Annotated in this window: 53 protein-coding genes and 1 riboswitch; of the genes, 30 read left to right on the top strand and 23 right to left on the bottom strand. The window is 72.4% G+C overall.

Annotation, left to right across the window (positions count from 1 at the left end; translation table 11 throughout):
* From ACWGE1_RS14540 to ACWGE1_RS14530, 3 genes are all read right to left on the bottom strand, one after another.
* Positions 1-549, bottom strand: a 549-nt coding sequence (locus ACWGE1_RS14540; RefSeq protein WP_453420836.1) for a reverse transcriptase-like protein, incomplete at its 3' end; no start/stop codon positions are given.
* Positions 549-1,292 carry a zinc ribbon domain-containing protein gene (locus ACWGE1_RS14535; RefSeq protein ID WP_453420838.1) on the bottom strand — a complete coding sequence of 248 codons (744 nt, stop codon included), beginning with the start codon at positions 1,290-1,292 and terminating at the stop codon, positions 549-551. The genes ACWGE1_RS14540 and ACWGE1_RS14535, both read right to left, overlap by 1 nt.
* The gene (locus ACWGE1_RS14530) at positions 1,289-2,149 is read right to left on the bottom strand and encodes a Nif3-like dinuclear metal center hexameric protein (RefSeq protein WP_453420835.1); all 861 of its coding nucleotides are present in this window, start codon (positions 2,147-2,149) and stop codon (positions 1,289-1,291) included. The genes ACWGE1_RS14535 and ACWGE1_RS14530 overlap by 4 nt, the downstream gene beginning before the upstream one ends.
* A 306-nt stretch (positions 2,150-2,455) precedes the next feature.
* On the opposite strand from ACWGE1_RS14530, the gene ACWGE1_RS14525 reads away from it, so the two are divergent.
* Entirely contained in the window at positions 2,456-3,547 is a 1,092-nt protein-coding gene (locus ACWGE1_RS14525) for a hypothetical protein (RefSeq protein WP_453420834.1), read from the top strand.
* Between the two features lie 111 nt (positions 3,548-3,658).
* Here the strand turns inward: ACWGE1_RS14525 and ACWGE1_RS14520 are convergent, their stop codons facing one another.
* Genes ACWGE1_RS14520 through ACWGE1_RS14510 form a run of 3 tightly spaced genes read right to left on the bottom strand, consistent with a single transcriptional unit; the run spans position 3,659 to position 6,595 of the window.
* On the bottom strand, positions 3,659-4,600 hold the full coding sequence (locus ACWGE1_RS14520; RefSeq protein WP_453420833.1) for a 3-oxoacyl-ACP reductase: 942 nt from the start codon (positions 4,598-4,600) through the stop codon (positions 3,659-3,661).
* 24 nt (positions 4,601-4,624) lie between these two features.
* Positions 4,625-5,701 (bottom strand): Zn-dependent alcohol dehydrogenase, encoded by a 1,077-nt coding sequence (locus ACWGE1_RS14515; RefSeq protein ID WP_453420832.1) that lies wholly within the window; start codon positions 5,699-5,701, stop codon positions 4,625-4,627.
* 39 nt (positions 5,702-5,740) lie between these two features.
* Entirely contained in the window at positions 5,741-6,595 is an 855-nt protein-coding gene (locus ACWGE1_RS14510) for a MaoC/PaaZ C-terminal domain-containing protein (protein WP_453420831.1), read from the bottom strand.
* A gap of 253 nt (positions 6,596-6,848) precedes the next feature.
* Between ACWGE1_RS14510 and ACWGE1_RS14505 the strand changes: the two genes are divergently transcribed.
* From ACWGE1_RS14505 to ACWGE1_RS14490, 4 genes are all read left to right on the top strand, one after another.
* Positions 6,849-7,202, top strand: coding sequence for a DNA-binding response regulator (locus tag ACWGE1_RS14505; protein ID WP_453420837.1), 354 nt, complete (start codon positions 6,849-6,851; stop codon positions 7,200-7,202).
* Positions 7,203-7,381: 179 nt separating this feature from the next.
* Complete coding sequence (locus ACWGE1_RS14500) at positions 7,382-7,936, top strand: RNA polymerase sigma factor (protein ID WP_453420830.1); 555 nt, start codon at positions 7,382-7,384, stop codon at positions 7,934-7,936.
* A complete protein-coding gene (locus ACWGE1_RS14495; RefSeq protein ID WP_453420829.1) occupies positions 7,923-8,192 on the top strand; it encodes a hypothetical protein in 270 nt (89 codons plus the stop codon). The genes ACWGE1_RS14500 and ACWGE1_RS14495 overlap by 14 nt, the downstream gene beginning before the upstream one ends.
* Positions 8,193-8,322: 130 nt before the next feature.
* On the top strand, positions 8,323-8,751 hold the full coding sequence (locus ACWGE1_RS14490; protein ID WP_453420828.1) for a hypothetical protein: 429 nt from the start codon (positions 8,323-8,325) through the stop codon (positions 8,749-8,751).
* A 39-nt stretch (positions 8,752-8,790) separates the two neighbouring features.
* On the opposite strand, the gene ACWGE1_RS14485 is transcribed toward ACWGE1_RS14490, so the two are convergent.
* The 3 genes from ACWGE1_RS14485 to ACWGE1_RS14475 form a co-directional block, all read right to left on the bottom strand.
* Positions 8,791-9,306: a YcxB family protein gene (locus ACWGE1_RS14485; protein ID WP_453420827.1), complete on the bottom strand. Its 516-nt coding sequence runs from the start codon at positions 9,304-9,306 to the stop codon at positions 8,791-8,793.
* Positions 9,307-9,475: 169 nt separating this feature from the next.
* Positions 9,476-10,672 (bottom strand): lipid-transfer protein, encoded by a 1,197-nt coding sequence (locus ACWGE1_RS14480; protein WP_453420826.1) that lies wholly within the window; start codon positions 10,670-10,672, stop codon positions 9,476-9,478.
* A 14-nt stretch (positions 10,673-10,686) separates the two neighbouring features.
* Positions 10,687-12,819 (bottom strand): acyl-CoA dehydrogenase, encoded by a 2,133-nt coding sequence (locus tag ACWGE1_RS14475; RefSeq protein ID WP_453420825.1) that lies wholly within the window; start codon positions 12,817-12,819, stop codon positions 10,687-10,689.
* Positions 12,820-12,979: 160 nt separating this feature from the next.
* Between ACWGE1_RS14475 and ACWGE1_RS14470 the strand changes: the two genes are divergently transcribed.
* Positions 12,980-13,657 (top strand): DNA alkylation repair protein, encoded by a 678-nt coding sequence (locus ACWGE1_RS14470; protein ID WP_453420824.1) that lies wholly within the window; start codon positions 12,980-12,982, stop codon positions 13,655-13,657.
* A 10-nt stretch (positions 13,658-13,667) separates the two neighbouring features.
* Here ACWGE1_RS14470 and ACWGE1_RS14465 read toward each other — a convergent pair whose 3' ends face one another.
* From ACWGE1_RS14465 to ACWGE1_RS14455, 3 genes are read right to left on the bottom strand one after another with little or no spacing between them, the layout of a single operon-like run.
* A complete protein-coding gene (locus ACWGE1_RS14465; protein ID WP_453420823.1) occupies positions 13,668-15,356 on the bottom strand; it encodes a serine/threonine-protein kinase in 1,689 nt (562 codons plus the stop codon).
* A gap of 33 nt (positions 15,357-15,389) precedes the next feature.
* Positions 15,390-15,656: a DUF397 domain-containing protein gene (locus tag ACWGE1_RS14460; protein WP_453420822.1), complete on the bottom strand. Its 267-nt coding sequence runs from the start codon at positions 15,654-15,656 to the stop codon at positions 15,390-15,392.
* On the bottom strand, positions 15,616-16,464 hold the full coding sequence (locus tag ACWGE1_RS14455; protein ID WP_453420821.1) for a helix-turn-helix domain-containing protein: 849 nt from the start codon (positions 16,462-16,464) through the stop codon (positions 15,616-15,618). Before ACWGE1_RS14455 ends, ACWGE1_RS14460 begins: the two co-directional genes overlap by 41 nt.
* Positions 16,465-16,733: 269 nt before the next feature.
* On the opposite strand from ACWGE1_RS14455, the gene ACWGE1_RS14450 reads away from it, so the two are divergent.
* The 4 genes from ACWGE1_RS14450 (at position 16,734) to ACWGE1_RS14435 (ending at position 20,609) form a co-directional block, all read left to right on the top strand.
* Positions 16,734-17,375 carry a class I SAM-dependent methyltransferase gene (locus ACWGE1_RS14450; protein ID WP_453420820.1) on the top strand — a complete coding sequence of 214 codons (642 nt, stop codon included), beginning with the start codon at positions 16,734-16,736 and terminating at the stop codon, positions 17,373-17,375.
* A 130-nt stretch (positions 17,376-17,505) separates the two neighbouring features.
* A complete protein-coding gene (locus ACWGE1_RS14445) occupies positions 17,506-18,501 on the top strand; it encodes an N-acetylmuramoyl-L-alanine amidase (RefSeq protein WP_453420819.1) in 996 nt (331 codons plus the stop codon).
* A 151-nt stretch (positions 18,502-18,652) separates the two neighbouring features.
* Positions 18,653-19,486 carry a hypothetical protein gene (locus ACWGE1_RS14440; protein ID WP_453420818.1) on the top strand — a complete coding sequence of 278 codons (834 nt, stop codon included), beginning with the start codon at positions 18,653-18,655 and terminating at the stop codon, positions 19,484-19,486.
* 112 nt (positions 19,487-19,598) lie between these two features.
* A complete protein-coding gene (locus ACWGE1_RS14435) occupies positions 19,599-20,609 on the top strand; it encodes an LLM class F420-dependent oxidoreductase (protein ID WP_453420817.1) in 1,011 nt (336 codons plus the stop codon).
* A gap of 135 nt (positions 20,610-20,744) precedes the next feature.
* Here the strand turns inward: ACWGE1_RS14435 and ACWGE1_RS14430 are convergent, their stop codons facing one another.
* Positions 20,745-21,806, bottom strand: a complete 1,062-nt coding sequence (locus ACWGE1_RS14430; protein WP_453420816.1) for a YVTN family beta-propeller repeat protein — start codon at positions 21,804-21,806, stop codon at positions 20,745-20,747.
* A 34-nt stretch (positions 21,807-21,840) separates the two neighbouring features.
* Between ACWGE1_RS14430 and ACWGE1_RS14425 the strand changes: the two genes are divergently transcribed.
* The 4 genes from ACWGE1_RS14425 (at position 21,841) to ACWGE1_RS14410 (ending at position 23,889) form a co-directional block, all read left to right on the top strand.
* Positions 21,841-22,077, top strand: coding sequence for a hypothetical protein (locus tag ACWGE1_RS14425; RefSeq protein ID WP_453420815.1), 237 nt, complete (start codon positions 21,841-21,843; stop codon positions 22,075-22,077).
* An 83-nt stretch (positions 22,078-22,160) separates the two neighbouring features.
* Positions 22,161-22,493 carry a hypothetical protein gene (locus ACWGE1_RS14420; protein ID WP_453420814.1) on the top strand — a complete coding sequence of 111 codons (333 nt, stop codon included), beginning with the start codon at positions 22,161-22,163 and terminating at the stop codon, positions 22,491-22,493.
* Positions 22,494-22,647: 154 nt separating this feature from the next.
* Positions 22,648-23,103, top strand: a complete 456-nt coding sequence (locus tag ACWGE1_RS14415; RefSeq protein ID WP_453420813.1) for a lactococcin 972 family bacteriocin — start codon at positions 22,648-22,650, stop codon at positions 23,101-23,103.
* Positions 23,104-23,472: 369 nt separating this feature from the next.
* On the top strand, positions 23,473-23,889 hold the full coding sequence (locus tag ACWGE1_RS14410; protein WP_453420812.1) for a hypothetical protein: 417 nt from the start codon (positions 23,473-23,475) through the stop codon (positions 23,887-23,889).
* 28 nt (positions 23,890-23,917) lie between these two features.
* On the opposite strand, the gene ACWGE1_RS14405 is transcribed toward ACWGE1_RS14410, so the two are convergent.
* Positions 23,918-24,310 (bottom strand): hypothetical protein, encoded by a 393-nt coding sequence (locus ACWGE1_RS14405; RefSeq protein WP_453420811.1) that lies wholly within the window; start codon positions 24,308-24,310, stop codon positions 23,918-23,920.
* 63 nt (positions 24,311-24,373) lie between these two features.
* Complete coding sequence (locus ACWGE1_RS14400) at positions 24,374-25,009, bottom strand: hypothetical protein (RefSeq protein ID WP_453420810.1); 636 nt, start codon at positions 25,007-25,009, stop codon at positions 24,374-24,376.
* A 113-nt stretch (positions 25,010-25,122) separates the two neighbouring features.
* Here ACWGE1_RS14400 and ACWGE1_RS14395 point away from each other — a divergent pair, with 113 nt between their 5' ends.
* Positions 25,123-25,425 carry a hypothetical protein gene (locus ACWGE1_RS14395; protein WP_453420809.1) on the top strand — a complete coding sequence of 101 codons (303 nt, stop codon included), beginning with the start codon at positions 25,123-25,125 and terminating at the stop codon, positions 25,423-25,425.
* A gap of 43 nt (positions 25,426-25,468) precedes the next feature.
* Here ACWGE1_RS14395 and ACWGE1_RS14390 read toward each other — a convergent pair whose 3' ends face one another.
* The 3 genes from ACWGE1_RS14390 to ACWGE1_RS14380 form a co-directional block, all read right to left on the bottom strand.
* Positions 25,469-26,551, bottom strand: coding sequence for a prenyltransferase (locus tag ACWGE1_RS14390; RefSeq protein ID WP_453420808.1), 1,083 nt, complete (start codon positions 26,549-26,551; stop codon positions 25,469-25,471).
* Positions 26,548-27,282: a class I SAM-dependent methyltransferase gene (locus ACWGE1_RS14385; RefSeq protein WP_030390849.1), complete on the bottom strand. Its 735-nt coding sequence runs from the start codon at positions 27,280-27,282 to the stop codon at positions 26,548-26,550. Before ACWGE1_RS14385 ends, ACWGE1_RS14390 begins: the two co-directional genes overlap by 4 nt.
* A 73-nt stretch (positions 27,283-27,355) precedes the next feature.
* Positions 27,356-28,669 carry a glycosyltransferase family 4 protein gene (locus ACWGE1_RS14380; RefSeq protein WP_453420807.1) on the bottom strand — a complete coding sequence of 438 codons (1,314 nt, stop codon included), beginning with the start codon at positions 28,667-28,669 and terminating at the stop codon, positions 27,356-27,358.
* Between the two features lie 218 nt (positions 28,670-28,887).
* Between ACWGE1_RS14380 and ACWGE1_RS14375 the strand changes: the two genes are divergently transcribed.
* Entirely contained in the window at positions 28,888-29,511 is a 624-nt protein-coding gene (locus ACWGE1_RS14375) for a TetR family transcriptional regulator (protein ID WP_301371478.1), read from the top strand.
* 70 nt (positions 29,512-29,581) lie between these two features.
* Here ACWGE1_RS14375 and ACWGE1_RS14370 read toward each other — a convergent pair whose 3' ends face one another.
* On the bottom strand, positions 29,582-30,868 hold the full coding sequence (locus ACWGE1_RS14370; RefSeq protein WP_453420806.1) for an AfsR/SARP family transcriptional regulator: 1,287 nt from the start codon (positions 30,866-30,868) through the stop codon (positions 29,582-29,584).
* 343 nt (positions 30,869-31,211) lie between these two features.
* The gene (locus ACWGE1_RS14365) at positions 31,212-31,625 is read right to left on the bottom strand and encodes a MarR family winged helix-turn-helix transcriptional regulator (protein WP_453420805.1); all 414 of its coding nucleotides are present in this window, start codon (positions 31,623-31,625) and stop codon (positions 31,212-31,214) included.
* Between the two features lie 112 nt (positions 31,626-31,737).
* Between ACWGE1_RS14365 and ACWGE1_RS14360 the strand changes: the two genes are divergently transcribed.
* The 6 genes from ACWGE1_RS14360 (at position 31,738) to ACWGE1_RS14335 (ending at position 38,321) form a co-directional block, all read left to right on the top strand.
* A complete protein-coding gene (locus ACWGE1_RS14360) occupies positions 31,738-33,198 on the top strand; it encodes an MFS transporter (RefSeq protein ID WP_453420804.1) in 1,461 nt (486 codons plus the stop codon).
* Positions 33,199-33,826: 628 nt separating this feature from the next.
* Entirely contained in the window at positions 33,827-34,147 is a 321-nt protein-coding gene (locus tag ACWGE1_RS14355) for a hypothetical protein (RefSeq protein ID WP_453420803.1), read from the top strand.
* A gap of 22 nt (positions 34,148-34,169) precedes the next feature.
* Complete coding sequence (locus tag ACWGE1_RS14350) at positions 34,170-35,381, top strand: acyl-CoA dehydrogenase family protein (protein WP_453420802.1); 1,212 nt, start codon at positions 34,170-34,172, stop codon at positions 35,379-35,381.
* Positions 35,378-36,265, top strand: a complete 888-nt coding sequence (locus ACWGE1_RS14345) for a hypothetical protein (protein ID WP_453420801.1) — start codon at positions 35,378-35,380, stop codon at positions 36,263-36,265. Before ACWGE1_RS14350 ends, ACWGE1_RS14345 begins: the two co-directional genes overlap by 4 nt.
* A complete protein-coding gene (locus ACWGE1_RS14340; protein WP_453420800.1) occupies positions 36,262-37,284 on the top strand; it encodes a HesA/MoeB/ThiF family protein in 1,023 nt (340 codons plus the stop codon). Before ACWGE1_RS14345 ends, ACWGE1_RS14340 begins: the two co-directional genes overlap by 4 nt.
* Positions 37,281-38,321, top strand: a complete 1,041-nt coding sequence (locus tag ACWGE1_RS14335; RefSeq protein ID WP_453420799.1) for a TauD/TfdA family dioxygenase — start codon at positions 37,281-37,283, stop codon at positions 38,319-38,321. The genes ACWGE1_RS14340 and ACWGE1_RS14335 overlap by 4 nt, the downstream gene beginning before the upstream one ends.
* 155 nt (positions 38,322-38,476) lie before the next feature.
* Here the strand turns inward: ACWGE1_RS14335 and ACWGE1_RS14330 are convergent, their stop codons facing one another.
* Both ACWGE1_RS14330 and ACWGE1_RS14325 read right to left on the bottom strand, forming a co-directional pair.
* A complete protein-coding gene (locus tag ACWGE1_RS14330) occupies positions 38,477-38,710 on the bottom strand; it encodes a ferredoxin (protein WP_453420798.1) in 234 nt (77 codons plus the stop codon).
* Complete coding sequence (locus tag ACWGE1_RS14325) at positions 38,710-40,173, bottom strand: aldehyde dehydrogenase (RefSeq protein ID WP_453420797.1); 1,464 nt, start codon at positions 40,171-40,173, stop codon at positions 38,710-38,712. Before ACWGE1_RS14325 ends, ACWGE1_RS14330 begins: the two co-directional genes overlap by 1 nt.
* Positions 40,174-40,353: 180 nt before the next feature.
* Here ACWGE1_RS14325 and ACWGE1_RS14320 point away from each other — a divergent pair, with 180 nt between their 5' ends.
* The 7 genes from ACWGE1_RS14320 to ACWGE1_RS14290 all read left to right on the top strand — a co-directional run bounded on the left by ACWGE1_RS14320 (position 40,354) and on the right by ACWGE1_RS14290 (position 48,381).
* Positions 40,354-41,478, top strand: a complete 1,125-nt coding sequence (locus ACWGE1_RS14320) for an MBL fold metallo-hydrolase (protein ID WP_453420796.1) — start codon at positions 40,354-40,356, stop codon at positions 41,476-41,478.
* An 80-nt stretch (positions 41,479-41,558) separates the two neighbouring features.
* Positions 41,559-41,628: riboswitch (cobalamin riboswitch) on the top strand.
* 139 nt (positions 41,629-41,767) lie between these two features.
* Positions 41,768-43,021 carry a prenyltransferase/squalene oxidase repeat-containing protein gene (locus ACWGE1_RS14315; RefSeq protein ID WP_453420795.1) on the top strand — a complete coding sequence of 418 codons (1,254 nt, stop codon included), beginning with the start codon at positions 41,768-41,770 and terminating at the stop codon, positions 43,019-43,021.
* The gene (locus tag ACWGE1_RS14310; RefSeq protein ID WP_453420794.1) at positions 43,021-43,725 is read left to right on the top strand and encodes an SCO2322 family protein; all 705 of its coding nucleotides are present in this window, start codon (positions 43,021-43,023) and stop codon (positions 43,723-43,725) included. Before ACWGE1_RS14315 ends, ACWGE1_RS14310 begins: the two co-directional genes overlap by 1 nt.
* Positions 43,722-44,942, top strand: coding sequence for an energy-coupling factor transporter transmembrane component T (locus ACWGE1_RS14305; protein WP_453420793.1), 1,221 nt, complete (start codon positions 43,722-43,724; stop codon positions 44,940-44,942). Before ACWGE1_RS14310 ends, ACWGE1_RS14305 begins: the two co-directional genes overlap by 4 nt.
* A complete protein-coding gene (locus ACWGE1_RS14300) occupies positions 44,939-46,762 on the top strand; it encodes an ABC transporter ATP-binding protein (RefSeq protein ID WP_453420792.1) in 1,824 nt (607 codons plus the stop codon). The genes ACWGE1_RS14305 and ACWGE1_RS14300 overlap by 4 nt, the downstream gene beginning before the upstream one ends.
* Positions 46,759-47,640, top strand: a complete 882-nt coding sequence (locus tag ACWGE1_RS14295) for an ECF transporter S component (RefSeq protein ID WP_453420791.1) — start codon at positions 46,759-46,761, stop codon at positions 47,638-47,640. Before ACWGE1_RS14300 ends, ACWGE1_RS14295 begins: the two co-directional genes overlap by 4 nt.
* Before the next feature lie 336 nt (positions 47,641-47,976).
* Positions 47,977-48,381: an aggregation-promoting factor C-terminal-like domain-containing protein gene (locus ACWGE1_RS14290; RefSeq protein ID WP_453420790.1), complete on the top strand. Its 405-nt coding sequence runs from the start codon at positions 47,977-47,979 to the stop codon at positions 48,379-48,381.
* Between the two features lie 133 nt (positions 48,382-48,514).
* Here the strand turns inward: ACWGE1_RS14290 and ACWGE1_RS14285 are convergent, their stop codons facing one another.
* Positions 48,515-49,684 carry a steroid 3-ketoacyl-CoA thiolase gene (locus ACWGE1_RS14285; protein WP_030390693.1) on the bottom strand — a complete coding sequence of 390 codons (1,170 nt, stop codon included), beginning with the start codon at positions 49,682-49,684 and terminating at the stop codon, positions 48,515-48,517.
* A 240-nt stretch (positions 49,685-49,924) separates the two neighbouring features.
* On the opposite strand from ACWGE1_RS14285, the gene ACWGE1_RS14280 reads away from it, so the two are divergent.
* Positions 49,925-51,169 (top strand): cytochrome P450, encoded by a 1,245-nt coding sequence (locus ACWGE1_RS14280; RefSeq protein WP_453420789.1) that lies wholly within the window; start codon positions 49,925-49,927, stop codon positions 51,167-51,169.
* Positions 51,170-51,375: the final 206 nt, after the last annotated feature.

The raw sequence follows: 51,375 nt of genomic DNA, 5'->3' as shown, positions 1-51,375 counted from the left end.
GGCGGTGACCAGGGCCGCGCGCACGGCGGCGGCCCCCTTCGCCGCGTCACCCGGCGGGCCGGCTGCCGGCGGGGTCGCCAGGGCGCGGGCCGCGCCGTGGTCGAGGGCGGCCGTGGACGCCGACGGCTCCCACTGCCTGCCGCGCTTGCCCGCGTCCATCGCCTCGTTCGCGAGCCGGTCCGCGTGCTTGTTCTGCTCGCGCGGGATCCACTCGTACGTCACCTGGGCGCGCGGGAGGATCCGCGCGGCCTCGGCGGCGAGCGGCTTCATGTCCGGGTGCTTGATCTTCCAGCGGCCCGACATCTGCTCGACGACGAGCTTCGAGTCCATCCGGACCAGGACCTGCGCGTCGGGGGCGAGGTCCCGGGCCGCCGCGAGCCCGGCGATCAGGCCCTTGTACTCCGCCACGTTGTTCGTCGCGACGCCGATGAACTCGGCGCGCTCGGCCAGCGTCTCGCCCGTCGCCGGGTCGAGCACCACCGCGCCGTAGCCGGCAGGCCCCGGGTTGCCCCGCGACCCGCCGTCCGCCTCCACGACAAACCGCGGCATCAGATGCCCGAGTCGGCCGTACGGACCAGGATGCGGCCGCAGTTCTCGTGACGTACGACCTGGTCGCGGGCCGCGGCCTTGATCTCGTTGACCTCGGCCATGTCGAGCTCCAGCCGGCAGCCCTCGCAGCGGCGCTGGTACAGGCGCGCGGCGCCGACCCCGCCCTGCTTGACGCGGATCTTCTCGTACAGCGCCATCAGGTCGGACGGCATGGACGTGACGATGACCTCGCGGTCCTTGGTGACCTTCGCGACCTCGGCGTCGATCTCGGTGGTGGCCGCGTCACGGCGCGCGGTGGCGTCCGCGGTCTTGGCCTCCAGCGCGGAGACGCGCTCGGTGAGCTCGGTGACGCGCTCCTGCGCACCCTCCAGGCGCTCCATGACCTCCAGGACCACGTCCTCCAGGTCACCCTGGCGCTTGGCGAGGGAGACGACCTCGCTCTGCAGGTTCGCCAGGTCACGGGCCGAGATGCCGACGCCCGAGTCGAGCCGCTGCTGGTCGCGGACGGCGCGCTGGCGCACCTGGTCCACGTCCTGCTCCGCCTTGGTCTGCTCGCGCGCGGTGTCGCTCGCCTGGGTCTGGGCGGCGACGAGCAGGTCGCGCTGCTGCGCGAGGTCCTTGGTGAGCGAGTCGAGCTCGGCGTGCTCGGGCAGGGACTTGCGCTTGTGGGCGAGCTGAGACAGCCGGACGTCCAGTGCCTGGATGTCGAGAAGTCGGATCTGGTCGGCGGGCTCGGCGTTCAGTTGGGGGCTCCAGAGATAGAAGGGGGAGTGACGGACGGCGCGTGCGCCGTCCAGGGGTCGGTGACCGTGCGCGAGACGTGGGTCCGCAGACCCCAGCCGTGGCGCTCGGAGATCGCGTCGAGCTGGGCTGCGGCCTGCTCGCACCAGGGCCACTCGGTGGCCCAGTGGGCGGCGTCGACGAGGGCGAGCGGGCGGCTCTGCTCGCGGGCCTCGGACACCGGGTGGTGGCGCAGGTCGGCGGTCAGGAAGACGTCCACACCGGCGGCGCGGGCCTGCTCGAAGAGGCTGTCGCCGGAGCCGCCGCTGACGGCGACGCGGCGGATCGGCGCGTCCGGGTCACCGGCCACGCGGATGCCCTGGGCGGTCGGCGGCAGCCAGGCCGCGGCGCGGGCGGCGAACTCGCGCAGGGTCTCGGGGTGGTCCAGTTCGCAGATCCGGCCGAGGCCGCGGCGGCCTGCCGGGTCGGTCGGGTCGGGCACCAGCGGGCCGGTGATCCGCAGGTCAAGTGCGCCGGCGAGGGCGTCGGAGACTCCGGGGTCGGCGGTGTCGGCGTTGGTGTGGGCGACGTGCAGCGCGATGTCGTTCTTGATCAGCGTGTGCACGACGCGGCCCTTGAATGTGCCGGCCTCGACGGTGGTGGTGCCCCGCAGATAGAGGGGGTGGTGGGTGATGATCAGGTCGGCGCCCAGCTTCAGCGCCTCGTCGGCGATCTCCTGGACGGGGTCCACGGCGAACAGGACCCGGGTGACCTCGGCGTCGGGGTCGCCGCAGACGGTGCCGACGGCGTCCCACTGCTCGGCCCGCGAGGGGGGCCAGAGAGCGTCCAGCGCGGCGATGACTTCAGAGAGACGGGGCACGGCCCAAGGCTACCGTCCGGGGCGACCGTCCCGGTCAGGCCCGGCCTCCCGCTCCGGCCCGCCGGACCGGGCCCGGGCGGTCGGGCCGGGACAAAGCGGGAGATTGGAGACGCGTCCCGGCCACCGGGGGGCCCGGTGGGCACGCCCGGCCCGGGCCCATCCCAATCGCCCCGGTATCTCACAGCACAGTCACCTCCCCCACCACGCGCGAATCGCCACGCGGACACCCGTATGTGTGAAGCGGTGTTGGTGGTGTTGTTCGCCAGGTTGCCCGAAAACTAGCTTCCCCCCCGGAGGTGACCACGGATGACTGTCTGTGCCATCGAAATGACGACCACGGCCGCGTTCACCATCGCCGCGGACGGGTCGTACGCCGCCCGGCTGGCCGGGGCGGGCGAGGCGCTCTACGCGGAGCGCTGGACCCTCGCCGGACCCGAGCCCTATGCGGTGCCGCTGCCGCTGGCGCAGCCCGAGGAGGCGGACAGCGAGGTGCTGCCGCTGGCCGACGGACGGGTACTGATCCACCGGCGGGTCGCGGACCGGCACGCCTTCGCACTGCTCTACCCGACGGGCGCCGCGGCCGGTCCGCGCACCGGGGAGCACCAGCTGGGCGGGGTGGAGGCGCAGGAGGGCCTGGAGGTCCGCCTGCTCCCGCCGTCCCCGGACGGATCCGCCGCCTTCGCGCTGGCCGCGGAGGACACGGTGACCACGGTCTGGCAGGTGGCCGGGGGCCCCTTCGGCCCGCAGCCCGTCGCCCGGATCCCGGGACGGTGCTCCGGCGGTGTCTGGCTGGACCGGGCGGGCCGGCTGCTGGCCCTGGACCGGGAACTGGAGGGCACCACCAAGGCGGTGGCCGTGGACCTGGGGCGGGGCGACGTCTCCCCGCTGCTGCAGATCACCGAGGACAGCGACGACCGGCTGCTGCTGGCCGACCCGGACAGCGGCCTGCTGCTGATCCGCTCCGACGCCCCCGGCGAGCCGCGCACGGGCTGGGGGGTACTGGGCAGCTCCCGGCCGGTCCGCTTCCCGGAGTGCCTGCGGCTGGGGGACGCGCGGCCGTTCGCGGTCCAGCCGGGCCAGGCCCTGATGCCGGAGACCTGCGGCGTGGCGCTGCGGCTGCCCGAGGGGGACATCGGCCTGTGGCGCCCCGCCGACCGGCACGTCTTCCGGGTCGGCGCCCCGGTGGGCTGGCTGGGCGGGGCGGGCCTGTGGAGTCCGTACGGCAGCCTGCACCTCCCGTACGCGACCCCCGAGGTGTCCTGCGGGATCGCCGGGCTGAGCCTGCCGCTCTCCCCTCCCCCGCCGGTCCGTCCGGACCGGCCCCCGGCCGGCCCGGCCCCGGCCCCGGCCGTACCCCGCCCGGTCCCCCTCCAGCAGGCACCGCAGGCACAGCAGTAGCGGCGGCGGGGTGCCGTGGCGGCCGCACGGGACGCGCCGCACGGGCCGGGGCCGTACGGAAAGGGGCCGTCGGCGACCCGCGCCGGCGGCCCCTTCCGCAGCGTGCACGCGCTACGCGTGCTTGAGGCCCAGGACCTCCGTGGCGGCGAAGGTCTCGTTCGCCGGGCGGGATGCGTAGTGCGCGGTCAGGAGCTCGTCGAGCTCCTCGTAGGAGAATGCCTCCTTGGCCGTGTCGAACTTGGCGGCCACCTTCGGTCGTTCCATGACGACCACGATGCCGCCGTGCACGACGAACAGCTGGCCGTTGGCCCCGGCCGACGCGGGCGAGGCCAGATAGCCGACGAGCGGGGAGACGTGCTCCGGGGCGAGGGCGTCCAGCTTGCCCTCCTCCGGGACCTCGAATCCGGCGAAGACGTCCTCGGTCATCCGGGTGCGGGCACGCGGGCAGATGGCGTTGGCCGTCACCCCGTACTTGGCGAGGGCCAGGGCGGTCGAGGTGGTCAGGCCCACGATGCCGCCCTTGGCCGCCGCGTAGTTCGGCTGGCCGGCCGAGCCGCCGAGGAAGGCCTCGGAGGAGGTGTTGACGATCCGGCCGTAGACCGGACCGCCCGCCGCCTTCGACCGCTCGCGCCAGTGCACGGACGCGAAGTGGGTGGTGTTGAAGTGGCCCTTGAGGTGGACCCGGATCACCGAGTCCCACTCCTCCTCCGACATCGAGAAGACCATCCGGTCGCGCAGGATGCCCGCGTTGTTGACCAGGATGTCCAGCTTCCCGAAGCTGGACACCGCCAGCTCGACGAGCTCCCGCGCCTGCTCGAAGTCGGCCACGTCGCCCAGGTGCGCCACCGCCCGGCCGCCCGCGGCGCGGATCTCCGCGGCGACCTCCTCCGCCGGGGCGGCCGAGGCCTCCCCGGAGCCGTCGCGGCCGCTCTGGCCGAAGTCGTTGACGACCACGCTCGCGCCGAGCCGCGCGAGCTCGATCGCCTCGGCCCGGCCGAGCCCGCGGCCCGCGCCCGTGACGATGGCGGAGAGTCCCTCAAGTGGGAGTGACATCCGAAGCGTTCCTCTCAGAGCAGGTCAGAGTTCGATGCAGGTGCGCAGGGCCACGCCCGTACGCATCTGGTCGAGCGCGTCATTGATCTCGGCGAGCTGCACCCGGTGCGTGATCAGGCCCGCCAGGTCCACCCGGCCGGCCCGCCACAGCGCGATGGTGCGCTCGTAGGAGCGGAGCACGTCCCCGCCGCCGTACATCGACGGCAGGATCTTCTTCTCGTCGAAGAACAGCGAGAACATGTCGATCTGGAAGTTGTCGTCCAGCGCGCCGGCGCCGACGATGATCACGCTGCCGCCGCGGCGGGTCATCCTGTACGCGGTCTGCGCGGTGGCGGACTTGCCGACGACCTCGAAGACGTAGTCGAAGCCCTCGCCGCCGGTGATCCGGTTCTTGGCGTCGTCGAAGGCCTCCGGCCCCACGGCCTCGGTGGCCCCGAACCGCAGGGCCGCCTCGCGCCGCGACTCCACCGGGTCGACCGCGACGACCTGGGCCGCGCCCTGGACCTTGGCGCCCTGGATGACGGATATGCCGACGCCGCCGCAGCCGATGACGGCGACCGAGGATCCGGCCTCCACCTTGGCGGTGTTGATGGCGGCGCCGAGGCCGGTGGTGACACCGCACCCGATGAGCGCGGCGATGTCGAAGGGCACGTCGTCGGGGATCGGGACGGCGCACGCGGCGTCGACCACGAGTTCCTCGGCGAAGGTGCCGGTCGCGGCGAAGCCGAAGATGTCACCGCCCGCCCGGCGGAAGTTGGGGGTGCCCGCGTTGACCAGGCTCGCCAGGCACAGGTGGCCCTGGCCGCGCCTGCAGGAGGGACAGTGGCCGCACGGCGGCAGCCAGCAGACGAGGACCCGGTCGCCCTGCTTGAGGGTGGTGACCCCGTCACCGACGTCGGCGATCACGCCGGAGCCCTCGTGGCCGGGGACGAAGGGGGCGGGCTGCGGCAGCACGCCGCTCATCGCGGAGAGGTCCGAGTGGCACAGGCCGGTGGCCCTGACCCGGATCCTCACCTTGCCGGGGCCGAGGCCCACGGCCTCCATGTCGTCGACGACTTCGAGCTTGTCCTGGCCGATCTCGCTCTGCAGTGCTGCGCGCACGGTGCGGCTCCTTGGGTCTCGTACGGTCTCGTCTCGTACTTACGCGTGTTCGACGACGGTGTCGGCGAGGACCGGCGCGTCGTCCCGTTCGGCGGCGGTCACGGACACCAGGACCCGGCCGGGCTCCTGCCACATCCGGATGCGCAGCGTCTCGCCGGGGAAGACGATCCCGGCGAAGCGCGTGCGGTAGGCGCGGACCCGGGACACGTCCCCGTCCAGGGCCGTGTCGACGACGGCCTTGAGGGTCATCCCGTACGAGCACAGGCCGTGCAGGATCGGCTGGTCGAAGCCGGCCTTCTCGGCGAACTCGGGGTCGGCGTGCAGCGGGTTCCAGTCGCCGGAGAGGCGGTAGAGGAGCGCCTGCTCCTCGCGGATGTGCCGCTCCTCGGTACGGTCGGGCGCGCGCTCGGGGAGGTTCTCCCTGGCCGAGGGCCCGCGCTCACCGCCGAAGCCGCCCTCGCCGCGTACGAAGATCTGCGCGTCGCTGGTCCACAGCGGCCCGTCGGCGTCCGCGACCTCCGAGCGCAGCACGATCACGGCCGCCTTGCCCTTGTCGTAGACGGCGGCGACCTTGGAGCTGGAGGTGGCCCGCCCCGTGACGGGGATGGGCCGGTGCAGCTCGATGGAGTGGCCGCCGTGCAGGACGGCGGCGAGGTCGACGTCGATCCCGGGTGCGGCGAGCCCGCCCAGCATGGCCATGCCGGCGCCGGCGACGGTCGCGAAGCTGGGCAGGACGTGGAGCCTGGATTCGAGGGTGTAGCGCAGCTCGTCCGGGTCGGTGGCCGGCCGGCCTGCACCGAGGCCGAGGTGGTAGAGCTGGATGTCCTTGTGGTCCCAGCCGATGTCCCCGAGGCGGGGGTCGGCGGCGAGGGCCTTGGCGGCATCGATCGGCATGGGGATGCTGCTCCCTGTCGTTGGAGAACCGGGGCCGTGGAAGACCTCGGTGCGGCCGTCCGCACCGTCGGCCGCACCGAGGTCGTATGCGGGGGCCGGTTCTAGAACGCGTTCTAGCCCCGACCGGTGAGGGAATGTATAACGCACGCCCCCACACTTGGGAAGACTCTTGACTTCACGTCAGATCCGCTGCGTGCGGGGCGTGTTGCGTGCCCGTCGGCGGGCGGGGCAATACCCTGCCCGCGTGGACGAAATGCCTGTTGATCACCGTGAGGCCCGTGCCCTGCGCGTCCTGTTGGAGCCGCCGAATCCGGCCCTGGCGCTCCAGCTCGGCCTCCAGCCGGACATCGAGGTCGTCCGGGATCCGATGGCCCGGCCCGCGGTGGCCCTGGTGGAGGAGCTCGCGGCCGTGACCGCCCTGCTGGCCGACGACCCGGAGTGCCGGGTGCTGGTCCTGACGGGCTCGGCGCACCCGGGCCTCGCGGAGGCCGCCCTCGCCGCGGGCGCGGCGGGACTGGTGCTGCGCGACGGCCCGGTCGAGGACCTCGCCGACTGCGTCCGCCGGGCCTCGATGGGCGAGACGGTGGTGGATCCGGCCCTGGGGTGAATCCGGGTGGACCCCGGTGAATCCTTTCGCGGCGCCCGCGCCTCTTATGCATGTGCCGACGCTTGGGCCGGCACCTGACCCGGAGGTTGTCGTGATCACTGCTGTCGCCGTGGGCGCCGTAGTCCTGCTCCTGCTCTGCACGTGCACCGTCCTCGTGGCGCGCCGACGGAGCCGCTCCCGTGGCTGAGTCGACCTGGCCCGCCGAGCCGCTGATCCTCGCCGCGCAGGGCGGGGACCTCGATGCCGTCACCGCGCTGGTCTCCGGATCGCACCCGAACGTCCGGAGGTTCGCGTACTCGCTGTGCGCCTCGCCCGAGGACGCCGAGGACGCGGCCCAGGAGGCGCTGATCATCCTCTACCGGAAGATCGGCATGCTGCGCGCTTCCGGCGCCCTGGCCTCGTGGATGTTCCGCATCGTCCGCAACGAGTGCCTGCGCCGGGCCCGGCTGCTGCCGCGCGAGCGCGCGCCGCTGCCCGACTCCGCCGTGATGTCGGCCGAGGACGAGGTACTGGAACACCTGGAAGCCGCCCGGGTGGCGCGGGCGATCGCCGCCCTCCCCGCCGACCAGCGACGGGTGCTGATCATGCGGGACATCCAGGGCTACAGCGGGCGGATGGCCGCGGACGCGCTCGGGCTCAGCCCCGCCGCGATGAAATCACGGCTGCACCGGGCCCGTACGGCCCTTCGGCACACCCTGTACCCGACCCCTGGAGGCGACGATGTCACTCACTGACGGCCCCGACTTCGCGAGCTCCTCCCTGCCCCGGCACCTGTTCCGCGGCGCGGTCGGCCTCGGCGCCCTGATCGGCGCCTTCGCCCTCCTCCCGCTCTACGGACCGGTCACCCTGGCCCTCGCACCCCTCGGCCTGGTGGCCCTGCGCGGCTGCCCGATGTGCTGGGCGATCGGACTGGTCCAGACGCTCTCCCGGGGCCGGCTGCGACGCGAGTGCACGGACGGTTACTGCGAACTGAAGCCGGCGGCCCGCTGATCCCGGCCGGGCCGGGCTCGGGCTCAACCGTGCCCTCCCGGCCAGGGATTGACGGATTCCGCAGCAGCGCGCATCCACGGACTGGAGCAGGATGAGACCCCCTTCAACCTAGCTTCGTGGAGACGGAACCATGCGCTTATCCGCCCTGTCCGCCACCGCCGCACTCGTGCTCGCGACCCTTGCGGGAGGCGCGGCCCCGGCCGCTGCCGACTCCCCGGCCGGCGAAGTCCTCCAGGTCGACCTGGACGCCGGCAAGGGCTTCCACCACAACACCGGGACGGTGATCTACGAGCGCGTCGACGGCGCGGCGAACGCGGTCAGGATCATCTCGGTGTCGATCACCAGCGGCGAGCGCGACTGCGCCTGGGTGTCGTGGAACGACCCGCACAACTTCAACGGCTGGACCAACCTGACCACCGAGCCCTCCTGCAACGGCGGGACCATGGGGGAGAACCCCGACATCATCATCAAGGCTCCGGTCGGCCACCCGCTCAAGGTGCGCCTGGCCGCCGACCACCTCGGCTCCGACGTGGTGCACAAGGACATCCAGAAGCTCTGACCGCGGCGGGGCGGGGCGGGAACGGGCCGGGCCGGGGCGCTACGAGCCGTCGCCGGCCTGCTCGTGCCCGAAGGCGGCGAGGAGCTCGCTCTCGCCCGGGGTGGTGAACAGCCGCTTGGGCAGCGCCACGAGACACGTCCGGCGGCGCGAGTGGCCCACGAACACGTGCAGCCGGGGCGTCTCGTGGTAGTAGCGCACCTCGTCCCACACGATCCGCTGCGACTCCCCGCCGCGCAGCACCTCGATGCCCGTACCGTCCACCACGACCCGCTTCTCCTCGGCGGCCCTGCCGCTGCGGAAGCCGCGGCCCACCACCCACCGCGGGAGGGCCAGCAGCACGACGAGGCCGTACGCCACCGCGATCCCGAGGGGGACGGGGTACACGGTGAGACCGTCGGAGGACAGCTTCACGCTCGCCGCGGCGAGGAGGGCCGTACTGAGGGAGGCCACCACCCGGCCCCGCCGGAACAACCCCGCGGCCCTGGCGGCCTCGTCGTACTCGTCCCTGGTCAGGCTGCCGGTGGCGCTGAAGGACACCTCGCGTATCTCGCTCACGGGAGCGGAGCCTAGCGCTCCGCCCCCGTGGCCGAAAGCGCATTCCACGCGGCCCCGTTCCTCCGGCCCACCCGCCCTTCCAGCCCCGCCGGCGCTTGAGGCGCGGGCCCGGGCAGCGCCCGGCGGGGTCCGGGGCCAAGCCCCGGGAGCGGCGGCCCCCGCCGACCCGCTACCGGCGCAGCAGCGTCACCACCGCCGCTCCGCCCAGGCCGATGTTGTGGGCCAGCCCGACACGAGCACGCTCCACCTGCCGCGGACCGGCTTCGCCCCGCAGCTGCCACACCAGCTCCGCCGCCTGCGCCAGCCCCGTCGCCCCCAGAGGATGCCCCTTCGAGATCAGCCCCCCGGAGGGGTTCACCACCCACCGTCCCCCATACGTCGTGGCCCCGCTCTCCACCAGCTTCCCGGCGGCGCCGTCCTCGCACATGCCCAGCGCCTCGTACGTCAGCAGCTCGTTGATCGAGAAGCAGTCGTGCAGCTCCACCACGTCCACGTCCTCGATGCCGAGCCCCGAGGCCTCGTACACCTGCCGGGCCGCGGCCGCCGTCATCGGCTTGCCGACCACGTCGATGCACGAGCCCGAGGAGAAGGAGGCCTCCGTGTCCGTCGTCATCGCCTGACCGACGATCTCCACCGCCTTGTCGTGCAGCCCGTGCCGCACCAGGAACCGCTCGGACACCACCAGCGCCGCCGCCGCGCCGTCCGAGGTCGGCGAGCACTGGAGCTTCGTCAACGGCGCGTGGATCTCCTTCGCCGCCAGGATCTCCTCCACCGAGTACACGTCCTGGAACTGCGCGTTCGGGTTGTTCGCCGAGTGCCGGTGGTTCTTCGCGCCCACCGCCGCCAGCTGCGCGGCCGTGGTCCCGTACCGCTCCATGTGCTCACGCGCCGCGTTGCCGAAGATCTGGGCCGTGGGCGGGGACATCTCGAAGCCGTGGCCCGCGGCCATGATCCCGTAGTGCCGGGCCACCGGGGACGTCGCGAAGTCGCCCCCGTCCGATCCGCCGCCCAGCGCGCCCCGCTTCATCTTCTCGAAGCCGAGCGCCAGCACGCAGTCGTTCAGGCCGCCCTCGACGAACTGCCGCGCCATCATCAGCGCCGTCGAGCCCGTCGCGCAGTTGTTGTTGACGTTGTAGACCGGAACTCCGCTCAGCCCCAGCTCGTACGCCGCCCGCTGGCCGGCGGTGGAGGCCTGGAAGCAGTAGCCCACCGGGACCTGTTCGACCAGCCCGTAATCCACGCCCGCGTCCGCGAGCGCCGCGGACCCGGCCTCCTTCGCCATGTCCCAGTACTGCCAGTCCCGCGACTCCGGCTTCTCGAACTTCGTCATGCCGACGCCCACGATGTACGACTTGTGCGACTTCATGTCCCTGCTGCCCTTCAGTCCCTGGGAAGGCCGAGAATCCGCTCGGCGACGACGTTGAGCTGGACCTGCGTGGTGCCCCCGGCGATGGTCAGGCAGCGGGACATGAGCATCCCGTGCACCGCCCGCTCCCCCGCCCCCTCCCGTACCGCGCCCGCCGGCCCCAGCAGTTCGAGCGCGAGCTCGGCGGTCCGCTGCTGGTGCGGGGTCTGGACGAGCTTGCGTACGGAAGCACCCGCGCCCGGCTCCAGCCCCGACACCTGCTGGAGGGTGGTGCGCAGCCCGATGCAGGCCAGGGCGTGCGCCTCGGCGGCCAGGGCGCCGATCCGCGCGCGGTAGGTGCCGTCGAGCTCGGCGGCGCGCGCGAGCAGTGCCTCGAGGCCGGTGTCGAAGGTCATCTGGTCGGCCATGTGGACGCGCTCGTTGCCGAGGGTGTTGCGGGCCACCTTCCAGCCGCCGTCCGCCTCGCCGACCAGCGCGTCCGCCGGGAGGACCGCGTCGTCGAAGTACACCTCGTTGAAGAGGGCCTCGCCGGTGATCTCCTTCAGCGGCCGGACGTCGATGCCGGGGGTGTTCTTCATGTCGACGACGAAGTAGCCGAGCCCCTTGTGCTTGGGCGCGTCCGGGTCGGTGCGGGCCAGCAGGATCCCGAAGTCGGCGCTGTGCGCGGAACTCGTCCACACCTTCTGGCCGTTGACCGTCCAGGAACCGTCCTCCCCTCGCTCCGCCCGGGTCCGCAGCGAGGCCAGGTCCGAGCCCGCGCCCGGTTCCGAGAAGAGCTGGCACCAGGTGACGTCCCCGCGCAGGGTCGGCAGCAGGTACGTCTCCCGCTGCGCCTGCGTCCCGTAGGCGAGCAGCGAGGGCACCACCCAGGTGGCGATCCCCAGGTCGGCGACCCTGACCCCGGCCGCGCTCAGCTCCTGCTGGACGACGAGCTGTTCGACGGGGCCCGCGCCGAGTCCGTAGGGCGGCGGCAGGTAGGGGGCGGCGTAGCCGGTGGGGGCCAAGATCCGGCGGGCGGCCGCCGGATCGAGCCCGCGCGCGTCCGCGATGGCGGTACGGGCCTTCGCGCGGTACGTCTCGGCCTGCGCCGGGAGCTCCAGGCGCAGCTCGCGCCGCGCACCGCCCGCGGCGCACCGCACGGCCCGTACGCGGTGCCCGTCGCCGGGCCCCAGCAGCTGGCGGGCGACCACGGCCCGGCGCAGGTAGATGTGGGCGTCGTGCTCCCAGGTGAAGCCGATCCCGCCGAGGAGCTGGATGCAGTCCTTGGCGCAGGTGTAGGCGGCGTCCAGGGCGGTCCCGGCGGCGAGGGCGGCCACCAGCGAACGCACCTGGGCGGGCTCCTCCATCGCCTGCGCGGCGTCCCAGGCCAGTGCCCGGGCCTGCTCCAGCCGGACCAGCATGTCGGCGCACAGGTGCTTGACGCCCTGGAACTGCCCGATGGGGCGGCCGAACTGCTCGCGCACCTTCGCGTACCCGGCGGCCGTGTGCAGGGCCCAGGCGGCGGTGCCGCAGGCGTCGGCGGCGAACAGCGTGCAGGCCAGGTCCCGGACCAGGGCGGCGTCCAGCGCCAGCAGCCGGTCCGGGGCGGTGACCACCCCGCGCGCCCGCACCTCGGCGGTGGGGCGGGTCGGGTCGGCGCTCTCGTGCGTACGGATGTCGAGTGCGGCGCAGTCCACGGCGAACCAGCGGGTGCCGTGCGCGGCCTCGGCCGCGAGGAGCACCAGGTCGGCCTCGCCGGCGCCGAGCACGGGCGGGGCGATTCCGTCGAGCAGGTACCCGCCGCCCTCGACGGCGACGGCGGTCAGGGTCCCCGGCCCCAGCGCCACCGCCCCGACCCGGCCGGAGAGGGGCTCGGCTCCGGCCCGCTCCAGCAGTACGGAGGCCAGCGCGCTCGGCAGGTACGCCCCGGGCAGTGCGGCCCGCGCCGCCTCCTCGATGACGACGGCCAGGTCGAGCAGCGTCCCGCCGTCCAGGTGGGGGTCCAGCAGCCCCTGTGCGGTGAGCGCGTCCCAGTAGGCGGGCCGGGCCCCGGTCTGCGGCGGGGTGTCGAGCAGCTTGCGGACCTCCTCGGGAGGCACGGCCCGCGCGACCCAGCCGCGCACCGCCTCGGCCAACTCGCGCTGCTCCTGCGTGATTCCGATGCCCATGCGCGGCAGACTAGAACACGTTCCAATCTGACGGAAGGTCAGATGAAGGTGTTCTTCACCGTGCCCGCACAGCGGCCCCCGCGCCCCGGGGCGCACCCGCCGCGGCCGCCCCGAGCCACGCTCTAGGCTGGATTTCATCCCCGACGGACAGGAGGCCGGAATGACCGGAACGACAGTGGCGCAGGTCATGACGGAGCTGGTCGGGCTCGAGGACCCGAGGATGCGCCGGGTGAACGAGAAGCACGGTGACGATCATGGCGTGAACCTCGGCAAGCTGCGCACGCTCGCCAAGCGGCTGGGGACGCAGCAGGACCTCGCGCGCGGGCTCTGGGAGACGGACGACAGCGCGGCGAGGCTCCTGGCGCTCCTGATCTGCCGCCCGAAGGCGTTCGAGCGCGACGAGCTGGACACCATGCTGCGCGGGGCGCGCACCCCCAAGGTGCACGACTGGCTCGTGAACTACGTGGTGAAGAAGAGCCCGCACGCCGAGGAACTGCGCCTCGCCTGGTTCGCGGACCCCGACCCGGTGGTCGCGAGCGCCGGCTGGGCCCTGACCACCGAGCGGGTGGCCAAGAAGCCCGGAACCCTCGACCTCCCGGGACTGCTCGACGTCATCGAGGCGGAGATGAAGGACGCCCCGGACCGCCTGCAGTGGGCGATGAACCACTGCCTGGCCCAGATCGGGATCGAGCACCCCGAGCACCGCGCCCGCGCGATCGCCATCGGCGAGCGCCTGGAAGTGCTCAAGGACTACCCGACTCCGCCGAACTGCACGTCCCCGTTCGCACCCGCCTGGATCGCCGAGATGGTGCGGCGGCAGGACGAGAAGCGCGCGTAGCGGACGGACATCAGCCGGATCGGGCGGGCACGGCCGCCAGTGCGGCCTTGGCGACCTCCTTGGCCTTCGCCTCGCAGGACCCGGAGCGGGACAGACCGACCCGCACGACGAGGTTGCCGCTCCGGACGACAAGCACACAGGCCCACTCGGACTGAGCCGGCTCCCAGTAGGCCCCGTCACCGAATCCGAGGTTGTTCGCCCGCTTCCCCCCGGCCGCGTCCGCGGCGAAACCGGCCTGCTGGGCCTTCGCGTTGGCGGCGTCGTCACTGCCCAGCTCGACGTCCCAGCGGACCAGGGCGCTCCGCTGCCGGGCGGGCGTGGACTCGTACCAGGAGCACATGGTGTGCGCCTGTGTGGTGGTCACGCTGCGGGAGTCGTCCTTCGCTTCCCGCCCGGTCAGCGGAAGCTTCCCGGCGACCTTCGGACAGGCCGGTACGGCGGCGTAGGCGGCGGGGTCGCCGAGGCCGGCGGTCTCCGCCCGGTCGAGCGCGTACGCCCCCACGCCGACACCCGTCGCCACGAGCACTCCGGCGGCCACCAGGGCGACGGTCCGCGACCGCAGTCGGGGGGCCCGGCGCGACGGGGTGGGCGACGGCTCGGTCGGCGCGCCGGGCGGCCGGGGAGGAACGACGGGCGGGGCGGCCTTCGCCTCCCCGGTCGCCCGCTCCACCACCTCGTCCGGCACGGCCTCCGGAACGGGCTCGGGCTCGGGAGCAGGATCCGGCTCGGGCTCGTGAGCAGGCGCCGACTCCGGCTCCGGCTCGGGCTCGGGCTCCGGGGGCAGCGCGACGGTCGCCGTCCCCCCGGAGATCAGCCGGTCGATGTCCGCGCGCTGTTCGGCGTGCATCCGGTGCACGGCGGGCGGCCACTGCCGACCCGCCGGATCGACCGGACCGAGGAGTTCGAGCAACTGCGCCGGGGTCGGCCTGGCCGCCGGGTCCTTGGCCAGGCACCGCTCCACGATCCCGCGCAGCCCCGCGGGTACGGCGCTCAGGTCGGGCGCGGCGTGCACCACGTCGTAGAGCGTCCGGAGGGTCGAGGTCCCGGCGAAGGGGCTGCTGCCGGTGACCGCCATGACCAGCACCGAACCGAGCGAGAACACATCGCTCGCCGGGGTCAGCGGCTTGCTCTCGGCCTGCTCGGGCGACATGAAGGAGGGTGAACCGATCACCCAGCCGGTGCGCGTCAGACCGGTGTCGCCTTCGGACTCGTCCTCGGTCGCCCGCGCGATGCCGAGGTCGATGACCCGTACGCCGTCCTCGGCGAGCAGCACATTGTCGGGCTTGAGGTCGCGGTGGATCAGCCCCGCCCGGTGGATCTCCACCAGGGCCGACGCCAGCCCCGCCGCGAGCCGGTGGACGACGGTCCCGTCCAGCACCCCGTCCGCCTTGACCACGGCCCCCAGCGAGGGCCCGGCCACGAAGACCGAGGCCAGCCACGGGGTCGGCGCGTCCGGGTCGGCGTCCATCACGGCCGCCGTGTAGGCACCGGAGACCTTGCGCGAGGCCGTGACCTCACGCCGGAAACGTGCCCGGAAGCCCTCGTCGTCGGCGAAGTGCGTGAGCACCTGCTTCACGGCGACGAGCCGCCCGTCGGGCGCTGCGCACAGCAGCACCCGCCCCATCCCGCCCTGCCCGAGCACGCCGGCGACCTTGAACGGCCCCACGTGCGTCGGACCGTCCGGCCCTACGCGCTCCATCCCCCTACTCCCTCCCCCTGGACAGGGAGCGGATCATACAGAGACGGACTTCACGAACGCGGCGAACGCCGAAGGGCGAACGGTGAAAACAGGCCCCTCGGGGTTCTTGGAATCCCGGACGGCGACGAGGCAGGGCTGGGCTGCCACTTCGACGCACTGACCGCCGGTGTCACCGCTGTACGAGGCCTTGCGCCAGGCGACGGCACCGAGCGGGGCGCACTCGACGCAGTTGCCGCCGGTGTCGGAGCTGAACGAGGACTTACGCCACCGCACGCCCGTCAGGTTCTGGATGATCTCCATAGCGTTCCTCCATTACGCGGGCGATTCGCGCCGCCGAGTCCTCTACGGAGAGGGCGGCGGCCTGCAAGTGATCGTATCGGAGCGAACCCTCCCTGAAAGCTTGAGGATTGGCCGTCATATAACCCTGAACGAAGTCTTCGGTGTACACGAGGTCCGGGTCGTCGTCGAAGCGCAGGAGATTGAACTCGCCCGGCAGACCAGCATGGGCACCCGCCTCGTAAGGCAGAACCTGCACCTGCACCCACTCCCGCCGCCTCAGCGCAACCAGGTGGGCGAGTTGGTCTCGCATGACCTCACGGCCGCCGATCTCCTGGTGCAGTACGGCCTCGCTCATCACCACCCACATCAGTGGCGGATTCTCGCGGTCCAGGATCCGCTGACGCTCCAACCGGGCTGCCACCTTGGCGTCGAGCCCCTCCTCGGTCCACACGCCCAGCACCGCGCGAGCGTATGCCTCGGTCTGCAACAGACCGTGCACCAACTGCGGCTGGAACGAGGACAGATAAGAGGCCCGCGCCTCCATCTCCGCGTAAGCCTGGAACCACGTCGGCAGCACGCTCCGCAGGACCAGCCCCACCAGCCGCGAGAAGTGCCCGTCCGTGCCGAGCGCCGCGTCCACCCGTTCCGAGAAGTCCCGGGTCGGCACCCTCTTCGTGTTCTCCACCTGGCCGATCAGCGAGCCCGTGCAGTAGATGATGTCGCCCAGCTGCGACTGCTTCAGCCCGGCGCCCTCCCGCAGGCGGCGGAGTTCGTAGCCGTAGTAGTCCAGCGGTGAGGCGCTGGGATCGAGATCGCGCACGCCGACCATGGACGGTCACCCCCAAGCCGTTGTTCGTTCCGTAGCCGAGCGTAACCAGGTCATCACGGTCGGATGGCCTGAATCACACAACTGGTCACCGGTCACCGGCGACGCGGGTGTTCGGCACGCGCGCCCCGGTCACGCCGACCGCCCGCCACCACCTCGCGTCGACCATGCACCGCCCGCCGGCCGGGCGGGCTCACGCACCCCGGCCGTGGCGCCCTACCGGGCGGTAGGGCAGCATGGGCCGCCACACGCCGCTCAGCAGGAGGAACACCATGGCCACGCCCAAGCCGGAGACCCTCGCCGCCTTCGAGGCCGCCAAGGGGTTCATGCCCGTACGGGAGGGCCTCGCCCTGTACGAGGCGGCCGCCGCGGCCGGCGCGCTCGGGCTGCCGCTGCTGGAGGTCGGCACGTACTGCGGGCGCTCCACCATCCTGCTCGCCGACGCCGCCCGCGAGGCGGGCGTGGCCGCGATCACCGTCGACCACCACCGGGGCAGCGAGGAGCAGCAGCCGGGCTGGGAGTACCACGACCCGACGGTCGTGGACCCCGAGGTCGGGCTGATGGACACCCTGCCGACCTTCCGCCGCACCCTGCACCGGGCCGGGCTGGAGGACCACGTGATCGCGATCGTCGGCCGGTCCCCGCAGGTCGCCGCCGCCTGGGGCGGCAGCCTCGGCTTCGTCTTCATCGACGGCGGCCACACCGACGAGCACGCCACCGGCGACTACGAGGGCTGGGCCCCGCACGTGGCGGTGGGCGGCACGCTCGTCATCCACGACGTCTTCCCGGACCCGGCCGACGGCGGCCAGGCCCCGTACCGGATCTACCTGCGCGCGCTCGCCTCCGGCGCCTTCGAGGAGATCTCCGTCACCGACTCGCTGCGCGTGCTGCGGCGTACGGGCGCGGGAATCTAGGCGGATCCTGCGCGCCTGCCGCACACCGGCCGGACATCTGAGCCGATGAACGCCGGGCAGACAATCACACCACGCCCCCGGATGGCCCACGGTCCGGCCGGGCCGCCGCGCGGCGGTCTAGCATCGCGGCGTGCGCAATGACGACAGCCCTCCGCCCCCCGAGTCCGGCTCCTCCGTCAGCCCGGACCAGCCCTGGTTCACCCGACGCTCCACGCTCGTCGTCGGGGTTGCCGCGCTCGCCCCGGCCTGCCTCGCGGGCTGGGTCCTGACCCAGGTGCTGGCCGGGTCCGGGACCGACGGGCAGCCGCGATCGGCTCCGCTGCCCGCCTCGCACTCGGCCCTGTCGCCGGGCCAGCGGGACGCGAAGCCGGGGGCCACCCCGAGCGAGAGCGCGAGTACGAGCCCCAGCGCCAGTACGAGCAGCCCCGCGGCCGCGCCCGCACCCGCGAAGGGCCCGCTCGCCGGCCGGACCGTGGTCGTCGACCCCGGACACAACACCGGCAACTTCAAGCACACCGACGAGATCGACCAGCAGGTCGACATCGGTACGGGCCGCAAGGAGTGCGACACCACCGGCACCACCACCAACTCCGGCTACATGGAGGCGGAGTTCACCCTCGACGTGTCCCGGCGCCTGCGGGCCGCCCTGGAGGCCCAGGGCGCGAAGGTGGTCCTCACCCACCAGGCCGACCGCCCGTGGGGTCCCTGCATCACCGAGCGCGCCCGCATCGGCAACGAGGCGAAGGCGGACGCCGTCGTGTCCGTCCACGCCGACGGGGTCTCGGCGGGCAACCGCGGCTTCCACGTCATCCTCCCGGCCAAGGTCAAGGGCGGCGCCGCCGACACCGCGAAGATCGTCGAGCCGTCCCGGGAACTCGGCGAGCGGATCGCCGGGAACTTCGCCCGCGCCACCGGATCCGCCCCCGCCAACTACCTCGGCAGCGGCACCGGCTTGGTCGTCCGTGACGATCTCGGCGGACTGAACCTCTCAACCCGGCCCAAGGTGTTCATCGAATGCGGCAACATGCGTGACGCCAAGGACGCGGCGCAGCTGACGAGTCCGGAGTGGCGGCAGAAGGCGGCCCAGGGCATCGCGGACGGCATCGTCGGCTTCCTCGGCGGGTAGTCACCCTCGGGAGTCCCGGCGGTACCCCCCGCCGCCCCGATCATCTCGGCCGCCGGAAACCTCCGTACCATGGAGCCGCCCGCCCCGCTGCAGGCACGATCTGCGACCGCGGCACCACGAGACGACCGAGACCGAGAAGGACACCTGAGACGTGAACATCCGCTCCCTCACTCGAGGCGACGGCGTGGTGATCGGAGCAGCGGCGCTGCTGTTCATCGCCTCGCTCCTCGATTTCTACTCAGCCGACGGGGGTGAACTGCCGAACGGATGGAGCACCAAGACCTACCTCCTGGTGCTCCCCAGCATCTTCCTGATCGGCTTCGTCGCCGCCGGCCTGCTCATCGCGAGCCGCTTCCAGCCGGAGAGCCGCAAGGTGCTCGGCCTGCCGCTGGCGGCGTGGGGCACCGTGCTCGCCATCTCGGCCGCCTGGTCGTCGCTGTGGTCGCTGATCACCTGCCCGGACCTGCTCGACCTGGGTGCGGGCTCGATCCTCGCCTTCCTCTCCACGATGGCCCTGGCCGGTGTGGCCGTGGCCGGCGCCAAGATCCCGGCCCTGGCCGGTCAGCTCGTACCGGAACCGCGGCCTGCCGCCGTCCCGCCGTACGGTGGCCAGCCGGGCCAGCCCCAGCCGGGCGCCGGGTACGGCTACCCGGGCGGACAGCAGACGCCCTACGGTTCCACCCCGCAGCCGGTCCCGCCGTACGGCGGCACGCCTAACCCGGGTCCCGGCCCGCAGGACGCGCAGCAGACCCCGGCTCCGGCGCCGTCTCCCGCGCCGGCGGCGGACTTCACCCCGTTCTGGTTCGCGGTGCCGGTGGCCCGCCCGCTCTACGCGGAGGACGGCTCGCCGAGCCCGATCGCCGAACTCGCGCCGGGCACCTGGTACCTGGCCGTCGAGCAGCGCGGCGCGGCCACCCTGATCGCCCAGACCCAGGACGGCCGGCGCGGCGTCCTGAACGACACCTCGGGCATCCAGCGCGGCTGACCGCGCACCCTTCCGGGCAACGGCCCCCCACCCTTCCGGGTGGGGGGCCGTTGCCCTACAGTCACCTGACGCACCGTCAGATACGGCTGTCGGCTTCGCGGAGGGACCGTACATGCGCCTCGGACTCGCACTCGGCTACTGGGGCCGCGGCCCCGGCCCCACCCACCTCGACCTCGCCACCGAGGCCGAGAACCTCGGCTACCACTCGGTGTGGACCGCCGAGGCCTGGGGGTCGGACGCCTTCACCCCGCTGACCTGGATCGCCGCGCACACCTCACGGATCCGCCTCGGCACGGCCATCGCCCAGATGGCCGCCCGCACGCCGACCGCCACCGCCATGCACGCCCTGACCCTGGACCACCTGTCCGGCGGCCGGATGATGCTCGGCCTCGGCCTGTCCGGCCCGCAGGTGGTCGAGGGCTGGTACGGGCGCCCCTTCCCCGCGTCGCCGCTCACCGCCACCCGCGAGTACGTGGACGTCATCCGCCAGGTGCTGCGCCGCGAGGGGCCGGTGGCACTGGACGGCCGCTTCCACAGCCACCCGTACCGCGGCGCGGACGGCACCGGGATCGGCAAACCGCTGAAGCCCATCACCCACCCTCTCCGCGCGGACCTGCCGGTGCTGCTGGGCGCCGAAGGGCCGAAGAACATCGCCCAGACGACCCGGATCGCGGACGGCTGGCTGCCGCTGTACTGGTCGCCGACCCGCACCGACGTGTACCGGGCCTCGCTGGCGGACGTGCCCGAGGGCTTCATGATCGCGCCGATGGCCCGCGCCAGGGTCTGCGACGACGTCGCGGAGGGACTGCTCCCGGTCAAGGCGATGCTCGGCTTCTACATCGGCGGCATGGGCCACGCGGCCCGCAACTTCCACGCCGACCTGATGGCCCGCATGGGCTACGAGGAGGAGGCCCGCCGCATTCAGGAGCTGTTCCTCGCCGGCCGCAAGGAGGAGGCGGTCCTGGCCGTGCCGGACGCGTTCGCGGACGAGATCTCGCTGATCGGCCCCCGGGAGCGGATCGCCGAACGGCTGGAACTCTGGCGCAAGGGCCCGGTGACCGACCTCCTCCTGACGGCCCCGGACCCGCACACCCTGCGCGTCCTGGCGGAGCTCAACAGCTAGCGCGTGTCTCTTCGATGGGTTGGTCAGTTGATCGGATGTGTCCGTCCGATCAGTGATCACTGATGCGATGTGGGACCGGATCGAGCCGCTGATACCGGCCGATCCGGACCGCGACCGAACCTGGCGGCGCCCTGCTCAGGCGAGCTGCACCGGCGCGGTGTTCGGACCTCGGACCGTGCCCGCTTTTCCCTGTACCGCGGCCACGCCGGTCGGCCCGTCGCCCACGGTCACCGTGTCCGTTACGCGGGCCGTCGAGGTGTCGATGACCGACAGCGTGTCCGAGTCGAAGTTGCTGACGTAGACGAGGGAGCCGCCCGGGCCGACAGCGAGGCCGTTGGGGCCGTCTCCCACGGCGACGGTTTCCGTGACGGCACGGCTGCGGGTGCTGATCACGGACACGTTGTCGGACCCGATATTGGCGACGTACACCTGGCGCCCATCCGGTCGCACCCCGATTCCCGCAGGCTGGTCCCCGACCGGGATACGGTCCGATTCCGCGCCGTCGTGAACGTCGACCACCGACACATCGTCCGAGGCCAGGTTGGAGACGTACAGGCGCCGGCCGTCGGGGGCGAGCACCAGAGCGGTCGGCCCGCTCCCGACAGGGATGGTGCCGGTGACCGTTCCGATGGCGGTCCGGACCACTGAGACGGTGCCGGACGCGGCGTTGGCGACGTACAGGGTGCATCCGTCGGGTGCCACCGCCACGCCCAGCGGGGCATCGCCCACCGCGATGGTGTCCGTCACGGCACGGGTGCGGGTGCTGATCACCGACACGTTGTCCGACCCGACGTTGGCGACGTAGACGTTCAGGTTGTCGGGAGAGACTGTCACTCTGCTCGGCTCGTCCCCGACAGCGACGGTGGCGACGACCGTCCTGGTACGGGCGTCGATCACCGATACGGTGTCCGCCGCGGAATTGGTGACATAGACGCGGGAGCCGTCCGGGCTGACGGCCACGCTGTCCGGTCCGTCCCCGACGGGAACGCTGTCCACGACCGTGCCGGTGCCGGTGTCGACGACCGACACCGTGTCGGAGTGGAGGTTGGCGATGTAAACGACAGCATCAGGCCGTGGGGACAGCCCGACTGCCGTCGTCCCGACGGATGCGCCGGCCAGGTGTCCCGGCCCCATCAGCGCCGCCGTCACACAGAGCACCACGGCTGCTCGCTGCGCAAGGTCCTGACTCCTCGTCATGGGGCCACGCTAGGACTCCGGAGCGGAAAGCCGCGTGAGGCTCACGCTCAGGCTGACCGAACGGCGCATCGCGGCCGCTGCCTACGCCGACTCCATCCACACCGGCCGCACCCTGGGCAACCCCACCCAGGGCATGACCTCGGACGCTCCCGAGGCGGGCCACCGCTCCGGCGCCGGGGCATCCGGGCGGTCATTCCGCAGCCGTCCGACCAGATCGCCATCGCCCACCAGGCGCGCACTCCACCTCGCGGGCATCCTCATCCGGACCTGACGCTGGCCAAAGGGACAGAACCCAGGGCCCGTCCTGTCGATCAGGCCGGGCTCGCATCGCTCGGCTCTGAGTACCCTCGGCCCGTGAAAGATCATGAGCAGTATGTGAGATACCGGCAGGACCGGACCGTCCTCGTGGCCATCGGAGCCCATCTCGACCCCCGGGCCGCCCGGATCAGCGTGAGGCTCCCCCGCCCCCTGGCCGAGGCGGCAGTCGCCGCCTGGGACCGAGAAGAGCTGGGCGGGACCGGCGAGGAGAGCCGCGAAGAGTGCGAACTGCGTGCCGACGCCGCCGAGCTGGCCTTCATCGGCCTGGCGATCAGCTCGCGCGGGACATGGGACGGCGATGAGGTCGTCGTGGACCTGGAGGTCGAGCACATCGCGGCGGCACTGCAGGCTCATCTCGCCCCGAAGTGACCGAAATGCCGGGAACGATCAAGGTTCCACCCATTGATCACATCGCCAAAAGATGTCCTCAAGCGGAATTACTAAAATCCCTTTGCAGCGGCGACGACTCATTGCAGACTGTTCCCGATCTTGCCGAGCGAAACCGAAGGGGAATGCAAGAATCGTGAAGCTTTCAAACAAGTCTTTCGCCATTGCCGCCGTTTCCGTTGCAGCTGTCGGAGCTTTCGCCACCGCGACGCCCGCGATTGCCGCGGCTCCGCAGCCGCTCGTCTACACCGCCTCCAGCTCGGCGACCCCGCCGGCTGAGCTCATCGGCCCGAATGGCGAAAAGCCGACGCAGTGGGGCGTCGCCGCGGTTCCCGTCGGCTCCTCCCGTGGCGCGTTCGCGCCCACGGCGAGCAAGAGCGTCGGCGGGGGTACGTGGAACTACGGCACCCGTGCCGCCGCGCTGGGCACCACGTGCTACTCCAACTACATCCACCCGACCAAGAAGCACTCGGCCACCGCCATCAAGGCAGGTCACACCAGCAAGGTGATCCGCGAGGCCGACATCTGGGCCAATGCCTCGATCACGGCCGGCGCCGCCTACACCTGCTACACCTACTGGGGCGTCTACTAAGCCGACCACTGAGGGCGCGCAGTAGGTTCCACCCGAACCCCCTGGCCGGTTTTCCTACCAATGGATTCCGGCCAGGGGGCCGGTGCGTTGAAGCCAACCGCCAGTTCGACCCACTGGCGGTGGTAAAATCTCCGCGCAATTCATATCGGGCCACATATCTTAAGGTTTCGATTTATGCGCTCTTCTTTTGCGGCCGGAATATATTCACTCGCAGCCGGCGCGATTCTCGGGGTTTCCGGTCCCTTGCTCCTCTCCGCCGACAGCGCGGTGGGGCATGCGGCACATCTGGTTCTGAGTGCTGGATGGACGTGGGCCGCCCTGGCCTTTTGCGTGGGCATACTTTTCAGTTCCAAACGGCAATCTGCGGTCATGGGTGCCCTGTCGCTCGTCGTCGCCTCCCTCGCCTACTACCTGGCGAAGGCAGGTCAGGGGGACTTCGTGGCGATGGACCTGACCGACACGACCGCGCAGACGACCCACTTCGACTGGGCCGGGCTCATGACGAAGGTCGTCGTGTGGTGGTTCTTCGCCTGTCTCCTGGGACCGCTCATGGGCGTGGCGGGCAACCTGGCGCGCAGCGGGCCCTACCGGCTGCCCGCCCGACTGGTCATCCCGTTCGTGGCCGCCGTCGAGACGACCATGCGGATCAAGAACGAAGCCCCCATGCAGGACGCCTTCGTCGGGACGACCTGGAGCGCCACCCGCATCGTGGCGGTGGTCGCCGCCCTCGGCCTCGTGTGCCTCACCGTGGCCGAACGGCAGCGCCGGAGAACCGCTCGGTCCTAGCGGGTGTCCCAGTGGGTGTCCCAGTGGGTCACGCCGGCGGTTCGGCCTGCGGTACGGCCTCCAGCAGCTCCCGCACATCCAACGGCATCACAGCGATCTCAAGGCTCCCACCACCCTCGTGGACGCAGGTGACGATCCGCGATCCGGGGTTGATGGAGATCCCCTCCTTCACGGAGGGGACCCGGATCCCGGTGGCGCGGGCACCCGGCAATTCCACGGGCTCCCCCCGCTGCGGGACCCAGCGGGCCGCGCCCCCGTCGGCGTACACCCGGCCCGCCCGCCAGCGGCCTTCACCGGCGGGAATCCGGACCATGCAGGGGATGCCGGGCACGGGGGCCGTCGCCGTCCGCGCGAGGTGCTTGCGTCGCAGGAGCCCTCCGGCTCCAGCGACCGCGCCGGCGAGGACCACGTACTCGATCATCCGCCCATTCAACCAGCCCCGAACCGGCCGCTCCGGACCGGCGGGCCCAGGGGGCCTGCCTGGCTAGCCGCCCAGCTGGGAAGCGCTCGGCACCTGGTCGGTCACCACCGCGCCCGCGCTCTTGCCCGCGTCCTTCACGCTGTTGATGACGCTGTCGAAGGCATCGATGTCGCTGTCGCCCGCCTGGCCCTTGCGCAGCTTGCTGCCCAGGCCCTTGAGGGACTCGATGCCCGCCGTGAGCGGGGCCACGGCCTTCGACAGCAGCGGGTCGCCCTTGGCGTTCTCCGCCGCCGCCTTGAGGCGGTTGTACGCGAACGCGCCCGCGAGGCCCGCCTTGATGAGCGCGAAGGTGCGGCCCTTCGCACCCTTCTTGAACTTGCCCTCGCGGTACGGCTTGATGATCCACTGGTACGTCGCGCCCGCCGCGAGACCGGCGTTGGCGACGAAGCGCGTCTTGGCGAACTTCTGCTTCTCGGCGGACGTGCTCGGCGAAGGCGTCACGGCGGCCAGTTCGTCGGCCTCGGCGGCCACGGGCTCCGCCGCCGCGAGGGCGGCCAGCTCCCCCATCGACGCGGCGGAGAGTTCCTCGCGCGGGCCGCTGCCGCCGCTGCCGCATGCGGTGGCGCCGACCAGCAGCGCGGTGGACAGGACCACCGCAGTGACGGCGCGGCGGAATCGGACGGTCGTGGGTACGGACACGGTTTCCTCCGGGGACTGAGGCGTCTTCCGCAGCCTCACCCCGGTCCCCCGGCCCCGCCACCCCGGGGGACCCGTTCGGGTTTACGACACGTCAGGGCGGCAACACGAGCCGCATGAGCACTCACACTCGAGCACGCACCCGAGGAAGCAGTCAGGCAGGCCGTGCCGTCGCACTGGTGGCGGACGTGCTCGCCTTCGTGATCGGACTCTGGATCCTGCTCCACCTGCTGGAGGCCAACCAGGGCAACGCCCTGGTCGACCTCGTCCACGACGTCGCCTCCTGGCTCGCCGCCTGGTCCTACGACCTGTTCACCTTCGGCCGCGAATGGGTCCAGGTGGTCATCGGTTACGGCATCGCCGCCGTGGCCTACCTGCTCATCGGCCACGCCGTCGCCGGCTGGCTCTACCGCCGCTGAGCCGACCGCCCGTGGGCCGGCCACCGCCGGCCCGGGCGCCCGCTCACCCGCAGCAGTCGGGCTCCAGCCCGGCCGGGAGCGAGGTCCCGCCGAACACCTCGGTGGTGGCCTCGTCCCCGCCGAGCGCCGCGACGGCCAGGAGCAGGGACCCGGCGGTCCAGGTGGTCTGCTCCACCGGCCAGACGGCCTCGTCCTGGAAGACGTAGCCCGTCCAGTACATGCCGTTGTCCGCACGCAGGTGGGTGATCGACCGCAGGATCTCCAGCGCCCGGTCCGACTCCCCCGTCGCCCACAGCGCGAGCGCCAGCTCGCAGGACTCCCCGCCCGTCACCCAGGGATTGGGCAGGACACAGCGCACGCCCAGGTCCGGGACCACGAACTCGTCCCAGCGCGCCTCCAGGCGCGCCACGGCCTCGGCGCCGGTCAGGGCCCCGCCGAGGACCGGGTAGTACCAGTCCATCGAGTAGTGGTTCTTGTCGAGGAAGCGCTCCGGGTGGCGCCGGATGGCGTGCCGCAGCGCGCCCGCCGCGAGCTCCCAGTCGGGCTGCGGCTCCTCGCGGTGCTCGGCGATGGCCAGCGCGCAGCGCAGCGCCTGGTGGATGGAGGAGGAACCGGTGAGCAGGGCGTCGGTGACGGCCGTGCCGTCCGCCTCCCTCTTCCAGCCGATCTCGCCGCCCGGCTGCTGGAGCGTCAGGACGCACTCCACGGCCGCGTAGACGGCCGGCCACATCCGGTCGAGGAAGGTGTCGTCGCCGGTGGACAGGTAGTGGTGCCACACGCCGACGGCTATGTAGGCGGTGAAGTTGCTCTCGCGGCTCGCGTCCTGCGGCTCCGCGGTGTCCACCCCGTCCGGCCGGTCGGCGTAGGCCGCGTACCAGGAACCGTCCTGGTTCTGGTGCCGGGCCAGCCACGCGTACGCCCGCTCGGCCGCCTCGTGCTCCCCGGCCGCGTCCAGCGCCATCGCTGCCTCGGTGTGGTCCCACGGGTCCAGGTGGTGCCCGCGGAACCACGGTATGGCGCCGTCGGCGCGCTGCGCGGCGAGGATGCCCTCCACCGTCCGGGCAGCCTGCTCGGCCGTCAGTACGCCGTCCAGGACCAGGTGTTCGGTGCGCCCGGGCGAGCTCACTGGGTCGCGCCGACGGGGAGGTGGGGCTTGGTGGCGTAGGCCACGAAGCTCTTGCCGATGAGCGGGTTCAGGGCCTGCTCCGCGAGCCGCGTGGCCATCGGCTTCTTCATGATGTCCCAGACCAGGAGCTTGTGGTACGCCTTGACGGGCAGCGCCTTGTCGTTGTCGACGCCGAAGGCGCACTTGAGCCACCAGTACGGGGAGTGCAGCCCGTGCGCGTGGTGCGTGCCGTACGGCTTGAGGCCCGCGGCCCTCATCTTGCCGAGCAGCTCGTCCGCCTTGTAGATGCGGATGTGGCCGCCCTCGACCTCGTGGTAGGCGTCGGAGAGCGCCCAGCAGATCTTCTCGGGGCCGTAGCGCGGCACGGTGATGGCGATGCGCCCGCCGGGCTTGAGCACGCGGACCATCTCGGCGAGCACGCCCTTGTCGTCGGGGATGTGCTCCATCACCTCGGAGATGATGACGACGTCGAAGGAGTCGTCGGGGAAGGGCAGGGCGAGCGCGTCGCCCTCCATGGCGGTGGCGGTGGCCCCGACCGGGGCCTCACCGGCCTCCTTCATGGCGGCGAACCACTTGGCGACCTCGCGGATCTCCTCGCCGTTGCGGTCGACGGCGACCACCTGGGCGCCTCTCCGGTAGCACTCGAAGGCGTGCCGGCCTGCGCCGCAGCCCAGGTCGAGTACACGGTCGCCTGCGGCGAGCGGGAACCGGGAGAAATCGACGGTCAGCACGGGGTCCTGCCTTCGCGGTCGCGGGGGTGTTCGGGGGTGGTGGGAAGAACGGCGGTGTGGACGGGACGGCAGGTCACCGCGCGCGGCGGGTGCGGGCGGCCTGCTCGATGGCGGCGCGGTAGTGCGCGGCGGTGCCCTCGGCCGCTCTGGCCCAGGTGAAGCGGGTCAGGACCCGCTCGCGCCCGGCCGCGCCGAGGCGGTCCCGCAGCTCCGGATCGCCCAGCATCCGGCCCAGGGCCGCGGCCAGCGCGCCCGCGTCGCCCGGGGGCACCGCGAGGCAGCTCTCGCCGTCGGGGCCGGACACCTCGGGGATGGCGCCGCCGGTGGTGGCGACGAGCGGGGTGCCGGTGGCCATGGCCTCGGCCGCCGGGAGCGAGAAGCCCTCGTAGAGCGACGGCACGCACGCCACCTGGGCGCTGCGCACCAGGTCGACGAGCTCGGCGTCGGTGATGCCCTTGACGAAGCGGACCGCGTCCTGGAGGCCGTACGTCGCGATGGCGCGGGCGACCGGCCCCTCCTCGGCGCGCTTGCCGACCACGACGAGGTGGGCGTCGGGCTGCTCGGTACGCAGCTTCGCGAGCGCCTCGACGAGGTAGACGAGGCCCTTCAGCGGCACGTCGGCGCTGGAGGTGGTGACGATGCGGCCCGGCACCTCGGCCACGGACGGGTCCGGCGACCACAGGTCGGTGTCGGCGCCGATGTGCACGACGTGGATGCGCTCGTCCCGCACGCCCAGGTGCTGGGCGATCTCCTGCTTGGAGGATCCGGAGACGGTGAGCACGGACGGCAGCCGGCGCGCCACGCGGCCCTGCATGCGGGTGAAGGCGTACCAACGGCGCACGGAGGCGCGCTTCATGCGGCCCTGCGCGGCGTCCAGGTCGAGCTTGCGGTCGACGGTGATCGGGTGGTGGATCGTCGTGACCAGCGGGGCGCCGAGGTCGGCGAGCAGGCCGTACCCGAGCGTCTGATTGTCGTGGATGACGTCGAAGTCACCGGCGCGCGCGGCCAGATGGCGGCGGGCGCGCAGCGAGAACGTCAACGGCTCGGGGAAGCCGCCGGTCCACATGGTGGCCACCTCGACGGCGTCGATCCAGTCCCGGTACTCGTCGCGCTTCGGCGTGCGGAAGGGGTCCGGGCTGCGGTACAGGTCCAGGCTCGGGAGCTCGGTGAGCGAGGCGCCCGTGTCGAGCACCGGGTACGGCTGCGCGCCGATGACCTCGACGGAGTGCCCCAGCTGGACGAGCTCCCGCGCGAGGTGGCGGACGTAGACGCCCTGGCCCCCGCAGAACGGGTTCCCCTTATAGGTGAGGAGTGCGATGCGCAGCGGGCGGTCGCCGTCGGCGGCGGAACCCGCGAAAGGGCTCGTCACCATGGCCTCAGCGGTCACTCTCGGCCCCCTTCTTGCTGCAACTTTCGCCGGAGCGTAACCGCTCGGATAATGTAGAACAAGTTTCAGACTTGATCCGTTGAAGACCATTGAATCTACCGGCCGGAAACCACACCGTAAGAGGCGGAGCAGGTGATTCGCGCCACGGCTCCGGCGCCTACGATGCTGGCTGCCGACCAGCCCGGATTCAGCCCGCGCAACGACACGGAACGGGACACATGACAGCGGAAGTGAAGGCCGTCACCACACCGGCGTCGCCTCCCCTGACGGAGCGCCAGGAGGCACGCCGCCGGCGGATCCTGCACGCCAGCGCCCAGTTGGCCAGCCGGGGCGGATTCGACGCCGTCCAGATGCGCGAGGTCGCGGAGGCGGCGGGCGTGGCGCTGGGCACGCTCTACCGCTACTTCCCGTCCAAGGTGCACCTGCTGGTCGCCACCATGCAGGACCAGCTCCAGCACATGCACACCACGCTGCGCAAACGGCCGCCGGCCGGGGACGATCCGGCGGCCCGGGTCGCGGAGACCCTGATGCGGGCCTTCCGCGCCCTTCAGCGGGAGCCGCAGCTGGCCGACGCGATGGTGCGGGCACTGACGTTCGCGGACCGGAGCGTGAGCCCCGAGGTGGACACGGTGTCCCGCCTGACCACGGCGATCATCCTGGACGCGATGGGCCTGGAGCAGCCGCCGACGGCGGAGCAGCTCTCGGCCGTCCGGGTCATCGAGCACACCTGGCACTCGGCGCTGATCACGTGGCTCTCCGGCCGCGCCTCGATCGCCCAGGTCAAGATCGACATCGAAACGGTCTGCCGCCTGATCGACCTGACGTCCCCGGAAAAGGCCTGAAGCAGCCGCTCCGCGGGCGCGTCGGGCTGGTCTCGGGGGGGCGGGCCTGGCGGGTCTGGCGGGCCGGGCGTCAGACCATGATGGTGGTCGACCAGGGCACCGCGGCGTTCCATCCGGGCCACAGGCTCTCGGGCTCGGCCCGGGCCGTGAGCACCACGAGGAGCGGGGTGCGGCCGGCCGTGCGGATCACCTCGCCGACGCACTCCGGTACCCCGCCGCCCACGTCGTGCAGGTTCTCCGCGACCACCACCAGCGGGCGGTACGGGGTGGCTCGGCGCAGGGCGGCGCGCAGGTCGTCGCCGAGCGCGGCGCCGTCCGGTCCGGTGCGGACGTGCCAGACGGTGACCTGACCGTCCTGGCGGAGCGTGCCGGCCAGTTCGGACAGGAGCCAGCCCTGGCCTCCGCCCGGACCGCCGGCGAGCGTCACGACGTGCGGGCGCCGCTGGCGCTGCACGAGGGCCAGCAGGGCGAACAGCAGGTCCAGTTCGGGGTCGGACTGGGAGCTGAAGTCGATGTCGGGACCCTCGGACGGGAGCAGGGCGGGGTCCTGGTTGATGATCGCCTGGTGCAGGTCCCGCACCTCGCGGCCGGGCTGGACGCCGAAGTCCCTGCTGAGCTGCTGGTGGAGCCGCTCGTACGCCCGCAGGGCCTCGGCCTGGTGGCCGGCCCGGTAGAGGGCGAGCATGAGGAGGTGGCAGGAGCGTTCCCGGGAGGGTTCGGCAGCCGCCCCCGCCTCCAGGCCGCCGATCACCTCGTGGTGGCGTCCGTTGCGGAGTTCGGCGTCGCAGTAGTCCTCGAGGGCCGCGGTGCGGGCGCTGTCCACCATGGCCAACTGGGGCCATTCGACGCCGGATTCGACGAGTTCCTGGGCGGCGCGGCCCCGCCACAGCCCCAGCGCGGCGCGCAGGAGGCGGGCGGCGCTCTCGGGCTGTCCGGCGGCCAGCGCGTCACGGCCCTGGTCGGCGAGGACCCGGAACCGGTCCAGATCGAGGATGCCCGGGGCCATCCGCAGCATGTAGCCGGGAGCCTGGCTGACCAGGGAGGCGACATGGGCGGGTACGGCTCCGCGGGCGAGGACGCCGCGCAGCGCAGAGATGGTGTTCTGGAGCACCTTGCGGGCCGTCGCCGGAGCGTCCCCGTTCGGCCAGAGGACCTGCATGAGGTCGCCGGTGGCGACCACCTGGTTGGCGTGGAGCAGGAGGAACGCGAGAATCGCGCGCTGGTTCATCCCCCGCAGCGGGAGCGGACCGGTGGCGGTGGCGATCTCCAGTGGGCCGAGGAGCCGGAAGGACACTCCGCAGTGCACGGCAGCCGCGGGCCGGGCCTCATTGAGCGGTTTCGCTGTGACACGTGTCACCTCTACGCCCCGCGAGCCGGTCTGCGGCGCCACCGGTCGACGGGCCGCCGGGACCCGGCCGATTGTTCGCGACATCGTCTGGTTGAGCATGTCTCCCCCGAATTCAACTGCCGTCAACGCAGGCACCGTCGGCCATGTGCGGCCGATTGCCTCCGCTTCCTGAGGGGGGCGTCCGGAACGGGCCCGGCATAACAAGTACGCAGGGCCCGTCCGTCTGTCGCGATCGCGCGGCTTCCCCCCGGTAAGCCATCTTTGCCACCCGTAAACCAATGTGAAGGGCGACTCAAGAACTGCGATTGACCTGGGACGCTAGCAGACAGGCCAATGGGCGACAGCAAATAACCTACTCACCAGTAGCGGTTAGCCCCATAACGTCCCTCACCTCTGCGCTGTTTTCGGCCACTTCCCGCAACACCGTCTCCATGGTGACGACGGACTGGGAGAAGAGCTCCTCACCGGACGGCGTGAGCCGGACGTCGAAGCCCCTCCGATCACTGGAACACGGCTTTCGCTCGGCATAACCCGCGCCGACCATCTGGGCCACCAGACGCGAGACCTGCGGCTGGCTGCGGGACGCACGGGAGCTGAGCTCCCCCGCCCGGATCCAGCCATCCGCGCGCGCCATCACGTCCATGATCTCGAAGGCGCTGGCACACAGGCCGTGGCGCTCGGCCAGCACACGCTCGGCGGCCTGGTTGATCTGCGCGCAGGCGCGGGTCACGGCCACCCAGCGATCGGTGAGAGCTGTTTCTGTCACGTTCCTCATCGTAGGTTCACTGCCTCCTCTTGTCGATGCATACGCATGCATGTACTGTGCGGCATCAATCGATGCATTCGCATAAATCGTTAGCACAGACGAAGGAGACGTGGTGACCGAGCAGACGCTGGCACCCCCGACAGCCGAGCAGGACGCGGCAGGAACGCCCGCAGAGGCCCCCGGCAAGGCCCCCTGGACCACCCTGGTGGTGGTCGGCGTCGCCCAGCTGATGGTCATGCTGGACTCGACGGTCGTGAACGTGGCCCTTCCCTCGATCGGGGCCCAGCTGCCCGCGGATCAGACGGCCCTGCAGTGGACCATCAGCGGTTACGTGCTGATGCTCGGCAGCCTGCTGCTCTTCGGCGGCCGCGTCTCCGACGTCTTCGGCCGCCGCCGCACCTTCCTCGCCGGCCTCACCGTCTTCGCCGTCGCCTCCGTGCTCTGCGGCATCGCCGGCAACCAGGAACTGCTCGTCGCGGGCCGCGCGATCCAGGGCGCAGGAGCCGCACTGCTCTCCGCCGCGGCCCTGTCCATCATCCTGGCCGTCTACCAGGACGAGGAGCAGCGCAAGATCGCCCTGACCGCGTGGAGCGGCCTCGGCGTGATCGGCGCGACCATCGGCGTCGTGCTCGGCGGTCTGATCGTCACCGCGATCAGCTGGCGCTGGGCCTTCCTGATCAACATCCCGGTCAGCATCGCCGCCTTCTTCGGCGCCGTGCGCAGCATGCCCGCCCTCAACACGAGCAGCGGCCGCAAGCTGCGGCTGCCGTCGGCGATCGTGTCCACCGCCGGACTCGCCGCCCTGTCCTTCGGCCTCATCCGGCTGCACGAGGGATTCGGCGACCGGAACGCGTGGATCAGCATCGGCGCCGCCGTGGTCCTGCTCACCACGGTCACCTTCATGGAGATCGGCCAGGCCGACCCGCTGCTGCCGCTGCACCTGCTGCGCAAGCCCACCTACTGGCTGTCCAGCGTCGGCCTGCTCCTGGTGGCCAGCGTGATGATCAGCAGCTCCTTCCTGGCCAGCATGTACTTCCAGCGGGTCCACGAGATGAGCGCCTTCATCACCGGACTCTCCCTCCTCCCCATGGGCCTGGCCGCCCTCGTCGTCGCGCTGGTCGCGCCGTCCCTGGCCAATGCCCTGGGCCTCGGCGGCATGTACGCGGCCGGAGCCGCACTGCAGCTGGTCGGTACGGGCATCCTGGCGACCGGTACCGACAGCGTTGCGCTGACCATCGTCGCGCTGGCCGTCATCGGCGCGGGGCTGCCCGCCTGCTTCGTCCCGCTGTTCGGCATCGGCACCTCGCACGTCAAGCTGGAGGAGTCCGGCGTCGGCTCGGGTCTGCTGAACACCTTCAACGAGACCGGCGCCGCCCTCGGCATCGCCGTCATCGGCACCATCCTCGCGACCTCGGTCGACACCCGTATCGACGAGGGCGGTTCGATCGCGGACGCGACCACCGCAGGCGTCGGCAACGGCTTCCTGGCGCTGTCCGTGTGCTCCGCCGTCGCCATCGTGATCGCTCTCGTACTGCGGTCGCTGACCCGCGCTCCCGAGGGCGCCGACGCCTGACGAAGCCGCGGAACCGGGCGTGCCCGGTTCCGCGGCCACCGGCGGGTGAGCACGTCGCGGCGCCGGAGCCCCGGGCTCCGGCCCCGGACCGTGCCCCTGCCGGCCGGCCGAGGGCCAGGACGTGCGCGCCGCATCCACTGCGGCCGCACGCCGCGCCTTCCGCCCCGCGAAACCGCACATCTCCACCCTGAACGTGGGCTTGCAGACCCCCCCGACTGCAAGCCCACTTCGCGTTTTCCGGCGCCGGGCGCACATCGCCCGGCGCCCTGCGCACATCGCCCCGCGACGCGCCCGGCCCGCCCCGTCCCACCCCGTCCCACCGGCGGTTTCCGCCCCCCGATGGACGGTCGATTACCACCCGCTGGATGACTCGTTCCATTCGCGTGGAGGGGCAATTGAATTCTTGGACAGGGCCTCCGGAATATCTGTAGCTTGATGATCACCGCTCGGCCGGTGCCGCGAGTGAAGAAGCCCGGGGTGAATTCGTCCGGCCCCTCTCCGGGTCGGCCCGCATTCCGCATGGACCATGTTTCCTGCGGTAACGCGATGGGCCCGCAGTGCATTTCCTCGCCGGCACGGCAGCCGGTACTCATCCGTGATTCCCACCTCGAACGCGAAGGAATTTCGCATGGCCATCTCGCCCGAGCAAATCCCGAACGCACTGTCCGCGGCCGCGCAGGCCGCCCCGGCCTGGCAGGCCGCAGGCGCCACCGTCCGCTTCGTGATCTCCGAGCCCCGGGTCGAGCTCACGCTGGACCCCCAGGGCGCCCTGACCGACGCCGAGCCCACCCACGTGCTCCGCATCAGCCACGCGGACCTCGACGACCTCACCTCGGGCCGCCGCACCTTCCTGCGGACCGTCACCAGCCGCCGCGTCTCCTCCCACGGCCCGGTCATGCAGACGTTCGCCATCGGGCAGGCCCTGACCACCTTCGCCCTCCAGCGCTGACCGCACCAGACAAGGAACCACCATGACTCACGCACACAACCCGGCCGCCCACCCGCTGCTCGACGCCTTCGAGGCCGACTTCCTGAGCCAGGTCGTCGCCTTCGCCCGCGAGGAGGTCGCACCCGGCGCCGCCGAGCGCGACCGGATCGAGAAGGGCGAGCTCGACTGGGACACCGTCCGCAAGGGCCACGCGCTGGGCCTGCTGCGGATGGCCATCCCGCGCGACTTCGGCGGCCTCGGCCTGAGCCAGCTCGCCCTCGCGCTCACCCTGGAGGAGCTGGCCTCCGCCGACCCGGGCATGGCGCTGGTCTTCGGCGCCACCGGCCTGTTCCAGACCCCGCTGCTGATCTGCGAGAACCCGCGGCTCCAGGAGAAGTACCTGCCCGCCTTCCTCGGCCCGGAGCCGGTCCTCGCCTGCAACGCGGTCGCCGAGGAGCGCAACGGAACCGACCTGGTGCTGCCTCAGCAGGCGCCCTACGCACAGGACATGACGGTCGCCCGCCGCTCCGGCAGCGAGTACCTGCTCACCGGCACCAAGCGCTACATCACCAACGCCCCGGTCGCCACCTACGCCACGATCATGGCCAACCTCGACGGCGCCCCCGGCTCGACCGGCCTGACCTGCTTCGTCACCGAGCTGGAGCAGGACGGCGTCACCCGCGGCGAGATCCACGACAAGGTGGGCTACCGCACCGCCCCCGCCGGCGAGCTGATCCTCGACAACGCCCGGGTGCCCGAGGAGAACGTCATCGGTGACGAGCACGGCGGCTGGGACCTCAACGTCGCCATCGGCAACCTCACCCGCGTCACCTGCGCGGCCGTCGCCACCGGCATCGCACGGCACGCCCTGGACCGTGCGGTCGCCTGGGCCGGCACCCGCCGCCAGGGCGGCCGGCTGCTCTTCGAGCACCAGATGTCCGCCCGCAAGCTCGCCGACATGTCCGCCCGCGTGTCCGCCGCCCGCGCCCTGTACCTGGACGCGGTGCTGAAGGCCGACACCGTCATCCCCACCCCGGCCTACGAGCCCGCCGTCGCCAAGCTGGTGGCCGACCGCGCCGCCATCGACAACGCCGACGCCGCCATGAGCCTCATCGGCGCCGCCGCCTTCCAGCGCGAGGACGGCATGGACCGGGTTCTGCGCGACGCCTACGGCCCCCGCATCTACGAAGGCAGCCCCGAGGCACTCGCACTGGTCATCACCGGCGAGCTGTTCGGCGTCCCGGAGGTCCGGTGACCACCGCAGCCCCCACGAACCCCGCCACCGCCTCCTACCGGGAGCGGGTGCTGCAGGACACCGCCGCGATCCGGCTGCCCGACCTGGACAGCCACGTGGACGGCGAACCGCTGTTCCGCTCCGCCAGCCCCGAGGGCCTGCTGACCCTCACCGTGCGCGGGGCGCAGCTGCCCACCGCCCACCTCGACGACATCTACCGGTTCCGGCTGGCCCAGTACCTCAAGCGCGGCTGGCTCAACGAAGAGCTCGCCGCAGCGGCGGACCTCACCGCCGAGCCGTACGACGCCCACGCCCTCCAGGACCAGCACACCCTGGTCGTGGAGGAGGAGACCGGGCGGCTGCGCGGCTACGGCACGCTGGCCCACACCCGCAGCCCCGAACACACCCTGCTCGGCGACGACGCCCACCTGCCCTTCGTCGTCGAACGCGACTACGGCCTGCGGCTCGCCGACGAACTCGGCGCGGCCACCCCGGCGAAGCGGGTGTGGGAGGGCAAGCGGCTCATGCGCGACTACGCCATGGACCGGTCGCAGGCCGCCGTGTCCGTCCCCTGGTGGGTCTACCGGGGCTGGGCCGAAGGATGCCTGCGGGCCCTGTCCGAGGACGGGGCGGCGATCGTGGGCGACGGCAAGCCGAACGGAGCCATCCTCCAGCTGGCGCTGCTCGGCTTCCGGACCCGGACCCTCGACGTGCCCGCCCACCCCGCGGACCCGGGCGACCTGTTCGCACCCATGTGGGACCAGGAACAGCGTTCGTACCCCTTCGTCCTCACCCGCGCGGACACGCTGCGCCCCACCCTGACCCACCTCGACGCGATCCTCGCGTCCGGGGAGACCGGGTCGGTCGCGGCCCGGCTGACCGCCTTCCAGGAGGCCAGGACATGAGCCTGCACACGGACCCGAGCGGCCCGCCCGACGTGGGCACCCCCGCCGAAGCCCGCGAGCTGGACGAGGAGCTCTACTACGCCTCGCTCACCCAGCGCAACCGCGGTCTGATCCCCGCCGCGCTCCAGGAGCAGATCCGGCACACCCCCCTGCTCATCGCGGGCTGCGGCTCCATCGGCGGAGCCACCGTGCAGCCCCTGGGCCGCATGGGGTACCGGGACTTCGTCCTCGCGGACGTCGGTACCTACGAGCTGAACAACCTCAACCGCCAGAACGCCACCGTCGACGACCTGGGCCGCAACAAGGCCGAGGTGGGCGCCGACGCCCTGCGCGCCATCAACCCGCACGTCCTGGCCGAGGTGGTGCCCGAGGGCATCACCCGGGACAACGTCCGGGAACTGGTCCGGCGGGCCGAGGTCATCGTGGACGGGGTCGACGTGACCACCCCGTCCGGGCTGCGCGCGAAGATCGCCCTGCACCAGGAGGCGTGCCGCCAGCGCAAACCGCTGGTCACCGGCTGGGACATGGCCGGCATGCTGGCGGCCCAGTGCTTCGACTACCGGCTGGTCCGGCGGATCTTCGACGGCCAGCTGCTGGCCGAGGACGCCGACGTACTGAGCACCTGGGAAGTGATCTTCCGCATCGCCCCCAGGTCGCACATCCCGGGCGAGATGTACCGCGAGCTCCGCCGGGGCCTCGCCCGCCCCGACTACAGCGTGCCGCAGCTCACCGAGGCGGCCACCCAGTTCGGCTCGCTGGCCGTCCACATGGTCAACCAGCTGGTGGCGGGCGAGGACGTGCCCCGCACGGTCGCCGTCGACGTCCACCACATCGCCCTGACACCCGGCCGCCGGGTCGTGGACCGCGTCTCCCGGCACTGGGAGAAGGCCCGCTTCCTGAACCACCTGCCGCGCGAGCAGGCCTGGCGCGGATTCAGCCCGGCCGCCGTCTACCGGCTCGGCCGCAGTTCCGCACCGGCCGCCCAGCCGCGGACCCGCAGAAAGGAAAGCCCTGCATGAGAAAAGAATTTGCGTACGCCGACGCGCGCACGTCCGGAATCGTGCTGAGCGAGACCGAGTCCGACATCGTCGAAGCCGCCGCACTGAAGATAGCCGCGCAGTACGCGGAGTACTCGCTGCACAGCACCGACCTCCTCCACGCCGTGGAACTCGCCGCGGCCGCACTGCCGAGCAAGGTCCGGCGCGCGCTCATCTCCTTCCGCGACGAGAGCAACGCGAGCGGCACCCTCCTGCTGCGCGGACTCCCCCTGGGCAGCCTGCCGGCCACCCCCGACCGGGTGGAGGACGAGCCGGCCTGGACCGACGTCTCCGTGGCGACGCTCAGCCAGCTGATGGTGATGTCGGTCCTGGGCCGCTCGATCTCCTACAGCGACGAGAAGAGCGGCAACCTGGTCCAGGACGTCAGCCCCAAGCGCGGCGCGGAGAACCGCCAGGAGAACAGCGGCTCCATCCTGCTGGAACTCCACACGGAGGACGGCTTCCACCCCGCCGCCCCGCACTTCCTGAGCCTGATCTGCCTGCGCGGCGACCGCGACGGCCTCGCCGCCACCGTGACCGGCGGAATCGGGGACGTACTGCCACAACTGGACGAGAAGACCGTCGCCGCGCTGCGCCGGCCCGAGTTCAGGACCAGGTTCAGCACCTCCTTCGTGCACGACACCGACGAAGAGGTGCTGACCCCGCCGGTACCGGTGCTCTCCGGCGCGCCGGCCAATCCGGACCTGCGGGTGGACTTCCACGGAACGGTCGGCACCACCCCGGCGGCGCGGGCGGCGCTCGCCGCGCTGGAGGACGCCGTACTCGGTTCCCTGCGCGGCATCGTGCTGGAACCCGGTGAGCTGATCATCCTCGACAACCGTCGCACGGTGCACGGGCGGACGGGATTCACCCCGCGCTACGACGGCGCGGACCGCTGGCTGCGCCGCTCCTTCGCGCTCGCCGACCTGCGGCCGGTCCTCGACGACCTCGGCGAGGGCCGCAGCCACAACGCGATCACCGCGCGACGGCCCGCCCGCGGACTGGTGAGGGCCGCCTGACGGACGCCCGGGGTCCGGCCCGGCCCCGTCCGGCCGGCCGGACCCGGACCGCCCCACCCCGCTTTGCGCCGACCGCGGCCCGGGCGCGGGCCGGCGCAAGGGCCGCGGCAGCGGTCGGGGCCCCGCATCCGGGGCCCGGCCGCCCGTGCGCGCGGCTACTCCTCCGGCGGGAAGACCGGCTCGCCCGTCGCGGCCAGGGTGATCAGGATGGCCTCGACCGGGCAGCCCTCCGCCGCCGTGAGGACCGGCTCGCTCGCGTCCGCCTGCGCGGCCCGCGGGTGGGACTGGCGCGCCGAGTCCAGGACGAAGCCGTCCGGGGCGTGGTTCACGCACATGCCCGAGCCGATGCAGACCCCCCGGTCCACCTCGACCTGCCAGCGGTCACCCATCAGGCACCCGCCTCATGGCCCGCCGGCAGGTGGATCATCTTGTGCTCCAGGTACTCGCTCAGGCCCTCCGGACCGAACTCCCGCCCGACGCCACTGTTCTTGTAGCCGCCGAACGGCCCCAGCATGTCCAGGCTGAAGGTGTTCACGTTGAAGGTGCCGGTGCGGATCTGCCGGGCGAAGCCGATGCCGTGCTCGACGTCCGCGGTCCAGACGCTGCCGCTGAGGCCGAAGTCCGAGTCGTTGGCGATCCGTACGGCCTCGGCCTCGTCCCCGTACGGGATCAGGCAGACGACCGGGCCGAAGATCTCCTCGCGCGCGATCCGCATGGAGTTGTCGACGTCCCCGAAGAGGGTGGGCTCCACGTACCAGCCCTGCTCCAGGCCGGCCGGGCGGCCGCCACCCGCCAGGACCTTCGCGCCCTCCTCCTGACCGATCCGGATGTAGTCCAGCGAGCGCTGCTGCTGCCGCCGGGCCACGAGCGGGCCGAGCTGCGTCGCCGGGTCGAGCGGGTCGCCGACGACCAGCGCGCCCGCCGCCGCGGCCAGGGCCTCGGCCACTTCCTCGTACCGGCTGCGGGGGGCGAGGATGCGGGTCTGGGCCACGCACGCCTGGCCGTTGTTCATCCAGGCCGCGGGCACGATCCCGGCGACCGCGGCCTCGATGTCGGCGTCCGGCAGGACCACGGCCGCCGACTTGCCGCCGAGTTCGAGGGTGACCCGGGTGAGGTTGCGCGCGGCGACCTCCATCACGCGCTTGCCGGCCGCGACGGAGCCGGTGAAGGCGACCTTGTCGATGCCGGGGTGGCCGACCAGGTACTCGCTGACCTCGCGGTCCGCGGGCAGGATCGACAGGACGCCCTCGGGGAGTCCGGCCTCCCGCGCGATGTCGGCGAGGATGTAGGAGTCCAGCGGCGCCTCCGGCGACGGCTTGAGGATCACCGTCGAGCCGGTCAGGAGCGCCGGGGCGAGTTTGGCCGCCGCCACGAACTGCGGGACGTTCCACGGGATGACGGCGGCGACCACGCCCACCGGCTCCCGGCGCACCAGGATCGGGCCGAGCACGCCCTGGCGGTACTCCTCGTACGGGTAGGCGCGGGCGACCGTGATCGCGGCGTCGTAGACCATCATCGGGCCGAGTGCCTGGGCGAGGACGCTCCAGGAGTACGGGGAGCCGTTCTGGGAGCTGATGGAGCGGGCTATCTCCTCGTGCCGGACGGCGATGGCGTCCTTGATCCGGGAGACGACGGCGATCCGCTCGTCCAGGGTCATCCGCGGCCAGGGGCCCTCGTCGAACGCCTTGCGCGCGACGGCGACGGCGCGGTCGACGTCCGCCTTCGAGGCGTGCGGGACGGATCCGATGACCTGCTCGGTGTGCGGGGAGACGATCCGGATCGTGTCGGTGCCCAGCGGATCCGTCCACTCCCCGCCGATGAACAGTTTTCCGTGTTCCACGAGCTCGGTCATGGCTGCTGCCTCCTGCGGCTTGGGCGTTCCAGAACTGATACCAGTTCTAGTTGGAGGAGTCCACGGCCAGGACGGAACGACGGAGAAGATCGAACGACTAGTCAGAAAGCCGGGAAAGTGGTCGACTTGGGCTACTACTGGAACACGTTCTCGTCCGAGGACGGCAACAGGGGAGGGCGCATGACGGAGGACACGTCACCGGCCACCGGCCACGGCACCGGTCACGGCACCGATCGGACGGACGGCCGGGCGACGACCGACCGGACCTCCCCCCACGTCATCGACCACGGCGGAGGCGTGTGGGGGATCAAGGTCCCCATCCCCGACAACCCCCTCGGACACACCCTCGTCCACGTCCTCGACACCGACCGCGGCCCGGTCCTCGTCGACACCGGCTGGGACGACCCCGAATCCTGGGACACCCTCGTCGCCGGCCTCGCCGCACTCGGCATCGCCGTCGCCGACGTCCACGGCGTGGTCATCACCCACCACCACCCCGACCACCACGGCCTCTCCGGCCAGGTCCGCGAGGCATCCGGCGCATGGATCGCCATGCACGCCGCCGACACCGAGATCGTCGTACGGACCCGAGCCTCCGAGCCCGGCGTCTGGTTCGACTACATGAGCACCAAACTCGCCGCCGCCGGAGCCCCCGAGGAACACATCGCCCCGCTGCGCGCCGCCCGCGCGAGCGGCCGCATGCGCACCCTGCCCGGCCTGCGCGCCGCCGTCCCCGACCGGGAGATCGTCCCCGCCGAGCTGCTCCCCCTCGCCGGACGCCGGCTGCGCGCGATCTGGACCCCCGGCCACACCCCCGGCCACGTCTGCCTGCACCTGGAGGAAACGCACCCGGCGAACCTCCCCGGCAACGGCCGCCTCTTCTCCGGCGACCACCTGCTGCCCGGGATCTCCCCGCACATCGGCCTGTACGAGGCCCCGGAGGACACCCGCGTCACCGACCCCCTCGGCGACTACCTCGACTCCCTCGAACGCATCGGCCGCCTCGGACCCGCCGAGGTGCTCCCGGCCCACCAGCACGCCTTCACCGACGCACCCGCCCGCGTACGGGAACTCCTCGACCACCACGAGGAACGGCTCCGCGGCCTTCGGGCGCTGCTGGCCGAACCGCTGACCCCGTGGGGCCTGGCCGAGCGGATGGAATGGAATCGGCCCTGGGACCAGATCCCGTACGGCTCCCGCAACATCGCCGTCTCGGAAGCGGAGGCCCATCTGCGGCGGCTGGTGAAGCAGGGCCGCGCGGAGGCGGTGCCGGGCACGGACCCGGTGACGTACCGGGCCGTGTGACGGGCGCCCCTGAACGGCGCCCCGGAGCCGCCGGTTACGGGCCGGTAGAGTGAACCTGTCGTCCACACCTGTGTACGGGGGGAAGCCGGTGCGATTCCGGCGCTGACCCGCAACCGTGACCCACACCCGGCACCGCCCGGGCGGGGAGCCGGAATGCCCCGTACCGCAGGTGCGCGGCTCGCGCCGCCGGAGTCCCCGGCGGCCGGCACCGTCGAGGCAAACGGAGCCGGAGCCCGGTGCCTGTGCGTGCCTGCTGCCGGTTCCCCCGTACGAGAGGCACCCGCCCCCCATGAACGTCCGTCGCAGCGCAGCCGCGCTCGCCGCCTCCGCCGTGCTCTGCGTGGGCGCCGCCCCCGCAGCCCTCGCCGACACCGCGCCGCCCGCCTCTCCCTCCGCGCCCCCGGTCGTCCCCTCCGGTCTCTACGGCAAGAACGACCCCACCTACGACGGCGTGTGGCGGCAGTCCTTCGCACTGCTCGCCCAGCACACGGTGGGCGTCAAGCCCTCCGTCAAGGCCATGGTCTGGCTGGTCGGCCAGCAGTGCGACAACGGCGGCTTCTCCTCCTTCCGCCCGAACGCCGCCGTGGCGTGCGACGCGAACACGATGCTCGACACGAACGCCACCGCGGCCGCCGTGCAGGCGCTGCAGGCACTCGGCGGCCAGGACGCGGCCGTCAGGAAGAGCGTCGACTGGCTGAAGTCCGTCCAGAACGAGGACGGCGGCTGGAGCTACGTCCCCGGCTCCCCCAGCGATGCCAACTCCACCGCCGTGGTCATCAGCGCCCTGTCCGTGGCGGGCGAGAAGCCCGCCGAGATCAAGTCGAAGGCGGGCAAGTCGGCCCACGAGGGCCTGCTCGCCTTCCAGCTGGGCTGCACCGCCGAGCCGGCCACCGACCGGGGCGCCTTCGCGTACCAGCCGGCCGACGGCAAGCTCCTCGCCAACGCCGACGCCACGGCCGCCGCCGCCCTGGCCGGCCTCGGCAAGGGCGCGGCCGTCGTCCCGTCCTCCGAGAACACCCCCGCGGCCCCGCTGACCTGCCCGGCGACGAACGCCGGCGACCCGGTGACCGCCGCCCAGGGTGCGGCCGGACACCTGGCCGAGGCCCTCAAGAAGGACGGCCACCTCATGGCCGTCACCCCGGGCTCGGACCAGCCCGTGCCCGACACCGGCAACACCGCCGACGCGGTGATCGCCCTGGCCGCGGCCGGACACAAGGAGTCGGCCGCGGGCGCCCTGGAGTGGCTCAAGGCCAACTCCGCCGCGTGGGCCCAGGGCAGCCCGGCCGCCCTGGGCACGCTGGTGCTCGCCGCGCACGCGACCGGCACCGACCCGAAGTCCTTCGGCGGCACCGACCTCGTCGCCGCACTGAACGCGACCGGCCCGGCCCCGCAGGGTACGGACACCTCGGCGACCGAGGTGGACAGCAAGAAGGAGAAGCCGTCCGGCGGCCAGAACGTCTGGTGGATCGTCGGTTCGTGCGCCGCGGCCGGAATCGGCATCGGCATCCTGCTGAGCGGCCGCCGGAAGAAGAACGAGTCCTGATGCGCCGCCGCCCGCCCGCCGTGGCCCTCGCTCTGGGGATCGCCCTGGCCCTGCTGGCCGCCACTCCGGCGCTGGCGGCCGGCTACCGCTACTGGTCGTTCTGGGACGGCGCGGCCGGCGGCCAGTGGTCGTACGCGACCCAGGGCCCCTCGATGGCCCGCCCGGCGGACGGCACCGTCCAGGGCTTCCGCTTCGCGGTGAGCAAGGACGCGGCGGCGCAGGCGGCCCAGCCGCGCGCCGCTGCCGACTTCGAGGCCGTCTGCGGGTCGACCGCCCCGCAGCAGGGCAGGAAGCGGGTGGCGCTCGTCATCGACTTCGGCGTCCCGGCGGACGCCCCGGCGGGCGACACCCCGCCCGGGACCGCCCCGCGCACGGCCTGCGCGCAGGTCGCCCCGGCGGCCACGACGGCCGAGGCCCTGGCCTCGGTCGCCAAGCCGCTGCGCTACAACAGCGCGGCACTGCTGTGCGCGATCTCCGGCTACCCGAAGCAGGGCTGCGGAGACCAGGTCGCGGACACCTCGGCGGGGACCTCGGCCGAGGCACCCGCCGCGCCGGCCGGATCCGCCGCGCCGTCGGCGGCCGTGCCCGCCGGATCCGCGCCTGCCGGCGAAGGCGGCCCGTCTGCGGGCCTGCTCGTGGGCATCGCCGCAGTGGTCGCCCTGGCCGCGGCCGGCGTCTGGCAGTCCCGCCGCCGCACCCGATGACGGACCACGCCGCCGCCCCCGCCGGGCTCACCCCCACCGGAGCCGCACCCGGCGGCCGGTCCCCGGCCCGCCGGAGCCCGGCCGCGGCGCAGGAGCCCCCGCACCGGTCGGCGTACGACCGATGGAAGGCCCCGCAGGCGAACCGGGCCACCGCCCTGCACGCGGGAGCCTGGTGGCTGTGGGCCCTCGGCCTCGCCACCGCCGCCTCCCGCACCACCAACCCCCTCCTCCTCGGGCTGATCGTCGGCGTCGCCGGGTACGTCGTCGCGGCCCGCCGCACCGACGCGCCCTGGGCCCGGTCCTACAGCGCCTTCCTCAAGCTGGGCCTCTTCGTCATCGGCCTGCGCCTGCTCTTCTCCATGCTCCTCGGCTCCCCCGTCCCCGGCTCGCACACCCTCTTCACCCTCCCGGAGGTCCCGCTCCCCTCCTGGGCCCAGGGCATCCGCTTCGGCGGCCGGGTGACCGGCGAGCAGCTCGCCTTCGCCTTCTACGACGGCGCCAAGCTGGCCACCCTCCTGGTGTGCGTCGGCGCCGCGAACGCCCTCGCCAATCCGGCGCGGTTGCTGAAGTCCCTCCCGGCCGCCCTGTACGAGGCCGGGGTCGCCGTCGTCGTCGCCATGACCTTCGCGCCGAACATGGTCGCCGACGTCGTCCGCCTGCGGAACGCCCGACGGCTGCGCGGCCGCCCCACCGGCGGGGTGAAGGCGATCCTCCAGATCGGCCTGCCGGTCCTGGAGGGCGCCCTGGAACGCTCCGTCGCCATCGCCGCGTCCATGGACGCGCGCGGGTACGGCCGCACGGCCCGGGTCCCGCGCGCCGTCCGGCACACCACCAACGCCCTCACCCTCGGCGGCCTGCTCGGCATGTGCGCGGGCACGTACGGCCTGCTCGCCGCGCAGGGCGCCGCGTACGGGCTGCCCGTGCTCGGCATCGGCGCGGTCCTGGCCGTCGCCGGGCTGCGCCTCGGCGGACGCCGGTCGCTCCGGACCCGCTACCGGCCCGACCGGTGGGGGCCGCGCGCCTGGCTGGTATCCGGATCGGGCGCGGCCGTCGCCGCCCTGCTGATCCGCGCCGGCTCCGTCGACCCGGCCGCTCTGCACCCGGGCGTGGTCCCGCTGGCGGCCCCCGCGCTCCCGCTGTGGCCGGCCGCCGCGATCCTGATCGGCCTGCTGCCCGCCTTCGTGGCACCCGTACCGCCCAAGGAGGCGTCGCAGTGATCCGCTTCGAGCAGGTGTCGGTCACCTACGAGGGCGCGGCCGGCCCGTCCCTGCGGGGCGTCGACCTGGTGATCCCGGAGGGTGAGCTGACCCTGCTGGTCGGCCCTTCGGGCGTCGGCAAGTCCACCCTGCTCGGGACGGTCAGCGGACTGGTCCCGCACTTCACGGGCGGCACCCTGCGCGGCCGGGTCACGGTCGCCGGCCGCGACACGCGCACCCACAAGCCGCGCGAGCTCGCGGACGTGGTGGGCACGGTCGGCCAGGACCCCCTCGCGCACTTCGTGACGGACGTGGTGGAGGACGAGCTCGCCTACGGCATGGAGTCCCTGGGCCTGCCACCTGCGGTGATGCGCCGCCGGGTGGAGGAGACCCTGGACCTGCTGGGCCTGAACGAGCTGCGCGACCGGCCGATCGCGACGCTGTCCGGAGGCCAGCAGCAGCGGGTCGCGATCGGCTCGGTCCTCACCCCGCACCCGAAGGTGCTGGTGCTGGACGAGCCGACCTCCGCGCTCGACCCGGCGGCGGCGGAGGAGGTCCTCGCGGTCCTCCAGCGCCTGGTCCACGACCTGGGCACCACCGTGCTGATGGCGGAGCACCGGCTGGAGCGGGTGGTCCAGTACGCCGACCAGGTCCTGCTCCTGCCCGCACCGGGCGCGGCCCCGCTCATCGGCACCCCGGCGGAGATCATGGCCGTCTCCCCGGTCCACCCGCCGGTGGTCTCCCTGGGCCGCCTCGCGGGCTGGTCCCCCCTCCCCCTCTCGGTCCGCGACGCCCGCCGCCGGGCCGCTCCGCTGGTGGCCCGCCTGTCGCCTGCGGCGGGCCCGGCCCCGTCGGACCCCACGGGCCGCCTGTCCGAGCCCGTCCGCCCCGCCGCTTCCCAGGGCTCCGCCCCGGACCCCGCGCCGCAACCGCCGGCAATTCCGGCCCCGCCGGCGTTTGAGGCGCGGGGGTCCGGGGGCGGAGCCTCCGGCAACGGAGCCCCCGGGCTCCTCGCGCGCCTGCTCCGCCGCGCCAAGCCGAGCCCCGCCCCGGCCGAAGCCGAAGCCGTCGCACAGAGCCCGGCCGAGGTCCACCGGGTCACCGTCCGACGCGGCCGCGTCCAGGCCCTGCACGGCATCACCCTCACCGTCTCCCCCGGCGAAACCATCGCCCTCATGGGCCGCAACGGCGCCGGCAAGTCCACCCTGCTCTCCACCCTCGTCGGTACGGTCACCCCCACCACCGGCGAGGTGACCGTCGGCGGCCGCACCCCCCACCGCACGGCCCCGCCCGAGATGGTGCGCCGCGTCGGCCTCGTCCCGCAGGAACCCCGCGACCTCCTCTACGCCGACACGGTCGCCGCCGAGTGCGCCGCCGCCGACTCCGACGCCGCCGCACCCCCCGGCACCTGCCGCGACCTCGTCTCGGCGCTGCTCCCGGACGTCCCCGACGACACCCACCCGCGCGACCTCTCCGAGGGCCAGCGCCTGGCCCTCGCCCTGGCACTGGTCCTCACCGGCCGCCCCGCCCTGCTGCTGCTCGACGAACCGACCCGCGGCCTGGACTACGCTGCCAAGGTCCGCCTGATCGGGATCCTGCGCGGCCTGGCCGCCGAGGGCCATGCCATCGTCCTGGCCACCCACGACGTGGAGCTCGCCGCCGAGCTGGCCCACCGCGTGGTGATCCTGGCCGGCGGGGAGGTCGTCGCGGACGGTCCGACCGCCGAGGTCGTCGTCTCCTCCCCCGCTTTCGCGCCGCAGGTGGCGAAGGTCCTGGCCCCGGGCCACTGGCTCACCGTGGCCCAGGTCGCCGAGGCCCTCGAGGCGGCGGAAGCCCGATGAACCGCCCCGCCCGCCCCGCCCGCCCAGCTCGCCCCGTCCGCATCGGCCCCCGGGCCGCCGTCGCCCTGGTCCTCGTCACCCTCATCGGGATCGCGGCCTTCGGCTGGCCGCTGCTCGCCGACCGTCAATCGGGGTTCGCCCACTCGCAGGACGCCCCCTGGCTCTTCGCCGCGCTCCTCCCGCTCCTGGTGGCGGTCGTCGTCGCGACCATCGCGGACAACGGCATGGACGCCAAGGCGGTGGCGATGCTCGGTGTGCTCGCCGCCGTCGGGGCGGCGCTGAGACCGCTGGGCGCGGGCACGGCCGGGCTGGAGCCCATGTTCTTCCTGATGGTGCTCAGCGGGCGCGTCCTCGGACCCGGCTTCGGTTTCGTCCTGGGCTCGGTGACGATGTTCGCCTCCGCCCTGCTGACCGGCGGGGTCGGGCCGTGGATGCCGTTCCAGATGCTGGCGATGGGCTGGTTCGCGCTGGGGGCGGGGCTGCTGCCGGGGCCGGAGCGGATCCGGGGGCGGGCGGAGCTGCTGATGCTGGCCGCGTACGGCTTCGCGGGCTCGTTCGCGTACGGCACGGTCATGAATCTGCAGGGCTGGGTGATCCTGCAGGGCATGGGGCAGGGCGTCTCCTTCCATCCGGGGGAGCCGGTGGCCGCGAACCTGGCGCGGTTCGCCGCGTACTGCCTGGCGACCTCGGTGGGCTGGGACCTGGGCCGAGCCGTGCTGACCGTCGTACTGACGCTCGCCCTCGGGGCGACCCTGCTGAAGGCGCTGCGCCGGGCGACCCGCAAAGCCGCCTTCGACGCTCCCGTCTCCTTCGATCCGGTGGGCGAAATCGGGCGCGACCCCGTCCCCGAAAGGGGTACGAACCGCAGCGGAGGGTGACATTCGGGCCCTCCGCCGGTGACCCGCCCCATAGGACCTGGGTCACATACGAGCCGGGGTAGTAGGCCCCGCAGGGCCCGCGCCCGCCCATCGACAGCCGCCCCCACCTGCACGGACGTTGATCGCGACCGAGGCGGGTCGCCGGCCCCCCGCTGCGAGGCCGCCTAGTAAGCGGGGGCTTTGCCAGGCCGCCGGGGCGTCGGTAGAACTGGATGAGTCGCAAGGCGGCACGGGTACTTCACCCGCCGCCGACGAACCTCTCTCCTCCGCGTGAGTGGCTCACGCATGTCTTCGGCATGCGTGCGACCGCCCTTGTCCCCTTCGGAAGGTCAATCCGTGTCCAACGCCGTCATCCGCCGCATCGCCGCTTCCAAGAAGACCCTCACGGGTACCGTCCTCGCCCTGGGCGTCGCCGGTTCCATGCTGGCCGCGGTTCCCGCGCAGGCCGCCCCGGTGAGCGCCAAGGCGATCGCGCAGCAGATGATCAAGGACCCGGCCCAGTTCGCTGCGTTCGACAAGATCATCTCTCACGAGAGCGGCTGGGACCACACCGCGACCAACGCCTCTTCCGGCGCGTACGGCCTGGCTCAGGCCCTGCCGGCCTCGAAGATGGCCTCCGCGGGTGCGGACTGGAAGACCAACCCGGCCACCCAGATCAAGTGGGGCCTGGACTACATGAACGACCGCTACGGCAGCCCGGTCGGCGCCTGGAACTTCTGGTCCGCCAACCACTGGTACTGAGCCGCCGGCAGCTGCGGGCAGCGACAGCAGAAGCAGTAGCGAGCAGTAGACATACGAAGGCCCCGGTGGCCGGCCTCCCCAGGTCCGGCCACCGGGGCCTTCTGCATCCCATCCCACGGGGCTCAGGGGCGCCTCACAGGCGCTGGATGATCGTGCCGGTCGCCAGCGCGCCTCCCGCGCACATGGTGATCAGCGCGAACTCCTTGTCGCGGCGCTCCAGCTCGTGCAGCGCGGTGGTGATCAGCCGGGCTCCGGTGGCACCGACGGGGTGGCCGAGCGCGATGCCCCCGCCGTTGACGTTGACCTTCTCCAGGTCCTGGTCGAAGACCTGCGCCCAGGAGAGGACCACGGAGGCGAAGGCCTCGTTGATCTCGACGAGGTCGATGTCCCGCAGCGACATCCCGGCCTTGCCGAGCACGGCCCGGGTCGCGTCGATCGGCCCGTCCAGGTGGTAGTGGGGGTCGGCGCCGACCAGCGTCTGGGCGACGATCCGGGCGCGCGGCTTGAGCTTGAGGGCGCGGGCCATCTTGCGCGAGGCCCACATCACGGCGGCGGCGCCGTCGGATATCTGCGAGGAGTTCCCGGCGGTGTGCACGGCGGTGGGCATGACCGGCTTGAGCCGGGCCAGCGCCTCCATGCTGGTGTCCCGCAGCCCCTCGTCCCGGTCGACCAGACGCCACATGCCCTGGCCGGCGGCCTGCTCCTCCTCGGTCGTCGGCACCTGCACGGCGAAGGTCTCGCGCTTGAAGCGCTCCTCGGCCCACGCGGCGGCGGCCCGCTCCTGGGAGAGGAGCCCGAGCCGGTCGACGTCCTCACGGGACAGGCCCCGGTGGCGGGCGATCCGCTCGGCGGCCTCGAACTGGTTGGGCAGGTCGACGTTCCACTCGTCCGGGAAGGGCTTTCCCGGGCCGTGCTTGGATCCGGAGCCCAGCGGCACGCGGCTCATGGCCTCGACGCCGCAGGCGATGCCGATGTCCATGACCCCGCCGGAGATCATGTTGGCGACCATGTGGTTGGCCTGCTGCGAGCTGCCGCACTGACAGTCCACCGTGGTCGCGGCGGTCTCGTACGGGAGCCCCATGGCGAGCCAGGCGTTGCGGGCGGGGTTCATCGACTGCTCGCCCGCGTGCGTGACGGTCCCGCCGACGATCTGCTCCACGCAGTCGGGCTGGATTCCGGTACGGGCCAGCAGTTCGCGGTAGGTCTCACCGAGCAGGTAGGCGGGATGGAGGTTGGCGAGTGCGCCCCCGCGCTTACCGATGGGGGTGCGTACGGCTTCGACAATGACGGGTTCCGCGGCCATGAGCTCGTCCTCTCCTGCACTGCGTCAGCACGGCGGGCCGTCCCGGCGCCCCGCCCGAACTAGTACGCGTTCTAGTTCTCCCCGCAGTCTTATGACCTGAGGCCCGGCACGCAAGGGTCTTGCACGCGCCCTGCACGGATTCCACACGCAACAGTTGGCGCCACGACCCTTGTCACTTCTGGAACTCGTTACTACCTTCGAGCCAACTTCTGATGGTCCGTCAGACTTTGGAGTTGCCCGATGTCCTGCCCCGCACTGCCCGAAGGCTTCGACGCCACCGACCCAGACCTGCTCCAGAGCCGCGTCCCCTTCCCCGAGTTCGCGCAGCTGAGGCAGACCGCACCCGTGTGGTGGTGCCCGCAGCGGCGGGGCGTCACCGGCTTCGACGACGAGGGCTACTGGGCCGTGACCCGGCACGCGGACGTCAAGTACGTCTCCACCCACCCGGAACTGTTCTCCTCGACGACCAACACCGCGATCATCCGCTTCAACGAGCACATCCAGCGTGATGCGATAGATGCCCAGCGTCTGATCATGCTGAACATGGACCCGCCGGAACACACGCGCGTACGCCAGATTGTGCAGCGCGGCTTCACCCCCCGGGCCATCCGCGGACTGGAGTCGGCCCTGCGGGACCGCGCCCGGAAGATCGTCGAGGAGGCGTCGGCCACGGCGGCCGACGGCAGCTTCGACTTCGTCACCCAGGTGGCGTGCGAGCTCCCGCTGCAGGCCATCGCCGAACTGATCGGCGTACCGCAGAAGGACCGGGCCAAGATCTTCGACTGGTCGAACAAGATGATCGCCTACGACGACCCGGAGTACGCGATCACCGAGGAGGTCGGCTCCAACGCGGCGATGGAGCTCATCGGCTACGCGATGAACCTCTCCGCCCAGCGCAAGGAATGTCCGGCCAAGGACATCGTCACCCAGCTGGTGGCGGCCGAGGGCCAGGGCAACCTCGGTTCCGACGAGTTCGGCTTCTTCGTCCTGCTGCTGGCGGTCGCGGGCAACGAGACCACGCGCAACGCCATCAGCCACGGCATGCACGCCTTCCTGACCCACCCCGAGCAGTGGGAGCTCTACAAGGCGACCCGGCCGTCCACCGCCGCCGAGGAGATCGTGCGCTGGGCCACCCCGGTGGTGTCCTTCCAGCGCACCGCCACCCAGGACACCGAACTGGGCGGGCAGAAGATCAAGGCGGGCGACCGGGTGGGGATGTTCTACTCCTCCGCCAACCACGACCCCGAGGTCTTCACGAACCCGGACGTCTTCGACATCACCCGCGACCCCAACCCCCACCTGGGCTTCGGCGGCGGCGGACCGCACTTCTGCCTCGGCAAGTCCCTGGCGGTCATGGAGATCGACCTGATCTTCAACGCCCTGGCCGACGCCCTCCCCGACCTCCACCTCACCGCGGAACCCCCTCGCCGCCTCCGCGCAGCCTGGCTCAACGGCATCAAGGAACTCCGCGTCACCCACCCCTGACCGCCAAACCCCCAGCACGAAGCCACCCACTCCAGCCCCGCGGGCGCTTGAGGCGCTCCTTCAGCCTCACCGCCCACTCCAGCCCAGCCGGCGCTTGAAGCGCTCCTTCAGCCTCGCCGCCCTCCAGCCCAGCCGACGTTTGAGGCGCTCCTTCAGCCTCGCCGCCCACTCCAACCCCGCGGGCGCTTGAGGCGCTCTTTCAGCCT

The sequence above is a fragment of the Streptomyces sp. NPDC054932 genome (assembly GCF_053610205.1).
This window is presented reverse-complemented; position numbering and strand designations above follow the sequence as displayed.

Bases quoted from the DNA above. Each gene is read 5' to 3' on its own strand.
- ACWGE1_RS14525 (WP_453420834.1), top strand. From the start codon at position 2,456: ATGACTGTCTGTGCCATCGAAATGACGACCACGGCCGCGTTCACCATC.
- ACWGE1_RS14520 (WP_453420833.1), bottom strand. From the start codon at position 4,600: ATGTCACTCCCACTTGAGGGACTCTCCGCCATCGTCACGGGCGCGGGC.
- ACWGE1_RS14510 (WP_453420831.1), bottom strand. From the start codon at position 6,595: ATGCCGATCGATGCCGCCAAGGCCCTCGCCGCCGACCCCCGCCTCGGG.
- ACWGE1_RS14505 (WP_453420837.1), top strand. From the start codon at position 6,849: ATGCCTGTTGATCACCGTGAGGCCCGTGCCCTGCGCGTCCTGTTGGAG.
- ACWGE1_RS14495 (WP_453420829.1), top strand. From the start codon at position 7,923: ATGTCACTCACTGACGGCCCCGACTTCGCGAGCTCCTCCCTGCCCCGG.
- ACWGE1_RS14490 (WP_453420828.1), top strand. From the start codon at position 8,323: ATGCGCTTATCCGCCCTGTCCGCCACCGCCGCACTCGTGCTCGCGACC.
- ACWGE1_RS14480 (WP_453420826.1), bottom strand. From the start codon at position 10,672: ATGAAGTCGCACAAGTCGTACATCGTGGGCGTCGGCATGACGAAGTTC.
- ACWGE1_RS14475 (WP_453420825.1), bottom strand. From the start codon at position 12,819: ATGGGCATCGGAATCACGCAGGAGCAGCGCGAGTTGGCCGAGGCGGTG.
- ACWGE1_RS14470 (WP_453420824.1), top strand. From the start codon at position 12,980: ATGACCGGAACGACAGTGGCGCAGGTCATGACGGAGCTGGTCGGGCTC.
- ACWGE1_RS14465 (WP_453420823.1), bottom strand. From the start codon at position 15,356: ATGGAGCGCGTAGGGCCGGACGGTCCGACGCACGTGGGGCCGTTCAAG.
- ACWGE1_RS14460 (WP_453420822.1), bottom strand. From the start codon at position 15,656: ATGGAGATCATCCAGAACCTGACGGGCGTGCGGTGGCGTAAGTCCTCG.
- ACWGE1_RS14455 (WP_453420821.1), bottom strand. From the start codon at position 16,464: ATGGTCGGCGTGCGCGATCTCGATCCCAGCGCCTCACCGCTGGACTAC.
- ACWGE1_RS14450 (WP_453420820.1), top strand. From the start codon at position 16,734: ATGGCCACGCCCAAGCCGGAGACCCTCGCCGCCTTCGAGGCCGCCAAG.
- ACWGE1_RS14435 (WP_453420817.1), top strand. From the start codon at position 19,599: ATGCGCCTCGGACTCGCACTCGGCTACTGGGGCCGCGGCCCCGGCCCC.
- ACWGE1_RS14430 (WP_453420816.1), bottom strand. From the start codon at position 21,806: ATGACGAGGAGTCAGGACCTTGCGCAGCGAGCAGCCGTGGTGCTCTGT.
- ACWGE1_RS14410 (WP_453420812.1), top strand. From the start codon at position 23,473: ATGGGTGCCCTGTCGCTCGTCGTCGCCTCCCTCGCCTACTACCTGGCG.
- ACWGE1_RS14405 (WP_453420811.1), bottom strand. From the start codon at position 24,310: ATGATCGAGTACGTGGTCCTCGCCGGCGCGGTCGCTGGAGCCGGAGGG.
- ACWGE1_RS14395 (WP_453420809.1), top strand. From the start codon at position 25,123: ATGAGCACTCACACTCGAGCACGCACCCGAGGAAGCAGTCAGGCAGGC.
- ACWGE1_RS14375 (WP_301371478.1), top strand. From the start codon at position 28,888: ATGACAGCGGAAGTGAAGGCCGTCACCACACCGGCGTCGCCTCCCCTG.
- ACWGE1_RS14355 (WP_453420803.1), top strand. From the start codon at position 33,827: ATGGCCATCTCGCCCGAGCAAATCCCGAACGCACTGTCCGCGGCCGCG.
- ACWGE1_RS14350 (WP_453420802.1), top strand. From the start codon at position 34,170: ATGACTCACGCACACAACCCGGCCGCCCACCCGCTGCTCGACGCCTTC.
- ACWGE1_RS14340 (WP_453420800.1), top strand. From the start codon at position 36,262: ATGAGCCTGCACACGGACCCGAGCGGCCCGCCCGACGTGGGCACCCCC.
- ACWGE1_RS14335 (WP_453420799.1), top strand. From the start codon at position 37,281: ATGAGAAAAGAATTTGCGTACGCCGACGCGCGCACGTCCGGAATCGTG.
- ACWGE1_RS14330 (WP_453420798.1), bottom strand. From the start codon at position 38,710: ATGGGTGACCGCTGGCAGGTCGAGGTGGACCGGGGGGTCTGCATCGGC.
- ACWGE1_RS14325 (WP_453420797.1), bottom strand. From the start codon at position 40,173: ATGACCGAGCTCGTGGAACACGGAAAACTGTTCATCGGCGGGGAGTGG.
- ACWGE1_RS14320 (WP_453420796.1), top strand. From the start codon at position 40,354: ATGACGGAGGACACGTCACCGGCCACCGGCCACGGCACCGGTCACGGC.
- ACWGE1_RS14315 (WP_453420795.1), top strand. From the start codon at position 41,768: ATGAACGTCCGTCGCAGCGCAGCCGCGCTCGCCGCCTCCGCCGTGCTC.
- ACWGE1_RS14310 (WP_453420794.1), top strand. From the start codon at position 43,021: ATGCGCCGCCGCCCGCCCGCCGTGGCCCTCGCTCTGGGGATCGCCCTG.
- ACWGE1_RS14305 (WP_453420793.1), top strand. From the start codon at position 43,722: ATGACGGACCACGCCGCCGCCCCCGCCGGGCTCACCCCCACCGGAGCC.
- ACWGE1_RS14295 (WP_453420791.1), top strand. From the start codon at position 46,759: ATGAACCGCCCCGCCCGCCCCGCCCGCCCAGCTCGCCCCGTCCGCATC.
- ACWGE1_RS14285 (WP_030390693.1), bottom strand. From the start codon at position 49,684: ATGGCCGCGGAACCCGTCATTGTCGAAGCCGTACGCACCCCCATCGGT.
- ACWGE1_RS14280 (WP_453420789.1), top strand. From the start codon at position 49,925: ATGTCCTGCCCCGCACTGCCCGAAGGCTTCGACGCCACCGACCCAGAC.